Below are 55,778 nucleotides of genomic sequence, written 5' to 3'. Positions count from 1 at the left end.
GACGGGCCGCCCTGTCTCGTACGCGATGGTCTGCTGTGCTTTCTCGACCGCCAAGTTCGACGGGTCGTTCGCGGCGGCGGACGCCTGCGCGGCCGCGGCTACCTTCTTGCCAGCGTCCACTTTCACGTTCTCCGGCAGCGGCTGCGACCGGGAGACGAGCAGCGACTTGCCGTCGATCGTCGTGTAGTCGACCGAATCGCCGTCGAAGTACGCCTTGACTGCGTCGGCCTGCTCTTTCGTGAGCTCGTCACCGATTCTCTTCCCAGCGACGGCCTTCTCGGCGGCGGTCCTCCGACCGGTGTCCTCGTCGATCGGCGTCGCTACCGGCGTAGCCGTCGGCTCAGAGGCGCCAACTCGGAACGAGTCGTCCATCGAGCCGAGGACAGCCCACGTTCCGAAGGCGAGCGCGGCGACTGTGACGATCGCGGCTGAGGTGATGACGAGAGTGCGGCGGTTCACGGCTGCACCACTAGGAGGTAGTTGTTCGCGTCGGGCTGCGCCGCGATGTCCGCCTGCACGGCGGCGACGGCTTCGTCGACGGTGCCCCATCCGCCAGCTCCGTTCATCGCCACCATGCCGGGGGTGATGGCGCCGTTGACGGCGTAGGTTGGGACGTTGTACGCGTTGCCGATCCCCTCCGCTGCCTTGAGCTGTGTGGAGATGATGACCGTCTTCTTGCCTGTGGCGAACTGGATCCTCCCTGCTGTGTCGTCAGCGTTCTTCGTGCCTGCTGCGCCTTCCTGCCACGTTGAACCGGAGGTGCGGGGCATCGCCACCGCTTGGGCATCCGCGTCGGCCTTGACCGCGTCGGGGAGCGGCTGGAAGCGGTTGGTCTTGACCCAGCGGCCGTCCGGGAGCTTGTAGGCGAAGTCGCCGTTGTCTGACATCTCGCGCCGAAGGTCGAGCGCGGTCTCCTCGTCCAGAACGCCACCGACCGGCACCACCTTCAGCGTCGGGGTGGACGTAGCGGGCGGCGTCTTCTCCGCAGCAGCGGCAGAGCCGCTGCTCAGGCGGAACGAGCCGTTCATCGAGTCGACGAAGACGAATGCGCCGACGCCGAGCGCGGCGACAGCAACGACCCCGATCGAGGTCACGATGATGGTGGTGCGGCGGCGGGGCATGCGGGGTTCCTTCACTGGCTGACGATGATCTCGGCGTCGGGGCCGGCCTTGGCTCGGCTGGCGGCGACCGCGGCCGCTGCGTCAGGGAACTGCTCCTGCCCACCGATCGCTGATGACACCCACGTCCACCCCATCGCTTCGGCATCTGGGAGGAGGTACGTGTACGCGTGCGAGACGATGTAGACGCGGTGGCCGGTGTCGGCCCTCAGGGTTCGCTGAAGGGCTGCGACGCCCATGAGCGTGGAGTCGTTCGCGGCCGCATCCGCCTGGTTGGTGAGCCCGACCCTCTTGCCTGCGTCTTCGCGGACGTTCTCCGGCAGCGGCTGGTCGCGGGCGATGAGCACCTGGGTGCCGTCGGCCATCTTGTAGGGGAGGAGGTTGCCCTGCCAGTAGTGGCTGATGGTCTTCGCCTGCTCCGCGGTGAGAACAGCGCCGACGGTGAGGCCCTTCGCGGCCTTCTCCGCGGCGAGCTTCGCGGCTTCTTCCTCGTCGACCGGAGTGGGTGCGGCGGTCGGAGTCTTCGACGGAGCGGTCGCGGCGAAGGTGAACGAGTGGTCCATCGACGTCATCACCGCCCAGCCGCCGGCACCGAGAGCTGTGACGCTAAGGACGGCGCCGATGGCGATGAACGCGGCGGTGCGGCGGCGGAGCATGCGGGGTTCCTTCATCAGTGGGCCACCAGGACTTCCCAGTCGGCGGCATCCGGCTGAGATGCGACGTACGCCTGCGCGGCGGCGACGCATTCAGCCTCGCTGTGCAGCTGCCCCTGAACGACCGACTGGCGTGACAGCGCGGGCGCCCAGAAGAACCCGGGCTGGTCGGTGCCGTCGACGGTGCCGGACCACAGCTGGACACAGAGGATCCCCCGCCTCCCCGCCTGATAGCTCAGGTCACCGAGGATCTTGCCGGGAACGTCGGCGGTCTTGAAGTCCTGCCCGGCAGCGATGCGTGCAGCTGTGGCCTTTGCTTCGAGGTCGCTCTTCACTGCCGCGGGAAGCGGCTGCGTCCGATCGAGAACGACGAACGTCCCGTCCGGCATCTGGTAGGCGCGGAGGTTTCCGTCGACGTTGCGGCGGATCTCGGACGCGGTCTTCTGGTCGACGGTGTCGCCGGGCTTCGGCGCTGGCTTCTCCGCGGCAGCCGTGACCTGTGTCGCCGCCGGCTTGTCGTCTTCGACACGGAGCGTGCCGTTCATCGAGTTGATGACGGTGAGGGTTCCGACGATCGCGAGGGCGAGGGCGATGACGCCGAGGAGGGTGAAGATGATGGCCCAGTTGCGGCGGCGTGTGGTCAAGCTGAGATCCCCCATGACGTAGAAGTGCCGTTCCACGCTATCCAGCGCTTCCGGGCCGCACAGGCTCCTGCGTACCCCCAAACAAGGTGGGAGCTCCTCGCGCGCAAGCGTCCCGTCCACGCCGCGCGACGTCACGCCGGCGATGCGCCCGTGTCGCTCACGGCCCGAACCCGCGGCGCAAGCGAGGGCCCCTCGTCTTCGGCCACGAGGGGCCCTCAGGAACTTTCAGTTCCCCTCCGAGGAGGGAACCTCCGAAGTGCCGTTTCCCGACGCCGGAACAGCCCGCCAGAGAAGCGCCTGGCGCGGCGGCCGAGACGATTACCCCGGGCCGCGCTCTCCTCCCAGCAGGGAGCCACGGGTGTCAGCGCTGCCGACAAGACCTACACCTAGGGGAAGACCGCCGCCGACGGACGGTGGCACTGAACAAGTAGACCAGGAGGTCTACTCCCGTCTGACTCTGATGTCGATACCGTACTCAGCCAGCGTGGCCAGCGCCGTCAACACCCTTGGGTTCTGCGCTGCTTCGCGGCCGATCACGACCGCGAGTTCGTCCCGCTGCTGTTCTGGCATGATCCTGTCGTACTGCCGCCTGACGGCCGGTGCACCCGTCGGGTCGACCTTCGCGTCACGCGCCTTACGTCTCTCCGCGATGAGTCTAGCCTCAGCGACTTTGATCTCGCGCTTGCGCGCCAATCGTTCCTGTCGTTTGCCGAGGCGTTCCTCGTTCTTCAGCCCCGCCGATGCAAGGAAGTCCAGACCCTTTGAGAAGGTGAGGAAGGGGGCGACTACGGCGGTGACGATCCCGACGATGATCAGAAACTCGCTGCCGTACTGGACACGCTGAACAAAGGTCGGGCTCTCCGACTCGAGCCCCTTGTTGGCGGAGGCCGCCAGCACCTGCACCGACTCAGTGAGGTCGGCGAACTCGGTGAGTAAGAGGTCATCGGGCAGCTTGGCGGAGAAGGTCGCCACCGAGGCTGCCGTCTCAGTCCCGTGAACGCGCACGTCGGTCATTGCTGAATCGTATGGTGTGGCGGAGGCCCACGCTAGCGGACGGACGGTGGCACGTGGAACAAGCAGATCCGTCCGCCGGCGGCCGGGGGACTCGCAGTTCCGAGTGACCGCACAGCACGGTGCGGCTACGCGCCCGCCCCGATGGCGCGCTCGGCCAGTTCGAGGCACCAGTCGTGGACTGCCAGAGTTGGCGTGTCATAGTCCGGATGGATCCGCTGCCTGCAGGCCACATCCCGCTCACCGGGCCCCACGGACCACAGGCTGTACTTGAACAGAGTCGGTGCAGTGGGGTCGTCGGACAGAGCCCAGGCGATATCGACTGGGGTGCTGTCCCAACTCATCACGGACCCGTCACGCAGGAGCACCTGGTCGTAGACAAGGTGCACTCCAGGCGGCGTCCTCTTGGTGAAGATGCCGCTGTTCGCGGGCTTCACTCGCACGACCTCGATCCGCGGCCAGAGGTACTCGGCCAGCTGAGCAAGCTCCGCCTGCACATAGGCGGCCTGGGCGGGGATCCTGAGCTTGAGGGCCCGGTCGTTATCCTGCGCTTGGCGCGCAGCCTCCCCCCGCGCGCGGATGCGCTTGTTCATCTCGTCGTCGAATCCCACGCGCGAAGCATAGCGAGCGCGACAGCGACACCTCCAGGTGCGATCCGCCGCATCCACCCTTCCTGACCAGGAAAGGACCACCCGGATGCCCGATCTCTCCGTCCTCGATCGTGTCGCTGAGGCGCGTATCGACCGCGACCTGCACCGCCTCGCTGAGCTGGCGGCGGACCCGACCTGACGGTGCGCTGGGCGGTGGAAGGCGCACTCTACCTCGTCGGTATCGAGACGCCCGCGGACCGTCGTCGAGGCGTCCACGTCGTGAAGCACCCACGGTTCATTTCCCGAGCCCGCAAGCCCGCGCGGGACTGACCTGGTGCCGGGCCTCAGTGTGGCGAGGTGAGCAGCCCGAGTCCCATGATCCACGCGAACATGTTCACGAGCACGAACCCGATCGACAGGCCAGCGATCCCCGCGACCACGAGCGCAAGCTCGATGATCTGTCGCCACAGCGGACCGGCCGCCTCCGCTAGGCGGAGCGAGAACCGGCGCAGCATCATCCCGGAGCATGCGAACGGCGCCGCCATCGCGAACATCAGCCACCCGACACCGGCGAGCTGACCCACCTGCGGCGCGTTCAACGCGATCGCGAACAGGAGCGGCCCGAGCACCATCCGCCAGTTCGCCGGTGGAAGAGGGACCACCTCGCGGAGCGTCACGGTGCCGGCTGCTAGCGCGGCGCTGCCTATCGCTCGGCCCCATCACCGATCACCCTGGTCTTAGGGCACCGCTCTCCCGGCTGTGCAGCGAGAGGCCGGGCATGGGCCCGCTGCGCCGCCGCTGGCGTTCCCTAGCTCGCCGCGGCGGCGTAGCTCACGTTGGGCAGCGCTAGGGCATGCGTTCGAGGCGCAGTCGAACGGCCGCCCCCTTGTGGGGAAGGCGGAACGCCATTAGTGCCCATAACCTGTGGTGGTGAGACTCCCTCGTCTGGTCGCCACCGCTACGCTTCTGCTCGCCGTCCTGACCGGATGTTCGACCGCCCCGTCTCAAGTCGGACCGTCAGTATCCACCGATGGTGCGACAACAGAGGCGGGTGAATCGGCCAGCCCGGCTAGCGACCCGTCGGTTGTCGTCACGATCAAATATGACGTCACTGGGACGGGAGCGTCGCCAAGCATCACCTACACGACGTACTCGAGCGGTCAGGGCGAGGTACTGAGCGATTTGGCACTCCCGTGGACGAAAACGATTGCCACGCAGCAAGGAGGAGTCGGCGACCCCGGGCTCTTCACGGTCGTTGCCGTCAGTAGTGCAGACAGCCCCAGCATCAGCTGCACTATCACTGTCAACAACGAGGTCAAGGACTCCCGGACAGCCACCGGCGCGGGGGCGTCCGTGACCTGCAAGTGGCAATCCCCGGCTGCGAAGTAGCCGCGCTGAGCGGTGCCTGGTACCCCGGGCGGTCGTGACCTCGTTCGAGACAACAGCCCTGTCCAACGGAACCTTCTCGAACCCGGCCTGCAAGCGGTCCGGTCGCTATCCGTTCATGGAGCGGATGTGCTCCTCGAGCGTCGCCAGGGTCAAGCCCTTCTCCGCGTAGCGAGGAGCTCGTCGCGGCGGCCGGCTAGAAGTGAACAACACTCTGAGTGCCCGTCCATACTCAATGCGCCCGGTACAGCGCCTCGGAATCGCGGAACTGCGGATCCATCTGATGGTTGTAGAGGATCGTTACACGTGGCTGGGACACATCGTGCGACGACGTGAAATCTGGGTCGCACGACGGCCAGCCCTGTCCGATCACCTCAACCTGGACACAGTTCCAGCTGACACCGGGCGGATAGTAGGCGATGAACATGGATGCTGCCATCGAGCATTCGTTCGGACCCATGTCTGCTTCTGCGCAGATCCCGTATTCGGTTGCACCCGGTACCGGGTAGTCCTTTGAAGTGTCGCTCACGAAGGCGTTTGGCCATCTGCTTAGAAGCTCGGCGGAGTCGAAGCACACATCCTGGCCTGAACGCGGACACCACCTTCCACTCAGCTCGGCCGGCAGTCCCGGGAGAGTGGGGGCGGGCGCGCTGAGAGTAATCGTGTACCCGAACGGATTGAGCGCGGAGTCGGCTGCGGCCCCAAAGCCGTTGAGCGCGGTCCGTACCCCTGAGATAAGCCACGACACCCCAGTCGCAATCGCAGCGCCTGCGAGACCCAGACCGGCTCGCTCGATCGCTCCTGACATGCAGCCGAGGATGGTGCCGGTGGCGTCGTTCAGGTAGTTGAACGCCTGGGCGCTCGTCTGGACGTCAGCCGTTGCCATGCTGCTGAACCCGGAGATGCAGGAGCCCCAGTCGAACAGCTTCGCGATCGCCTCTCGTGACATTCCGCCGTGCCCAAACTTGTCGAGGATCATGGCCAGCGTGTCCACCGCGAACTGCCCGGCGGAGACTAGGTATCCCGCCGCCGATGGCTTCACGCCGACGAGCATGGTCCCTGTTCCGGTTACTGAGTAGTCGATGGTGTCGCCGGGGCCGACGAGATTGACGGTGTCGCCGGGCGTGGACACGCGGTCCTTGATGGCGTTTGCGACCATCCCGGCGAGGTCCGTGGGTCCACCAGACGTTGCGCTGAAGCCCGGCATACTCTCGCTGAGGACGGTATATCCACGCCCGTTCGTCACACGGAGTTGCGGGGCGCCGTTGGCGTCCAGCCCGAGACACCAGAAGACGAGGCTGCCGCCGTCTGACTTGATCGCGTAGCCCTGCTTCCGCACGTCGTCCTCGTGCGCGCACGTTGGCTGTTTCCCGGCTCCTTTGTAGAGGGTGTCAAGGAGCCCGCGAGCTCCATTGAGCACGTCGCCCCACCAGGTGGTGAACCAGTTGGAGAAGTGGGTTGTGGTCACCTCTGCGTATCGACCGGACACTCGGACGTCTTCCGCCGGGGTGAACGTGGAGCCATCTTCGGTGGAGACCACGACCGGGGCCGGCTCACCCTTCGCGAAGTCGTGCTTGAACCGCAGCGTCGCGCTGCCGACGAGTTTCGCTCCGCCGGACATGGCTATCCGCCATCCGTTCCCGCGGGCCGGGTCCGACACCGGGCTTACGCTCATCCGCCCGGAGCCTTCGATCGCGCTTCCGGGTACGTTCACAAGGAGGGCGTCGCCGGACGTCGTGAGGTGGGCGTCCTGGCCGGCGTGCACGGACATGCTGTTCTTGGCGGTCGCCGACGCGGGCGTGCAGGCGGTCAGGGCGACGGTGGAAACTGTGAGCGCCACCACCGCAGCGGTCAGGGCGCGGGTCCAACGTCGCATGGAGTCCTCCAGCCGTTCGGTTCGGCGGTGAGGCCCATCTTGGCGGATCGATCGCTCGGAGGCGAGTGTTACTGAGGATCTGTCACCATAACGGGGGTGGCTGAAGGAGCGCTGGGCGGCCTGATCAGCGCCGTCGGCCCGATCCACCTCCGCTGCGGCCGGTGCCGCGCCCGCCGTAGTGCGGCCGGTAGCTCGGCCGGCTCATGCGGTACCGCCATTCGTCGTCGCGGGCGTCGGCCTCCCTCAGATCTTTGAGGTGCCGATCGTATGGGTAGTCGGGATGTGCCGCCTCCCACTCCGCGCGACGGCGCTCGTAATCCGCGGTAGCTGCCCGCCGCTGCACCCTGTCGTCGTAGCGGATCTTGCGCTTGAACTGCCGAACATTCTCGTCCCGCGCCTTCTCCGACTCGCTGCCCCGCTCGAGCGCCCAGGCGAGCATGCGGAAGGCGCAGAGAATGGTTGCGATCCAGGCCGCCGGCGTCACCAGCGAGTCCGCGAACGGGGCGTAGCCGTCATTCCGGAAGTACTCAGCGGCCCCGAAACCAGCGAACCCGGCAGCGATCGTCAGGATCACACCCCAGATGATCGCCCCGGCGAGCTTGCCCGGCGCAACGTACTTCCGCGCTTCGGCGTACGCCTGCCGCTCGTCATCGCTCTCCAAGAGCGTGACGTCGAGCTGCTCCGCCACGGGTCCTCCTACCTTCTGCGGGTTCGTTGCCGCCAGGGTAGCGCTGACCACCGACTCGCCGCGGCCCGCCATCGTGGCGTAGACGACCTTGTCCACCGGGCCGCGGACCGGCTCATTGTTCCTCAGTCGCTCGCCGCCACGCGCACCCGCCCACGTCCTGTTACCCTCTGCGGCCGGCGCTCCGTCACCGTTCCGCCCGTTCCGCTTCCGGACCGTTCTCGCGGCGTCTTTCGCCCTGACCGGTCACCGGGCATTCTGTTCGTCGTGGAACCGGCTCGCAGCGAGGAGTCCGTACCAGGTGCGTCGCAGCGTTCAACCCGGTCCTGCTGCGGCGCACCGCTCGGTCGCTACTTTTCTAACGGCGGCGCTACTATTCTGACGATCCGCCGACGCCCCGCTCCGGACCGTCGCCGGGGTCCATCGCCTGCTCGCGCTCCCGGTCGCGGACCTCGTCCGCCTCGGCTGCGAGCTCGTCGTCCGGGAACGCGGCGGGAGAGGTGAGGTTCGCCGTCGGAAACTCGACCTCGACGTCCTGTTCGGGCTCCGCGTCGCGGAAAACATCAAGCAGAGACGGCTCCTGGTGTCCGTCGTCCCGATCGGTCAGGACCGCCAGGGTACCCGCCGCCGCCGACCACCCGAGAAGACCTCCAGCGCGCCCCGCCTGCGCCTCGCTGGCGCCCCGGGACGCGGTCCGCGGGCGCCGGCATGGTCAGCAGTCCTCGGCCGTCAGATCGGCGTACCGCGAACCCCGGCGTCGGCCGTGGCCGTTACAGTCGCATCTGAGGAGGGCACGATGAACGAGTACAACCCGGCAGCAGACGTTCAAGCTGCTGTCGACGCCCTCACCGCCGGTCAGATCACCGAGGACGCATTCGTCTCCCGCCTGGTCGCGCTCCCCAGAGTGCCGCAGCTGCCTGTCACAATGCCCGACCCGCCGGATATCTCCGACGGCCGGGTCACCGCCGACGGGCCTGTCAGAGCACTCGTCCGTGCCACCCTGAACGAGGCAATCACGGCGGAGTTGTACGCGCGCACGGTCAAAGCCATGTTGGCGGAGGGGCACGAAGCGTAGGGCGACGCCGCGGCGACGGGACGCCAGCGGGGCCGAGCCGGTCACGGAACGGTCGACGCCGCGCGGGCGGGCCGCCGGCGGAACGGCGAGGAGCGCAGCGACGAGCCGGTCGATGACGGCGCCCCACTCCGACCATGAGTGTCGCCCTCACACACGCCATTGGAGAGGAGCATCATTCGCCGGTCTATTCGGCACCTTGCAAGCAGCGGAGCTCGCGCGCGAACCGCTCCCTCGCGAGCAGCACTTCGTCGTCGTCTTCGTGGTCCACGGCCTCCGCCCGCTTCCACGTGGAGCTGACGAGATCTGCGGCTTCGTCGTCATCCGTGCGGCGGGCGTTGTGCCACGCGGCGAGACGATTCGCGGCCTCGCGCATGGTGTCGTACGAGACGACCGCGTCTACAGGAAGGTCCCGCGGGTTGCCGAGCGCCTCGGCCGCGTCCACCGGCTCTCGGCCGCGTAGCCGCCCGGCAAGCCCTGTGATCTGTCGCGTGACCGCCGCAGCACTGCCGTCGACATGCGCTCGCGCTTGAACGGAACGCACCGCGCGGATGCCGGCCACGATCGACGACTTCGGCGCACCCGCTTCCAGCTGAGCGAGGAGCCCGTCGATTGCCCGATTCGATGCGTCACGGAGCGCGGCGTCCTCTGCTCGCCCTGCGTCAGGTGGCCCTGCGGTCATAGTGTGCCTTCCGGTGGGAGTTTCGCCGCGGTGCTGGCGAAAGAACGCGACCAAGGCGGCCGGATCCCCACTCAGCTCGTCGATCTTGCTCATGTCTGCGCGGCGTGCGGCGTAATGGTGGCGGAGGTTACTCAGTGCGCTGTAGTAATCCCAGGCGAGCTGAGCTCCCGCCTCGAGCGTGGGGCAGTAGCCGATCAGCCGGCGCCCCTCGCTGGTCGGCGCCCAGGTCACCACCCGGTAGAACTCGTCGGGGCGGGAGAGGTCGCCCATCTGCAGCAGGCGGATCAGCGCGTACGGTTGCTGGCCCGGTGCCGTCTGCATTACCCACTCGATCGCGTGGGCGTTGCCGACAGGCGACCACTCCACCGACATCGCGCACCTCCTCCTCAACGGTACGGCCGCGAGCCGACACCGCGCAGCACTCAGAGCAGCACGAACTCATCAGGGTCGTCGTCGAGGTGATGGGCGAGCAAGATGGCGGCGACCATGCCGGCAGCTTCCCGTCGAGTGAAGGCCTGGCCCGGGGCAGCCGACTCCCACCCGGCCGCCGCCGACGTGGGGATGAGCCGGCCATGATCGTTGTCGTGGACGGCGCGGCGTTGCACCCGTCGAAGCTGCTCCGCAGGGTCGGTCCCCGCGTCGATGACGAAATGCCGGCCGTCACCTGTGACGGAGACAAGCCTTGGCATTCGGTCGTCAAGCTCGGCCAGGAACGCGACGTAAGGCGCACTCGGTCGGCCGACTGCCGCCAGTAGGGCGGGGATCGTGAAGAACTGCGTCGGCTGCCAGCGACCTGCGCCCAGGCGGACCGTCAGATCGACGCGGAGGTCGGGATCTGGTGCTGCGAGGGTCAGCGCAAGCTGCTCCAACTCGCTGCGACCGTCCATGCGTTCCTCCTCCTCCAGCGGGGAAACCGCCCGCACGGGTTGTGCGGGCGGTTGGGTGGTGCGGGTGGCAGGTCTCGCGGGCGAGCACTCCGTCCCCTGAGTCACTCGCCCCTTCCAGGTCATCTATGCGCGGGGCGCGGCGGTGAGGTGTGACAGAGTCCGGCCCCTGTTTCAGCGAGTGCCGCCAGTAACCTCGATGACAGCGATTCCGTCGCGGGCCTCACGCATCGAGCGTGCGATCTCCTTGACGAGCATCTGGCGCTCCATGTACCGCCGGAAGGCTGGGCCGAGCGTCGGGTGCCCGAGGCAGCGCATGACCTCGTGCTCGTCGAGCTCAGTCTTGAACACCTTGCGCTGGATCAGCCAGCGGAGATCAGCTCGCTCGCCGCGCCGCCACAGGTCACCCTGCTGCTTGATGCGGGCGAGCATGATCTGGTCCTGCCACGCCTCGATGGAGAGCGGGACGGGAGCGGGGACAGCGGCAGCGATCTGCTGGGTGGGGGAGTCGGCAGGCAGTGGGTAGTACATGGTGGTCGGTCCTTTCGGTTGTGGTTCCAGCTATGCCGGAGCTGGTGTGAGTGCGGCATCCCGGGCGCGTCGCGGTCAGGCGGCGTAGCTGAGGTCGGCCAGGTCGAGGCCGCCGAGCGCGGACCGCATCTTGGCGATCAGCGTCTCGATGACGCCGGGCACCTCGCGGGTGGTGTACCCGAACTGGTTGCACACCTTCACGCGGGAGTTGCCTTCGACCAGGACGGAGAGGACCAGGCCGCGCTCGTTGTCGGTGAGCGCGGAGAGGGCCTGGGCGGCGAGCTGGCGGGAGTGCTCCGGGGCGAGGGCTTCGTCCTCGGTGTTGGCGGTGGCAGGCATCCACTCGGCGACAGCGGCGTCCTCGACAGAGGAGACGTGGATACCGCGGACGTCGTCGGCGGTCAGGGTGCGGCGGTGCTGACGCTCCCCGCCCGCGTTGTAGCTGTTAGCGAGGGTCGCGACGGCCGCCGGGGTGGCCTCCTGCCCGGCGGCTTCGAGCTCGCGGCGGGCCTTCTCGATGTAGGTGACGTCACGGCGGTCGACGAAGCCGTTCTCGTTCGACTCGTGCTGGCATTCGCGGAGGGCGATGGTGTGCAGGTGGCCGAGGAGGTCACGGATGCTGTTCAGCTTGGCGGGGTTACCGGCGAGGCTGTTCAGCTCCGAGAAGATGGCTACGTGGGCGGTACCATTCAGGTCGTCGAACTCGACAGTCCCGGCGAAGGAGGCGTGGAACTTTCGTGTCCACACCGCGACGATGTCGATCAGGATCTCGCTGAGCTGGCGGATGATCTCGCGCTGCTCGTTGGCGGTGGTCGCCTGCGCGAGGCGGTCCTTCAGCTCGTTGGCGGTGGCGGTGTTGGCCTGGTCCTTGGTGGTGTCCCTCATGCCCTAGACAGATGCGGCGAAGGAAGGCGTCTGTCCCCCCGACGCGGTCAACTCACGCGGCGGCGGCGAACAGACGTGCCCGGGTCGCCATCCGGCGGCGGACGCGCTTGCGAGCGGTCGGGCCCGCCTGCGCTGCGACTTCCCCGTCTTGGCCGAAGACCTCGAGGACCATTCGCAGCGTTTCCGAGTCCAGGGCCGCGAGGCCGGCACGCGCGGCTTCCCGACGCTCCTCGGCGTCCTCGCGCTCGATCAGCAGGTCCAGCGGGTCCGCGACGCGGTGGTCGGCATCGGTAGCCGCCTGCCGGTAGAGAACGGTCTCGAACAGGTCGGGGGTGCTGCTTCCGTTGCCAACGGTCAAGCTCCCCGTCCGCCGAGGCTGCAGTGGCTGCAGGTCGCGGGCGGTAAGCGCACGACGGCCGCGAGCTTGAGGCTGCGCTGCCCAGGCGGTCTGCGCGGCTGTGAGGAGCTCGTCATCGGTGGGGGTTCGGCCCAGCCGCTGGGTCAGCGCCGGGAGGACACGGACGGCGACGAACGCCTGCATGCGCTGGATTGAGCTGACACCGGACGCGTTGCTCTCTCGGCCTTCGATCGCTCGGGCGACCCGGGAGGCGCCGCGAACGGCTTCATTGCGGAGCACGCCCTGACCAGTGGTCTTCACCCGGCCCTCACGGAGCTTGACGAGGTGGTCGGAGACAGAGGCGGCGGCCTCCGCGATCGCCTCCTCCGAAGTGAGGATGGGCGAGCCGGCGCGGCTGATGAAGTCCCGCCACGGCCCGGTGATGCAGGCCATCACGGCGCGGCCGATCCGGTTCAGGATCTGCTCCCCGGTCAGGATGAGCGTGCGGCCGTCCAGTTCGATGGCGACGGTGCGGTCGCCGAGGCCGGACAGTGCTTCCAACAGCTGGTCGACGTGGGCGTCCTCCATGATGGCGACGGCCCTCTGGTACTTGGCGTTCATCGACGCCTCCTCTCCGGGAAGCCGTCTGTCCCGGCTCCCGGAAAGGGATGTGGTCGGCGTTGCGGTGAACCTCCCGCAGCAGAACGCCCGCCCCGCCATAGCGGCAGGACGGGCGTCGGCAGGCGCGCAGGCGACCGGGTCAGTACTCGGGCACCTCCGGTACTCCATCGGCGTCCAGCGGCGCCGCCGTGGTGGTCCGGGTCGGCTTCACCTGCCCGTCCAATGCGGCCTTCACCTGGGCGGGGGAGGCGCCGGTGCGTCGGGCGATCGCCGCCCGCGACAGCTCCGGCTCCGCGGCCGCCAGGGAGCGGATGACCTCAGCCAGGTCCACCTTCGCCGCCGGCGAGCTCGCGCCCGTGTCCGCGAGGACCCCGCGATCAGCGAGCCGCGCCATCGCCTGCAGCCGGGTAGCGTCACCCTCGGCCGGGCGGACCAGGACCTTCAACGCCGACTCGGTAGCTCCCAGGATGAGGACCGGGATCATGCAGGTGACCGCGATCGTCGCCACCGTCGCCGGCAGCGAATCAGTGTGCAGGCTGAGGCCGCGGGCGACATTGATCAGGGTGGACACACCCAGCGACGCCGCCATCAGCCACTTCGCCAGCCGTCCCGATTCGCCGCGGCCGCGCTGCACCGCGAGGCTCAGAGCGTTGGCGAGCAGGGCACCGTCCAGCCCGACGACGAGTGCCCACCGCAGGGCCGGGGCGAGGTTCAGCCGGCCAGGTTCGGTCACCCAGATCGCCGCCTCCGCAGAGACAGCGAACAGGCCAGTGAAGGTGATGACCAGGACCACCGCGGCGACGATGACGAAGCTGCGCGAGGTGGTGTCCCAGCGGGCGATCGGCCGGGCGGCACGGGCCTGCTCGACAGTCTTGCTCGTGAACGTAGGCATCAGGTGGGTCCCTTCCAGAGACGGCGGGAGCCCAGACCGTCCGGGCTCGCGCGGAGGATGTGGTCGGCCCCGCCGCCTGCCTCCCGCGCCAGCCGCAGATCTCCCGGCCAATCGGCCGGTGCCCGGAGGCGGTCCGTAGGAGACCCAAGAGGTGAGAACCCTCAGTCCCCGAGGTGCTGTGAAAGGGGGTGGGTTCTTAACTGAAGGTGGATCTGTCGGAGTACCCGCTACGAGTACGCGACGCCGCCACCCCGGCCTCGCTCCGCTCGGCCGGCCCGCCCGCGTCCTGTTCCCGGCCCGCTGCCGTCAAGCATCCGTTACGGCGGCCTACGGCCGCGCCCCGCGCGAAGCGCGGCCCGCCACCGGCCCGCACGCGATGCGTGCAGCGCCACGCCGACAACCGGGCTCCGCTTCGCTCCGCCCGGCGCGCAGCGGATCGGAACCGCAACGCCTGCGCCCCGTGACGCCCCGGTAGGGGCTACCCGTTACCGGTACGCCCCCTGCACGCTGACGAACCGCAACCGCGCCATCGGCGCGCCCGTCGAAACGTTCCCTTGACGTGTCCGGGCCGCATGCGCGCGCGAGCGAAGCGAGCGCGGTCTCGTGTCCCCTTGACCCGTGCGCTACGCGCCCGGTTCGTGGTCGCTGTTGTTGCACACGCTCCGGCGTTTCACGTGGCTCGGCTGCCCTTCCCCATCTGTTCGCCGCATTTCAGCTTCTTGCAGCTGCGCTCCGCTTCGCGGTGCTCGCTGCTGAAGCTGAAAGCTCCCTGTCATGAAAGGACTCCCACGCCATGCCCGTCTCGTTCACCACCGCCCTCGATCCTCGCCCGGAACGGGAGGAACCGAAGTCCGCTGTTCGTCGGCTTCTGGCTGCCAACCGTGATCGTTCTCCGGTCACCCAACTGCTTGCTGTTCTGTGCGGCACGCTTCCGACGACGCCTTCGGCGACTGTTCGCCAGCTGCTCCTGTCTGTCACCGAGAAAGACGATCCTGTCCGTCGTATCGCTGAGGACAACCGTCAGTGGGCGTCCACTCTCACGAAGGCGATGAACCACCTGTCGGATACTCCGTCCACGTGCGAGAAGACCGCTGTCGCCAATCGACGTGTCCACCTGGCAACATCGCTTCTCTCTCTCCTCCTCTCCCCGGGGCCGGCGCGGCCGTCGTTCGTGGAAGCGACGGAAGCGGATGTGCGCGCGGGCCGGGCGGCGCAGGTTGGGGATCCGATCGCGCGGAAGCTGGTGCTGTCGCCGCGGGCGGAAGTTCCGACCCGGGTGCTGACGGCGATGATCGGTGTGCAGATCCTGACGCAGCCGCAGACGACGTTCGACACGGCGTTGGCGTCGACGTCGTTCCTGGCGACCCGGATGAACCTGGGGGAGCGGGCGACGTGGCGGCTGGTGAAGCAGGCCGCCGAGTTCGGCTTCCTCCGCCCCGCGGGGAAGTCCATCCACCGGGTGAACCGGTACCGTCTCGGCTCCCGCGGCGACGCCCGCGAGCTCGAGATCGGCGACACCTACGCTGACACCATCACCGCCCTCGCGATCGGGGACACCTCAGACCCGCTGGCCGAGCTCATCCTCTCGGTGACCGACCCGACCTGGGCGTACGCCGCCGGGTGGGATGGAATCCGCGGCTGGTGGGCGTCCGTGCTCGCCCTGGCGGCCGCGCCGGCGGACCCGGCCCTGGGCCTGTCCGCGAAGACCCGCACCCAGCTTCGGAAGAAGGTCGCCGCCGAGTTCACCCGCGCAGGCCAGCCCGGCATCGGCCAGGCGCCGCTGCTGCCGCAGCTGGAAGCGCTCAGCGAAACCACCCTCGCCAAGTACGTTTACGCCGACGCGGTTGAAGCCGCGAACCAGGCCCGCGCGGTCCAGGCGGCGAAGAACGCGGAGTTCGCCAAGAACAACGCCGCCCGCAAGGCGATGGATGAGAAGCTCGACGAGACCTTCTTTACCAGCCTCCGGACCAAGTTCGGTGCGCTCCCCGCCAAGTCCTGGGACAAGGAGCGGACGAACGCCTGGTGGAAGGCGTTCCAACCGTGGTGGCGGGCGGAGGTGCAGCCGCAGCTGACCAACCCGGTCGTCACCGCCCGCATCAAGCACCAGCTGGCCTGGCGGCTCAACAAGCGCGAACACCCTCTCGCCGAGTGGATCATCGACACCCTGCCGTGGGAGACCGTGCCTGCCGCGCCCCTGATCGCGCCGGCTGCCGTCTAGAAGAGTCCTGGCGCGCCGCGCGACACCGAACCGGTATCAGGATTCGCCCGCAGCGACGGCGATCCGACGGTGGGCTTTGCCCGCTCTGACTGCAGGCGCGGGCTACTCGACGATAATCTCGAATGGGGGAAGTGGGGGGTCGCGCCGCACCTGAAAGGCTGCGACGTAATCGTTATCGTTTACTTCCACAAGGAACTGATAGTCCAAGCCGGTTCCAGGATCCCCGCGCCTTTCGAAATATTCCACGGTGTGCGTCCTACTCAGCTCCTCGAGCTCATCGGTCTCGACGATGACGGTGGTAGTGCCGATTTCGTCGTCCCCGGTGCTAAGTAGAGCGTTGATGAAGTCCGAGATCAAGTGCTTCGACTCGATCAAGGCCAGAATGGTACCAACGCCCGGAAAGAAGTGAGCGACGATTGCGATCGCAACGATAACCGCGTCCTCAACCTCCTGCTTGTAGTAGTCGGGGTCACCGAAGTCATGCTCGAAGAAGGTTGTGGTGATTGACGTACCGGCGATGAACTTGTCCTCACGAGCGCTCCACACGGCAGCGCGAGGGCCAACGAACGTCTCATGCGAATCGACGTCCCCATAGATTCCAGACTGGCCGTTGCGGAGAGGGTGCCGTTCGCTGCGGACGACATTGTCACCCTGTTTGGTGATGTGGAGTGCGCTGGTCACCACGTAAGTCTCGTCCGAGCCAGCCCAATCTGCATGAGTCTCGTCGATGCAGTGCATCCCCTCATACGTGATCGTATAGGTGGCAAACTTCGGAGCCCGCTGGCCTCCCTCGCCTGGGTCCGGGTGGGTTTGGTCGGGAGGCCGGGCGAGTCCCGCGGCTGCGGCTGCTGGTTCCGCGGCTTGGTTTGCCGCGGCCCGAATCGGAGATCGCATTAACTGTGTCGACGAACCGGCGAGAACGGGCGGTCGCAGGTTGACTTTGTACCCGACGGGTATGGTTTTCTGAACTGCTAACGGTCCGAACATTCGCTCTCGAACGGATGGCTTCGTGCGGTCAAAGGTGGCTAGCATCCTCGCCGCTGCATCCTTATCAAGCTTGAGTTCGTCGAACTTCTTGTTCATCGCATCTTGGAAGTCAGACTTGGCAATCTGCGGGTCCAAGTATCCACGCAGTGCGATAGCGGCCACTGCGACCGCCTCCGGGTTTCGAACCTTGCGGGTCAGTCTGCGGATTGGCATGGCGGAGCTCCTTTGCGGTCCATACACAAACGGTAGGGCGAATACGGACGGGAGAGAATGCTCAGTCTCCTTGTGCTGACCACTGCGATCGGTCTGCGAAGCGTGACAGCGAGCAGCTAAGACCGCCGCTTCTAAGCGCCCATTCAGCAGCATCGACTGCCGCACGCCAGCCGTGGTACAAGCTGCGGCAGGAGACATCGCAGCCGGGGCGGGCGCCGCGTTGGACCGGTTATCGCATGTTGGTGCGAAGCGTCAATCGTTCGCTCAGCGCGACACAGCCGTCGGTCGAACGTGAGGACGACCGGTTCGCCGCCCGGCTCGCGCCGGTGCCAGCACAGTCGCTAGTCTGAGCGCTCCCGTGGCTTCGCATCCTCTGGATAGCGGGCGGATCTCATCAGTGGGCTCCGCCCGCTTCGTCGTTTCCACCTCCGGGGCGGCGGCCGCTGACGAACAGGTAGACGGTCGCCCCGCTGGCGACTCCGTCCCAGGCAGCCATCTCGACCGGCTGCCCGGTGCCGGCGCCGATCAGGAACCGGGCAACGCTGACGGTGACACCGAAGGCAAGGGCGATCCCGGTGACCATGCCGCGGCGGTGCCGGGCGTCGAACAGCGCACCGAAGTTGAGGACGTCGTAGTCGTCCGTTGCCGAGACCGCTTGCACCTCCGCCAGCGGCAACGCCAGCTCGTGCCGCAGCTCGGGCTCGCTGTCGAGGATGCCTTCGATCCGCTCAGCCCGCTGATGCAGCTCTTTCGCCGGCACCTTCAGCGGTCCCTTCGGTGGCGCGGATGCCGCCCGGGCGAACCCGGTGACTTCGGCGGACAGCAGCGGGTGCGTGTCGAGACGCCCTTGGAGCAGCCCCCACGCCCCGGCGCCCATCCCCTTCTGCACCGTGGTGAACTCCTGCTCGAACACGGCAGCGCGGGCGAGGGCTCCGAGGGAGGTGTCGAGGCTGAACCCGGGCAGTCTCATCTTCATCAGCTCCTGCATGGCGGGGGAGGCCGTCGCTGCGAGAGCTTCAGCGACCACCGACCCGACGCCAGGGTTAGCGAACCCGCGCACCGCGTCGGCCGCGGCCTGCGCGATGGCGCCTTGCGGGATCAGCTGCTGCGCCTGCAGGATGAGCGAGGACACGCCGGGGTGGCTGATGCCGCGCACGGCGTCCACCGCCGCCTTCGCGACCGCGCCTTGCGGTACCGCGAACGCCGCCTGCGCGACCAGTGAGCGGGCCGACTCCGAGGCGATCCCTTTGATCCAGCCCTGGTCGTAGAGCGAGGAGATGTTGGCGGTCGCGTTCATCGCGCTGATCAGGGAGGACTGCGCCTGAGCGACAGCACCCATCTTTCCCAGATCCATACTGTCGGCCAGCTGAGCGTTGAGCCGCCCGACCAAGCTCCCGCCGCCGATTGCCGCCAAGTACGCGCTTCCCAGCGTCGGCCGCCCCGCCGGGTCCGCAGCCTTCTCCGTCTGCGGGCCCTCGTCGGGTTCCGGATTCTCCTCGCTCATGCGCACCTCCACCCACCAGTCTGGAGGCTGCCACCGCCATTTCCGCGTTCCACCGTGGTGCTTGCCCCTGCAACTAGGGCTGAGGTTGACGCTGCCCGGATCGGTAGCGTCGTGGCACACGGAGGAGGGGCATCGGTGACAGCGGAGGCGGAGTCTGCAGCGTCCAAGGTGATGCGGCTGCGTTACGCCGGCCGTTGCGCTAACTGCGGCAAGGACATCTCTGCAGGGACGGTCGCTGTGTACGACCGGTCATCGAAGTCGGTGCGGTGTGTCTCGTGCGACACCCCGCCGCAAGACGAGCAAATCATCCGAGGCCAGGCTGGCGGATCCGCCGCGCGCCAACACCAGAAACTTCATAACGCTCGCGAAGAAAGGATCCGGGCCGCACATCCAAAGCTCGGCGGACTCCTTCTCGCGCTCAGCGACGACCCGCAAAGCACGCGCGCGTGGGCGCGCGGCGGGGACGGCGAGATGAAGCTGGGCGCCTGGCTCGACGCGGCCGCTGCTGACACGGTGCGACCGTTGCATGACCGTCGGATCCCGAGATCCTCCGCGAATATCGACCACCTTGTGGTCACCTCCCAGGGAGTGTTCGTCATAGACGCGAAGCGTTACCAGGGCCAGGTCCAACAGCGGATCGAGGGCGGCCTGTTCACTAAGCGAGTCGAGAAGTTGGTTGTCGCCGGCCGGGACAGGACCAAGCTCGTCCCCGGTGTAGAGAAGCAGGTCGCCCGCGTCCGTTCGGCGCTCGACGCCGCCGGTCTCGAGACCGTCCCTGCATACGGCATGCTCTGCTTTGTCGATGGCACTTGGGGTTTCTTTCAACGCCCGTTCACCGTCGACACGGTGACCGTCCTATGGCCAAAGAAGGTAGCCGAAATCGTCGCCCGGCCGGGCACGATCGACTCGCAGACCGTCAATCGGACCCTCAGGGTCTTGGCCGTCGCGTTCCCTCCCTACAGCTGACGCGCCCATCCAGATGTCGCCTTGGAGCGGCGTCAAATAGGAGCCCCTGAGTTGGGGCCGCCCGACCTCTGGCTTCGCCCCTGACTTCCGGGTTACCGTTTGTCATGAGTAGCGAGAGCCGCAAGGAAGCTGTCTCTCGTGAGTCGGTCTGCCCGGTGTGCGAGCAGACCGTTCGGGTGAGCCGGCGTCAGGGCGTTGTCTACTCGCATATGCTCGCTGACCGGATCACCGTTTGCGGAGGATCAGGACGGTTCGGGGGAGTGCCGGAGGGCGGCGACGTCATCATGCCGTCGCTCAAGCGCATACCCATCAGCGAGCCCGTCCAACCCCTGGACCTTACGCGTGTGGAGTCGTCTAGCGTGAAGGCGTTCAACGCCGGCGCACCGGGCTCTGGCCGGCGGGCCTGACGTTTCGCTGCTGCAGAGCCACCGTCACCGCGGCCCTGCCGGGCTCCGCTCCTTCGTCGCTCCGCCCGGCACGTGACCGTGACGCTCCCGGCCCGAAACCGTTCTGCCGCCGTCTCGAACGTGGCCGGCGCGCCGCCGTGTCGCCGTCGGTGCGCCGACGTTCCGGTCCTATGCACCGTCCCTTCTGCGAGGAGCCGCGTTGTGGCGGCGATCCGGGCGAGATGAAGCTCAGAGTCGTCGCCTCCAAATCTGGGGCCAGAGCCTCACCGATAACAGGCGCTACCGTGGGCTGCGGCACCCGGCTCACGCCGGGTCGCCCACCGAGCTTGGAGGAAGTCTGCATGGACTGGTCCGTGCCCCCAGCACGTGGGCGCTTACGGAACCGACAGGTGCCAACGCCCACCGAGCCGGCTGTCGTCGACCATTTTGGAGAGCGGATCCGTCGCGGAAAATACGGATTCCGCCTCACCCGAGACACGTACGCCATCGTCAACAAGAAGCCCTCCGTCTACTTCTCGCGCGAAGAGATGAGTCCTGCGCAGTGGGAAGCGCTCTCCTCGATCTACGAGCATGAAGACCACCGCATTCTTTCGGATGAGTTCTGCGCCAGGAATCGCGCCCAAGCGCTTGAGAACTTCGACCTCAACATGGCGTCCTTCGCCCAGATAGCTCAAGCAGACTTCGAGGCTGCCCTTTCCACGATGCTTGAGCGCAATCGGAGTCTGAAGCCCGTGAGCGACCTGCGGAAGTGGGACGGCGCGCAGGGCCTCTACGTGATGGTGCTCGACGAGTACCAGCAGTGCTACATCGGACAGTCCACCGACATCCGAAGGCGCCTGAAAGCCCACTGGGCGGGCACCAAGCAGTTTGATCGACTTCTCTGGGGCGGTGTCCACGAATCGGTAATCTCGATCGACGCATTCCGTGCATTAGACACGACACGCATCTTCGCAGCGAGGACCGTCAACGCTGACCAGCTTGAGACACGGATCGTGAGCAAGTACCCGGCCGATCTTCTCCTGAATCGCATCAATGGGGGTCTGATGACCGGGTTCCGCGCGATGTTCATCGCGGGAGAGGTGAAGCGGCGCCAGCTCACGGTCTCCGGGTGACGATCGTTGCCGGCTGATGAAGCCGGCTCCCTCGTTCCTCGGTCGCCGACGGCGGATCGTTCCCGCTGCGTTCTCGAACCGAATAGGTTGCACTACTCCCACACGTGGGTTTCACGGCGCCCCGCACGCGTCCCGTCGACGTGAACCATCAGTGAACGGCCACGGGGCGCGGCTGTCGTTCCTGTCGGAGCGCATAACGGTAGGTTTGGCACGTGGCCAAGTCGCTATCGCTGAATGAGATCCGGTCCCGCGCGGCGAAGCTGAGCCGAGACTGGGCTGATGAGCCGGGTGATGAGAGGCAGCAGGCACAGTCGTTTGTGCGCGATCTGCTCGCCGTTTACGGCATCACGGAAACCCGTGCGGCGTACTACGAGCGGCGGGTGAAGCGGGCTTCAACGGGCTCGCGCGGCTATATCGACGCACTCATCCCAGGCCTCGCTCTGATCGAAATGAAGTCTGCAGGGAAGGACCTGGCCGCCGCCGAGCAGCAGGCGCTGGACTATATCCACGACCTGCCCGATCCTGAGATTCCACGATGGGTGCTGACCAGTGACTTCCGCCGGTTCAGGCTGATTGACCTGCATGACGCCCGTGAGACGGCCGCGGTCGAGTTCTCCTTGGCTGATCTGCGCGATCATGCCGAGAAGCTGGCCTTCTTCGCTGGATATGGGGAGCGCTCGTTCGGCTCGAAGGAGCAAGAGGCCGCGTCCATCAAGGCGGCCAAGCTCATGGCTGGCCTGTATGACGGGCTGGAGGGGTCGGGATACTCGGACCATGAGGCCAGTGTGTTTCTCGTCCGTACGCTGTTCGCGCTTTACGCCGACGACGCCGGTCTCTGGGAGAAGGACCTGTTCCTCGAGTTTCTTGAGACGCGTACAGCCGAAGACGGTTCAGACCTCGGCCCTGAGCTATCGCTGCTCTACCAAGTGCTGGGACGGGAACCCTCCCGACGTCAGTCCAACCTAGATGAGCTCATCGCCCGCTTCCCATACGTGAACGGTGGAGTCTTCGAAGAGCCGCTGTCGATCCCGTCCTTTGACCAGGCCATGCGCACACGCCTCATCGAAGCGGCGCTGTTCAACTGGTCAGCGATCAGCCCAGCGATCTTCGGCAGCCTCTTCCAGGCCGTCAAGGACAAAGTCGCGCGCAGAGAGCTCGGCGAGCACTACACAACCGAGACGAACATCCTCAAAGTCATCGGCCCCATGTTCCTCGACGAACTACGGCAGCGATTCGTGGACGGGTACCACGACGCACGCGCTCTCTCGAAGCTCCGTGCTGACATGGGTTTGATGCGCTTTCTCGATCCCGCATGTGGGTGCGGCAACTTCCTGGTGGTCGCCTATCGGGAGATGCGGGCCCTCGATCTTGAGGTTCTCCTGCGGCTGCAGCAGCTGTCCGGCGAGACCGCACGGACGATGTTCTTTACGGAAGAACACCTGTCGGTGCGGTTGTCGAGCTTCCACGGCATCGAGTTGGAGGAATGGCCGGCACAGATCGCTGCAACCGCTTTGCATCTGGTGGAGCACCAGGCCAATCGGGCGATGGAGTCGGCTCTCGGGGCCGCGCCGGACACTCTTCCGCTGGACAAGATCCAAACGATTCACGTCGGCAACGCACTGCGCATGGACTGGACGACTGTGACGGACATCACGGATCACCTCTACGTCATGGGCAACCCGCCGTTCATCGGGATGAGCAGGATGACCGCCGATCAGCAGGCGGACAACCGTCTAACGTTCGCGGCCGTTGACTCGTCGGGGCTTCGCGCCGGCCGCCTCGACTATGTCGCCTGCTGGTACGCGAAGGCAATGGCGAGCCTCCGCGGTGTCACCGGCGCGAGGGTGGCGTTTGTGTCCACCAACTCGATCACGCAGGGCGAGCAGGCGCGCACAATGGTGCCGCTCCTCGAACGTAACGGCTTCACCGTCGACTTCGGGCACCGGACCTTCCGATGGACGTCGGAAGCTCCCGGCGCGGCCTCGGTCCACTGTGTCGTCGTCGGCTTCTCGGCCAGCGCCCGCCCGGGACGAAAGCCACGCCTCTTCACCTACAACCACATCGGAGGCCAACCGATCGAGCGACCGGTGCAACGACTGAACTTCTATCTCGCAGACGGTGCGAGCATCGTTCCCGCCAAGCTCAACAGGCCTGCCACAATCGGGATGCCGAACGCGCACAAGGGCAGCCAGCCCACCGACGGCGGCCACCTGATCGTCACCGAGGAGCAGCTGCCCCAAGTGCTGGCCGACGAGAAAGCGCGGCGGTACCTGCGACAGTTTGTGCAGGGTCAAGACATGCTGCAGGGGCGCCCTTTACGCTCGTGCTTGTGGATGAAGTACGCCGAGCCCGCTGACATCCGCGCTTCGCCCATCCTGCGGGAACGTCTCGCTGGTGTGCGTTCAGCCCGTGAAGAATCTCCAACCTCCTCCGTGCGTGACTACGCCAACAAGCCAGGACTATTCACGCAGGACCGCCAGCCGGACAAGGCGTACTTCGCACTGCCGGAAGTGTCATCCGAGAACCGCACTTGGATACCGGGACGCTTTTACACGCCCGACGTAATCGCGGGAAACAAGCTCATCATCTTTCCCGGAGCCTTCAAGTGGCAGGCCGGGCTGCTCCAATCGTCCATGTTCATGGCGTGGGTTACAACCTTCGCCGGCCGGCTGAAGTCTGACATCTCGATCTCGCCGGGGCTGGCGTACTTCCCGGTCCCTTGGCCGACCCCTGATGAAGCCACCATGACCAAGCTCTCGCACGCCACAGATGCCGTCTTCGACGCTCGCGCTGTCTACCGAGACGCCAGCCTGGCAGACCTCTACGATCCCAACGCCATGCCGGCGAATCTGCTTGAGGCGCACCAGCACCTTGACGAGGTGGTAGACCGGGCCTTCGGGGCGCGACGACGCTTCACCGATACCGCCGAACGTCTCAGTTTCCTGATAGACGCGTACACGCGGCGCGAAGCCGGCGAGCAGCTGGTCCCGGTGAGTCGACGTCGCGGCTGAGCGGTCGCCCGCTGACGCGCGCGGCACTCATCTCCCGGCGGCCACGCGGGGCCGACGCCGAGGCGGTCATCGGCGCATGAGGGCACGCGAACGGTCGGCTCGACGTGCCTCGGAACGACGCCAGGCGGAAACCGACACGCTGGCTGGCCGTCCGACATCCCCGGCCGAGCGGGGCGCCTAGTAGTCGGCGAGGTCTGGTAGCCGCAACTGTTTGCGGATCTCGCTCGCCAGCTCGTAGATCAGGTCGGCAGCGCCCTCGCGCAGGTGGTCGGGCGGGGTCTGGTTGTGCTGCGCGTATCCGATGGCCTCCCTCAGCTTTTCGCTGAGCTTGAACACGATCGGAACGCACGGCGGCGAGATGATCTCGAAGGCCACCTGAACCCTCTCAAGGTCTTGGACAGACCTGCTCAACACGTCGTTGAGTTGAGCCAGCTTCCGACCGTCGCCGTCAGCGATCCCCTGAGAACGCCACAGAGGGTCAGCGGCGCGCTCAACCGCCGCATATTGGGCATACATTTCGGAGTCCCACTGCCGAAGATCCTCCACCTGCTGACGGCGCCGATCGCTGGCCCTGACCGTGAAGTACGTGATGTAGCCACCAACAACAGCACCGAGGAGAGCCCCGAGGGGAGGCACGATGACGCTCACCCACCAAGGTGTTCCGGAGTTGATCAGCTCGATCGGGATAGGTGACGGCGTGGGCGTCGGCATGACGACACCGTAACCGAATGCGGACGCGTAAGGCCGTCGCACAGGGCCGTCACGGTGACGATTCGGCAGGGCTGCGCTCCGCCGCCACGGCCCGGTGACGGGAGGCCAACGGCGCGAGGCAGGCGCCTCACGCCCGGCAACGAGACGCGGGGCGCGCCGGTGCCGATGCGTCACGGAGCGGGCGCGAGACGTGGCCGGACCGGCGACAGGCCGGGAACGTCACGGTGGTCCGATTCGCCGACGATCCGGGTGCGTGGCGGTGGCGGGCCGCAGGCGAGGGGCGGAGCGAGCGCCAGCGAGTGGAGCCTTATCTGGCCGGGGCACGGGAGCGGCCGAAACGGCGACAGCCGCCGACCGAGGGGAACTTGAAAAAAGGGGGCGTGGGAGGGGTAGCCGTCCGCCGACCACATCGGTGGGGACCGGAGAGACCGGCACACCCACGACTGGAGACCACCGTCATGACCACCAAGGCCACGCTCTACCTAGCCCCGTTCGGGACGCTGGCCGTCCCTGACCCGGACCCGTTCTTCGGGCAGCGCCGGCACCTGCTGGCGACCCTGCCCGCCGCGTTCTCGCCGAGCCTGGTCCGCAGGCTGAACTGGGCCACCGGCCAGCACGAGCAGCTCGAGACCGTTCTCCTGATCGAGACGCTCGAAGCCGGGATCCAGTTCGTCCAGATCACAGGGCTGCAGGTGGACCGGTTCCTCACCCCGTGGGGTCACCGCACCTGGAAGCAGCTGGTCCTCGACGACATCCAAGAGAACCCGGCCGACGTCGTCGTATGGCTGGACAGCGTCCCGGTCGCCGAGCGGGAGAGTCTCCGGGAGCAGGTGCCCGCGGGCGTGCAGATGCACCTGATCGCCACCCACCCGGTGGTCGGTTTCCTCGACGGCACCTACCGAGAGCTGCTTGACGCCATCGGCGACGGCATGCCGGCCGACCTCATGGAGAGCATCGGCCTCCGGCCGTCCCCACAGCCAGCGACCGGGGAGTTCGCATGACCCGAGACATCCGTCCAGCTTCCACCGTGTACGTCAGCTCCGGACTCGACCACCTCGCCCAGGTCGAACCGGTGCATCGCCTGATCTCCGCGTACGGGTCCGAACTGGTCAGCCTCGCAGGCGAGGGCGATGGGTTCGACCGGGTCCTATTCGTGCCCGGCACCGACGCGGCCGCGATCGTCCGCGACCTGGGGCGCGGACCCCGCGAGTTCGCCTGGATCACCACCGGCCTGCCGGAAGACGTTGCCGGGTTCGCCGCCTGGTGCGAACACACGTTCACGCCGATCATCACCGTCTCGGCCGGCGGGCAGCTCGACGCCGTCCAGCTGGACGAGCTCGCCGAGCACCTCTCCGACGCCGCCCGGTCCCACGCCGCGCTCGCCTCCCTCAGCCTCGGCGAACGTCTCCTGCTGAAACTCCGCGGGCACATCGACCGGTGAGGGCGGACGCGGGCGCGCAGAACGTGTACGACTTCGACCCTGTCCTCCTCGGCCGGCTCACTGACCACTTCGACGCCATTGCCGGGAACCGCGGCGTCAGCTGACCGGTTACGTGTCGGTGGCGGGGTCGGGGAGCGGGTCGGGTCGGATTATCGTGACATCGTCTGGATGCGGCGCCGGCTCGCGCACTTCGATCCCGACGCTCCGGCATGCCTCGATGCCCGGTACGGTCGCCGGGTCCTCGCCCTCCGGGTGCTCCCCGTACGGGCCGAACAGCGCCCATGCGTTGGCGGCACCGCCGGCGGAGAACCGGGCGGTGTAGTGGATCCCGTCGAAGCCTTCGCCGTCGAACAGCGCCGCCCACTCCTGGCTGATGTCGTACGGGACCGCATCGGTCAACTCGGAGGTGATTCCGTAGCCGGCCGCCTCCGGGGTGCTCACGTTCCCGGCGGTCCGCTCCCTGCTGACGGTGAGAAGGGACAGCTCCGCACGTGAGGCGGTTTCCGCGTCGATCCAGCGGAGCCGGGCGAGCGTCTTCCCGAACCGCTCCCGCAGCGCAGCCTCCGGGGTGTCCGCGACGTAGCAGGTGCCTTGGTCCGCGTCGGTCAGGTTGAACCGGCCGCCGCTGTCCCCGGGGGTGTTGTCGTACCACCACGGCCCGTACCCGGCGGCGTGCGCCCGGTAGATCACCGCCTCCGGTGTCAGCGCGTCGGTCGGGAACCCCTTCAGATCGAGGTCTGGGTCTGGTGGTCCCTGAACCAGGTCGGACCGTCTCGATGGCGGCCCGCTCACCGTGCAGCGACTCCGGCCGCCTGCTGGGTCGCCTCACGCAGCACCAGGGCCACGTCGTCCTCTGACCCGTATCGGAGGACATCGGCCGCGGTCCGGTCCTGCCAGTCCGGGTCGGGGGTGTTCAGCCACGCTGCCGCCGTCCACTCCGGGTAGCCCGCGGTGAGCACCGGCCAGATTTCCGGCAGGTGCGGCAGGAGACGACCGCGGCCGTCGAACTGGTACCGCGGGTACAGGATCGTTCCGGCGGTGTCCGCCGATCGCAACCCGATCAGCCGGTTCTCTTTCCGGAGAGTGGCCAGCCGTTGCCGGGAGACACCCTTCCATTTCGCCAGCGATGGCGTGTCGAAGAACGGGCCGAGCTCCTTGTCCCACGGGCTCTTACTCGGCAGAGCGGCCAACGCCATCTCCGCCAGCTTCTCCGGATCCGCCGACGGCTCCTCGAACGCTTCCGTCCACCCGCCCTCGATCAGTCGGGAGATGACCGCCTGCACGAACTGGCGCTTCACAGCCGTCATCTCCACATCCAGCGTGATGTCCTTCTCGCCGTACAGGATGCGTAGACCGTTCGGCTCCTTGACGTGCCGCTCCCATCCCTTGGGAGTCACATATTTCAGCGTCGGGAACTCGGCCGGGCTGTTTGCGGGGATGACCTGCTTGAGCATAGCGGCGTGCGCCATCTTCCTCACCCGGTCCAGCGCCGCCTTCTCGGGCTCGTCTTGGCCGGCGTTCTCCGGCAGCGCCGTCAGGTACTTCAGCCCGGCGATCAGCGCGGCCGCCTCCCGGGCCGAGAACCGAGGGGAGTCGTCGATCGCCGCCTGATGCGTGAGAACGATCTGGTCGTTCTCCTCGAAGTCGTCCCACGCGATGTCGAACAGGTCGCCCGGCTGGTACGCGTTGGTCTCGCCCGGGATGCCGGAGACCGCGATCAGCCGCACCGCGTCGCGCAGCTGCTCCTGGTCGACGCCGAAGTGCTCGGCCGCCTCCGCGACGCTCACGCGGTCGCGGTCCATCAGATACGGGACGAGGGCGAGCAGGAAGGCGAGCTTGTCCTGCGCCTGCATGGGCCTCCGGCGCTCAGCCATCGCGGCCCTCGTCATGCTCAGTGGAGCCCGCCCTCCGCGGGCCGAACGATGATGTGCTCGCCACAATCCTCCCGTCAACAGCCGTCAACTCTTCAAGGATACGCCTGACCGCGATTGTGCGTCAATGGACGTCAACCCTGAGGTGGGGGCGCGCGAAACGACCACCTAGCCGAATCCGCCGCCTCTGCGGGAGGTGAGAGCGTGGAGAGTCCGCGCCTCGCACCTTCGGAGGTAGCACCAAACCATGACACAGCCGCACATCGACCGCGAAGACGACGTCACCGCCGTCACCGTCTATTCACCCACCGGTTCCAGCACACCCACCGTGTGGGAGGGAGGCGTCTTCACCGGCCCACTCGCCGCCGACGCGCAGACCATCGCCGACGAACAGCTCCCCGTCGTCCTGCTCACCGGCTTCGAAGTCACCGCCGGTTCGGCGGAACCGCTCAGCGCCCTCGCCGCGATCGTTCTCGCCGCCCGCCACGACTGGGCTCTGCATGACGCCCCGAACCACGTCTGGCGGGCGCTGCTGTCTGCATACGCCGACAACTCCATTCGCACCGCCGCCGACGACTACGTCCGCCAGGGCGGCGCCATCGACGAGGCGGCCGCCGCGTGACCCGGCGCACAGACCCGGACTTCGCCCTCATCGCCTCCAAGGGCGGACGCGGCCCGAAACGGTGGACCCGGATCCGGAACTACTTCGCCGGGGTCAGCGCCGCCGTCTTCCGCGCCGACGCGAACCAGCTCGCCCGCGAGGCGATCACACAGCGCGACGCCGGAGCCGATCAGCGCAAGCAGCAGCAGCGGCAGCGCAGCGAGCAGCTCAAACGCGAACTCGGCGGCGGTACGGCACGCAGCCAGGGGATGCGGAAAGCGATGAAGCCGGCGCCGCTGGTGGGACCAGCGATCGGCGAAGACGGGCGGCTGAAGTACCCGCTCGGGATGACGCCGCAGGACTATTGGGCCGAACGCGCCGAGCTCGCGGCCGCCGACCAGCAGGCGCTCCCGTTCCAGGTGACGAACGCTGACGGCATCCGCCGGGCGATGGCCCGGATGGAAGCACGAGAGACCGTCTACCTGCCCCTCGAGGCCGAGTACGGGAAGGCCAGCGGCGCCGAAGAGGATCTGCTGTCGTCGATCTTCCTCTCCGGCCACGCGCCCGGCGACCCGGAGCTCGACCCGGCCGTGCAAGCCGCGTACGACCAGGCCGTCGACCGTCGGATCGCCGTGGAGCAGAAGCTCGCCTTCGAGGCAATGTCCGACGGGTACAGCGACTGGCGGGCACGGCGCCGCCAGTTCTACGCGAGCCGGGTCATCGCCAACAAGCGGCTCAACGGCATCCGCTGACCCAGCCGGCTCGCGCCAGCGGCAGACACAGCGAAGCGGCCCGGAGGATCCCCATCCCACGGGCCGCTTCACCTTTTCGGGAAGCCTCGTCTCAGAACGTCATCTCCTCGATCTCCGCGCTGGTGAGATCGGAGGAGTTGCGGGGCATCGGCGGGTACCCGCCCGCGGCCACCCGGGCCCGGGCCTGCTCCGCGCGGACCTCGCGGTAGCCGTCCTGGTGCAGCAGTCGAAGCTGTGCGTGCTCGGCATGCCAGACCTGCCAGTCGCGCTCCTGACGGACCGACGCGAGCCGGTACCCGTCGTCGGTCTTCTTCAAGTGCAGCTGATCGATCCCGCCGTAGAGAGTCGCCCACGTCTCCCGCAGAGTGGCCATCTGGACCGGGGAGTGGTCCACGGCCACGTCCTCCCCGTCACGGTGCAGCTTCTTGCCGGACACCGGACACCGGTACCCCTCCGGCATGGCCGCCAGGGCACCCTTACGGAACCGATCGAGCTGCCCCTGCACGGCCCGGCGGAGCACCAGATGCGGGCTCCGGTCGACGAAGAACGGTCGCTTCAGCGTCTTCGCAATCGACAGGCCCCGCTGCGCGCCGGTCGCAGTGATGTACGCAAGCTCGAACGGGAACGGGCCGTTCCCGTGGCGGACGACGAAGAACCGGGTAGGGACCGGATTGTCGGTCGCCGGGTTCGCGACCGCCCAAATCTCCTGGGCGAGAGCGAGGTCCCACCGGTCCAGCGCGTGACCGTCGCGGAGGCTCGGCCGGAACAGCTCGGACTGCGCGTAGTCGATCGCGCGGTCGTGAGTGGTGAACCCGCGGCCGCCGAGGGTGACCACCGCCTTCTTCTGCATCTCGCTCATACCAACTACAGATGCGGCGGGAAAGCGTCTCGTCCCCACCCGAGACGGGGTTGTCGCGGCATAGCTGAAGCGAACCCGTCCAGGGGTCGGCCGATTGCCGCCTCTGGAGCAGCAAGACAACCGCTCACCCGCTACCGAATGGAGCCACTGTGCCAGCACACGTCAAGGAACCGACCATCTACTCGATCGTGAGGGTCGGCCACACCCGCGAAGAAGACGCCCCCTACGCACACAGCATCGCCGTGCTCGAAGACGGCTGGGTCACCGACAACGGATCGGGCTGGAAGGCCCTCATCGACGCCCGCCTCAAGGACGTCCCCGCCGAAGACCGTACCCGCGCCCTCGTCATCGACACCATCAAGGAGATCGCCGCCCGCCGCCTCGAACTCGTCGAAGTGATCGACATCGACGAGACCGCGAAGGCGGTCCGCTGATGTGCAGGCCGTCCTATCACGGAGGCAGGCGATGCCCGAACTGCGGCAACAAGCCCGCCAACCCGGCCCTCCGCCGTCCACGCGACCGCAGCCGCGACGCCAACAAGGCCGCAGCGCTCGCCCCGCACAACGCCACCCTCAAGGCCGTCGTCGAGGGCGTGCTCTCCGGGGAGACGATCAACCAGACGAAGGGAACGCCCGCGCCCACTCCCGCGAAGGTCGTCGCCGGCCGGGACAAGTTCCTCGACCTCATCACCGACAAGGGCGGCGCCACCCCACGGCTCACCCTCGTCGACGTGACCAATCCCCAGCCCGAGGACGCCCGCTACACAGCCGCGCTCGATCACACCACTGTGATCTCCGACTTCATCCGCAACGACGAAGGAGAGATCACCAAGGCCAAGCTGGGCGACGGCACCATCCTCGACCTCGCCAACGAGGACATCGAGTGTGCAGACGGGCTCGTCACCGTCCCGCTCGACCATGAGAACGGAGTCGCGCTCACCTACAGGCTCGACCCGCCGGTGAGCGCCCCGGTCGATGAGCTCGACGTGACCGGACTGCCCCAGCCCCGGGTGCAGGCGATCCATGACGAACGCGACAGGTTCGCCGCCACCGTCCGATCCAGTATCGACGGCGCCAGCCGGCCCTTCGCCAACACCGACGAGCTCCGCGACACCATCAGCCGGCACACCACCCAGGTCCGCGACGCCGCCAAGAAGCTCGACCAGGTGCAAGCCAAGGAGCGCGGGCTGACCGACCTGGAATGGCTGGACCGCCGTGACACCACCGACAAGGTCGTCCTCCGCCTCCTCGAGCGGCAGCAGAGCACCTGGATCGACCGATGCGACACCGCCATCGCCAAGCTCGAACAGCGCAGCCGCCGCACCGACGCCGGACCCGCCCGGACCCAGATCACCGGACAGCTGCTGGACCTCAAGGAGCTGCGCCGCGGCCTCGTCAGCGACAACAACCTGCTGCAGAAGCGGCGCCGGCAGATGGAGGCCGCGCTTCTGCGCTGACCCATCAGCGGTCACAGACTGGCCCGTCTTCCTGGAGGAGCGACCCCGGGGAGGCGGGCCTTTCCACGAACTTGCCTAGCCCTCGACCGTGTCCAGGTGTCCAGGTGCTGTGTCCATGCTGTCCAGCGCCAGACCCACGCGAGAATAGTTCCCCTGACCAGCGGTTTTCTAGGCGATGACGGCGCCCACGGGGTGCTGTGTCCAGGCTGTCCAGGAAAAATGTAGAGAGGGCACTCTCACAGCACCCAGTAGGGGACAGGAGAGGAACCCCTTCCAAAGAGTGTGTGTGAAGTCTCTCTACATATTTTGCCTGGACACCCTGGACACCCCAGTGTTTTCAAGGGATCCCGGGTGGACACCAACCTGGACACAGGCCGTTTTGAGAGTGGACACCTGGACACATATTTGCTGATTTTTCTCCCGGCCGAGATTTCCGCCGCATCTGTTCCTGCTGAATCGGTGACCGCCGATTCGGGCTACCGGTCCCGGACCGGCGAAGGACAACCGATATGACGCAGACCTCTGTCTCCCCACTCGTTTTCGACCGCAGCGCCTGGGAGGCGCACCACACGGCACTCTGGGGCAACAATGCTCCGTCCGACCTGCTGACCGTGATCTCCTCGACCCGCCCCGGTCCGAATGAGCGCTTCAAGCCGCGTGCGAAGATCCCCGCCAACGACGTCGCGAAGCTCTGGGCCGTGATGGAGCGCGAAGCCTCCCTCGACGCGAACGTCTACTTCTCGGTCCCCGCCTACGACCAGGCTGTCCTCGAGGAGGCCGGCCGTGGCAAGAAGGCCCAGGTGCGCCTGCTCCCCGCCCTCTTCGTCGACCTGGACGTGCGCCAGGGCGAGCACGCCGCCGGTGACGCCAACCCGTCCTGGGATGAGGCGGACGCCTGGCTGGCTGACGCGCCCACTCCGACGATCCTGATCCGCACCGGTGGCGGCTACCACGCCTACTGGGCGTTCAACACGCCGGTCGACCCGCGCGAACCCGAAGTCCTGGACCTGCTCGCCCGCCACAAGGCGTGGTGGACGGCGCGTGCTCAGCAGGACGGGCTGAGCATCGACAAGGGCGTCCTGGCCGACATCGCCCGCGTTCTCCGCCCCGCCGGCACCCTGCGCAAGAAGTCCGACAGCCGAAACATCGTCACGATCGAGCAGAACAGCGGCGTCCGCTACGACATCGAGGATCTCGCCGCCTTTTACCCCGAGGTGGAGCAGTCCGTCCGGCGCGAGAAGGTCGCGAAGCGCGAGCGCACCGCCAACGGCCCGGCCGTCGACCCGGCGGACGACAACCGTCCTGGCACCCGGTTCGCCCTCTGGCACCCGGCCGACCAGTTCCTGGAGGACGTCCTCGAAGCGGAGATCCGCGGCACCGGGTTCGCCCTCCCGACCGCTGACGGCGGTGTCCACGACTCCGAGTCCGGCCGGATCTACGAGGACGCCGACGCGCCGACGAAGGTGACCTTCTTCTCCACCTACATCCAGGAGCTGTTCGGCTTCGAGGACAACGACCACTCGCTGACCAGCTTCGACCTGCTCGCCCTGCTCGTCCGCGGCTACCCGGCAGCGGCCAGGCTCGTCACCCGCTGGGAGTCCAACGGCACCTGGCCGGCGGAGTTCACCGACGTGATCCGCCTGAACATGGACCCGCGGTTCGTGGAGGAGTTCGCTCTCGAGCTCCCCGCACAGGCACCGGAAGCCCCGGAGCGCGCCGTCGTGGTCATCCCACCGATCACCCCGGAGACGTCGGCTGTCACACCCAACGCAGGTGACGACGAGGACGACGATGACGAGGAGGAGGGCGACTACACGAAGCTGATGGGCTTCGCCGAGGAAGCCGTCGCGCTGGCCGCCAACAAGGACGTCACCAGCGTCCGCTACCAGCTCGAGAACCTGGTCAAGGGCAGCATGATCCCGCTGTCCCACGGAGTCGCGGTCCACATCTACACCGGCAAGAACCAGGACCGCTTCGGCCTCTACAAGAGCCGCAAGGACGAGGACGGCAAGTGGACCTACGACCAGATCACCGACTGGATCGCCTGGCGCCCCAGTGTCATCCGCCAGCAGGTGATCGACGCCAGCGGACGCGCGATCGAGATCACGAACGAGCACAGCGTCCAGATCATCCGAAAGGACGGGAGGACCCGTACCGTCGACGGCTTCACCGACGAGAAGAGCATGAGCGCCAAGGCCGTTCATAACAGGCTCGACTTCGGTGTCGCGCTGCCCACCAGCTCCACCGACAAGGACCACGTGTCGAACATGCTGGCCACGCTCTGCTTCGACGAGAAGGACGCCCTGGAGACCTACACCAACCTGGGCTGGTACCACGACACCGACCGCAAGCAGCACGTGTACCTCGCCCCCGCAGGCAGCGTCACCGCCGCCGGTGCGACGCACGACTACGACGTCGCCGCCCCGGCCGGTTCCGACGACGGCGCGCTCAACGACGCGGCCGTGACCATCGGTTACGACTACGTGCCCGACCGGAACGACATCCGTGGAGTCGCCGAGGCGATCCCAGCGTTCACCCGGATCTTCCCGCGCCGCCGGGACGTCTCCACCGCACTGCTGGGGCTCGCATTCATCTCCCCGCTCATGCTGCCTGCGCGCACCTCGTGCTTCCTGGTTGCCCAGCCGGAGATCGGCAAGTCGCAGGCGGCGACGGCAGTCCAGGCGTTCTTCTCGCCAGTTCTCGACGCGAAGAACTTCACGGGCGGAAGCCTCCTCAGCGACACCACAGTGGCCGTCTCCGTGAAGGCGTCGTGGCTGCGCCACTGCCTCGGCATCTGGGACGACTTCAAGGACACCGGAGACGCTCAAGCTAACCAGCGCGTCAGGCAGAACGCGGTGACCGGTATCAATGTGGCGTACGGCCAGTCCGGCGGAGCCGGTGGTACCCGCTCCGGTGGCCTCCGGACCGCGCGCCGAGCAGAGACCACCTCCCTGCTCACCGGTGAGGGCATGCCCAAGGGTCACGGGTTCCTCTCCCGCACCATCCCACTCGAGCTGCAGGCCGGCGACGTGGCGCTCACCCCAGTGGGCACGTCCCCGTTCGACGTCTTCATCCGCGACCACTCCGAGGACGCCCGTGCCCTTTTCGGTGCGTACCTACAGTGGATCGCGGCGAAGCTGGACCAGGACGGTATCACTGCGTTCAAGGCCAACAACGACAAGCTCAAGAAGGACTGGCAGCAGCGCAGCATCGGCCGGGCCACCGAGCTCGGAGCGATTCTCGCCACCGGCTGGGCACGCTTCCGCCAGTTCGCCATCGAGATGGGATTCGAGGACCTCTTGCCCTCCGCGGCAGTCGTGGACGAGCAGCTCCTGGAGCTCGTTCAGGCCAGCGCGAACAACGTCATCAGCGCAACCCCAGCGAAGGAGGTTATCGCCGCGGTCCGCGACGCCCTCCAGTCGGCAGAGGGGTACCTCATCCGCGCCGACGAGGCCGCGCCCACCTTTGCGGAGGCAGCGCAGATGGGGTGGAAGCAGACCATCCGCGACGGTGTCATCCAGTACGTCCCTGGTAACTCTCAGATGGGCGTTCTTTCCGTGGATGGTCAGTGGGTGTGCATCATCAACGACGCCCAGAAGCGCGTCGCGAAGAAGATCGCGCTCGACGGAGTGCCGGCGGACCAGATGACCCGCGATGCTCAGACGGTCGTGAAGGAGGACACCGTGGCCGGTAACCGGTCACCGAAGAACCTCTTCCCCACCCGCCCGCGCGGCTGGGTCATCCCGGCGCACATGCTCGACATCGGCGATGCTCCGGCCGCGGTGAGGGAGGTTCCTCCTGCGATCAGCGACGCTGAACCAGAGCCGATCCACGTGGCCGAGCCGGTGCCCACCAACGCTCACGTCACGGGGGTCCAGACCGACATTTCAGCACTTCTCGGACGCCTCGCAACTGCGAACTAGTCCAGCATGGCGAGAAGTCGCCGCATATAGGAGTTGGTAGCCAGGCAGGAGTCCAATCGGTTGTCCTTCTGCATGGCACCAACCACGAGGTGCGCAGCGGTCACTGCCCCTCTTGAGCAGCCCCCGGGAACCAGCCCGGGGGCTGTTCCATTCCACCCTCTCCGCCGCATATTCACCGTCTACAAGCCGCTGATCGGTTTCGTCAGCCCGATCCGCGTCTCGTATCTCCCTCACCGGCGCCCCCGACGCCACCGAACCGCTGGCCCGCTGATCACTCGGGCCGGCGGTTTCGCGTTCCCGCCTGATCCGGCTCCGCCGCATACATGGACGTTGCGGCGTATTCCGACACTGTCGCACCGCCGGCGGGCGGCACCTTCTGGTCCCTTCCAACCGCCCGCCGGCCTCCCAATGGTCCGCCGCATACATCAGGTGCGACGTCCCGGTCAGCTTGGTGGTTTCCCGTGACGTCGAGCGGTGGTTCGCTCTCCCCTCCAGGCTGGCGGCGCAGGATCGGATGCGCCGCCAGCCACCACCACCCAGATTTGCTGTTCCCGATCGAGCAGCGCGGCCCGGAGACGGGAACACTCCCCGGCCGCTGAAAGCCCCGCCCTGGCTCCCGACAGGGCGGGGCTTTCCCCTTCCCGTGGAGCGCGCGAGACCCACTGCGGGAGCCCAACGAAGGCGCCGACCACATCTTCTTCGTTAGGGGTGCAACACCAAGCCACCCCGGGAGGAGAAACCACCATGATCAACCAGCTCGAGATCACCGCGGAGATGAGCGATCTGCGCGACGACACCGTCCGCCAGGCCGTCCTCGCCATTGAGAAGGGCGAGCGCAGCGCGCACCGCATCCGCATCGACGGCGACCCGTCCGACGCCACGTTCGACGCCTCGATCCTCACCCTGCCGGGTGATCGCGTGGTCGTCCTCGCCACCGTCTTCGACGCGGACAACCGCTTCGTCGGCCTGCGCCATGAGGGCTACGACACCGTCAGCGAGACGGCGACGCTCACCCTCACCGCGTTCACCCAGGCGCTAGAGATCGCGGCACGCCGCGAGCTCGCCGCCCGGGCGACAGCCGGTTACCAGACCACCGCAGCGTGACCCGGGGCAGGAGGAGAACACCATGATCACCGCTTCCACCCTCGCTCCGGCCACGCTGACCGGCGCCTTCCGCCATGTCACCTTCGTCGCGGAGACCATCGACTGGATCTGCCGGACGCGCAGGCTCATCGACCCGGTCACCCGCCAATACGCCGCCCCGCAGGTCGGCATGGTCGACGCGATCCGGCTGCCGGTCATCGTGCCGGCCCGGGACGTCGCATTCGAGGACCTGGTCGTCCTGTTCGGTGACCGCCGGGTCTTCGCCGGCGTCCGGTCCTACCAGTGGGACGGATCGGGACAGTTCGGCCGAAGTGTCCTCACCGAGGCGATCGAAGCGACCGTCCGCGGGCTCCGCAACGCGGCGCAGACCGCCGACCCGAACGCCGTCATCCGCTACCTCGACTACACGCCAACCAAGCACCACTGAGACCAGGAAGGAACCACCCATGACTCGCAAGGCTCATCTCATCGCCACCGGCCCGCACGCGACCTCCACGGTTTGGGCTGTGGCTGTCAGCGCCGCGGTGACCGTAGCATCCATCGCCGCTCTCATCCTGACCGCCGCCCTCCACGTGTGGAACGCGTGGCCAGGCAGCCTCGGAATCGCCGCTCTCGTCTTGTCCGCCTCCGTGCTCGTACTTGCGTTCACCATCGTCGGCGACGAGATCCAGGAGGCCCACCGTCAGGAGGCCGCCCTCCAAACCGCGTTCACCCGCCCGAGCTGGCGCAAGCGCCGGGTCGCCCAATCCGACGTCGACACGCTCCGCCGGCTGCTCGCCGACGCCGAGCGACGAGCCGAGGCGGACCGCACCGCCTCCAAGCGGGCCACGAAGTAGTGACCCGCGGCGGGCTCTCGGACGCCTCGCCCCTCTCCGTCCCGGGAGCCCGCCACCTCAACCACACCAGCCGCCGAGGAGACCTCCTTCTCCCACTCCTCGGCCCCGCGGTCACAGCGTCGTGACCGCGGCGGGAGTCGCCGGTTCTTTTCCTTTCCGCCGGTGAGTCCCGCCCAGATCCGTCCAACCCCTGCCGATCTGCCACCTCTGTAGCGGCAGGAACCACCAACAACCGAGAGGAACTGCCCTATGAAGACCATCGCGATCGCCACACTCGCCTTCGTGGCGACCGTCGCCGTCGGCGTTGGTCTCGCCGCCGTATTCCTCGCCGCCTACCTCGCCCTCGCCGCCATCTTCATCGTCCCGATCGCCGCCGGCGTCGCCGCCGGGGTCGGCATCGCCCGCTACCTGAACAGCCAGTAACCGACCACCAACCGGCACCACCCATCAAAGAGAACCAGGAGAACGAACCCATGACCACCACCACCAACCAGCCGGCTCCGCAGGCCAAGCAGGGCGACTCCATGCTCTGGCTGCTCTTCAAGGGCGTCGGATTCCTCTTCATCTCCCCGATCGTCGCCATCTACTACGGCGGCTTCCGAGGCATTCTCAACGACAACCCTGAGGCCGTCGCGGCCCGCGAGCAGCTCCGCGCGCAGGGCGAGTACGTTCACAAGCAGGTCGCGGCCACCTGGGCGGCGGTCTTCCAGGTCATCGCTCCGGCACTGCTGGTGTGGTTTCTCGCGCCCATCCTCCCGCTGCCGCTGAACCTCTTCCTGGCCGTCCCGGTCGCTCTGATGACCTGGTTCGCGCCGTTCATCATCGTCCGACGCATCGCCGCAGCCAACGGGCTCACGCTTAGCCGTGCCGACTTCGCTGCGATTGACAAGCAGTGGTGGACCACCGGGAACAAGCGGTGGGTGCGCCTGGCCGCGAAGGTCGCCCATTGGGTCACCATCGCCGCCGCCGTCGTCAGCGTCGAGTTCGCCCCGACCATGCTGAGTGTGATCGCGCTCATCCCGTCGCTGTTCCGCGCCGCCGTCTACGTGAAAGTCGGCATCGAAGAACGCGACCGCATGCGCGCCGAGATCGACCAGGCCCGCGCCGACTTCTCCCAGTTCCGCCCGCTCGTCGCCGCGGTGCTGGAGCTGGCTAAGGACCCGTCGCTGTCCGAGCGGAAGCTGCAGGAGTGGGGTGTCCAGGTCGGCTGGGACGTCGAAAATCACGCCCTCGTCGTGCAGAACATCCCGACGGACTTCTATGCTCACGGTCTGATCACCGCTGAGAAGGTCAACACCACGCTGGCGCGCATCGCCGCTGAGGGCTTCCTCGACGTGCCGGAGCTCGAGTTCGTCGCCGCCCAGGGCCAGACGCTCATCCTCGGCCTCGCCACCGACGAGACCAAGCAGCTGCGCCAGCACATGGCGGCCTCCGGCGGTCTGGTCATCGGCCTGGACACCGACGCGCAGAACCCGTGGGCGAACATCGCCCCGGCCGCCGCCCCGGCGTTCAACCCGGCCGGGTACGCCCCTCAGGCGCCGCAGCAGGCTCCGACAGGCCCGACGTTCAACCCGGCGACGTACGTGCCGCAGGCACCGGCTCAGCCGGCCCAGGCGCCGCAGCAGGCGGCTCCGGCGGCTGCTCCGTCGTTCGCGGAGTACGCGGCGCAGGTGCAGGCCCAGCAGGGCCAGCCCCAGCAGCCGGCAGCCGCCCCGTTCCAGCAGTTCCGGGCCTGAGAGGAGAGGAGGTGTTCGAGGTTCCTCTCCCTAACAACGGTGCATCGCAGGCGGCATTCGTGTCGCCTGCGATGCCCCGCAAGGTCACGCTCGACCTGACCGGCGGCAACCCCGCCGCGGAGCCGATCACCGACGAGGCGTGGCCGGTGCTCGTCCGCTACGTGAAGGACCACTGCGGCCCGAACGCTCACATCGAGATGATCTCACCGGACCGTCGGTTCCTCATCGTCGCGATTGACCAGACTCCCGAGGTCCTCCCCGGTGTAACCGCGGTGTTCAGCAAGCCGGGTCTCCGCCCGCAGGAGATCGCGGCTCTCGAGGCGAAAGTCCCTGAGCTGTACGACGGACGCGCGCTGGTCGCGTTCGACCCGCACCGCGGCGGCCTCGCCGCCTGGCTGCTCCCCGTGACGAAGACGATCCGTGACCGCGCCGCAGCGCTCGTCAGTCCGACCTTCGGACCGTGGAACGTCTCCTGCGCCGTCGACTGGGCCGTGGACGAGGAAACCGGCCTCGGCCGCATCGACAGCGTCGTCCTCGGCGGGCTGCCGCCGCTGGGGGAGACCGCGCTCAACAAGCTGCGGGACATCATCCCGTCGTGGGCCAACAACGGAAGCCCGGACACCTCATCCTGGGCGGTCGAGGCGGACACCTACAACAACCGGGTCACCCTGTCATACCGGCGCGCGCGTCAGCTGCCGAAGGTGGTGGACGGAACGACCCTGCTGCCCGCGAAGATCGACCCAACCAAGTGGGAGCGCTGGCAGGTTGGCGTCAAGGCCGACGGCGCCCCCTTCGAGGTGGACCTCACCTCGGGACCGCACAGCATGGCTGTCGGCGGCACGGGCTCCGGTAAGACCGTGTACATCGCGCAGGCCATTCTGAGCGCGATTGCTCGCGGCTTCCGGGTCGTCTTCATCGACGAAGTGAAGAAGGGCAACGGCATCAGGGACATCGAACCGTACTGCGACGCGTTCGCCGTCACCGGCCTCGGACCGAAAGGCCTGGAACAGGCAGCGAGCATCCTCAAGTCGGTCTATGTCGAGGTCGAAGAGCGGGTGAATCTGAACAACGAGCATCACGCCGCTGATTGGAGCAAGCTCCCGCCGCAGCTCGGCGTCCGCCCCATCCTCGTGGTCATCGACGAGTACTCCTCGCTGATCTCGCCCGAGGCGAAGCCAGTGGGCCTCGAGCGTGACGACCCCATCCTGCTGGAATGGCAAGAGGAGGCGAACGCGAAGGCTCAGATCAAGAAGTATGTGGCCAAGATCGCTCGCGAGGCCCGCTCGTCGGGTGTCCACCTCCTGATCGGTTCACAGACCGCCTACGCGCACATGCTCGACGGTGAGACACGCGCCAACCTCGGCACGGCGCTCTATCTCATCCCGCCGAAGAAGGTGCCGCCGAACACACTGCTCGGCATGGTGTTCGATGCGAACAACCTCCCGCTGGCCGTGGATGAGATCTCGGACCTCAATGACGGTGTGAGCCGCGGTCTCGCCGTCGGAGCCACAGAGGGTGGCGAGGTTGCCGGCTTCCGGGTCGGATACATCCCCAACCAGGCGGCGTACCTCGAGTCGATCGGGGCACCGCGTGGTCAGCAGCTCAGGTCGCCCCGGGAGGACTCCGCGGTCACCACGCCTCGCCACCCAGCGCGACGGGACGCCACCGACCCGACCAAGGTGAAGCGCGGCGAGGTCTCGTTCTCGCTGGCCGACCTGGAACCCTTCGCGGATCCCACCCCGCCGGCTGACGACGAGATCCCGGAGCCGCCGGACTACTGAACCAGATCGGGCCGCCTGAACCGTCCAGGGTGGCCCGATCTGCCGCCTCTGTGGAGTTGGGGCACCAACCGGTGTTCTCTCCCTCAGCAGAGAGGCTCAGCAGCCACCATGTCCAATACCCCTTCCGAGGTTCACGTCTCGTTCGCGGCTCGTGCGCAGGCCGCCGCGCAGCAGGCGAAGTCCTTCGCCGCTCCGGTCGCCCAGTCGGTCGCCGCGCGGGCGAAGTCGGCCGTCGCCGCGCAGTCCGTTGCCGGCGTCCGCCACGCCCACGACGCGCATGAGCCAGCCACCCTCACCAAGGCTGATGTCCGTGCTCTCACCGCCACCGCGCGCATCGCGAAGGTGACCGCGGTTCTAGCCGCCGTCACGGTGCTCGGCATGATCGGCCTGGCGATCGCGGTCCTGTCCAGCGTGCAGAACGTCGGCTACTAGGGGAGGGGCGCGTTGAAGAAGAAGCTCATCCCAATCGCCGCCGCCGTTCTCGCGGCCGTCGCGGCGCTGTCCCTGACCAGCTGCTCCACCCAGCAGGCCGACCCCGCGTTCGTGAAGACGCTGACCGCCACCTACGGGAAGAACACCACCGTCGAGGTGGCCAAGCCCGGCCAGAGGCTCACCGGGAACCTCATCCCCGTCTTCTGCTGGGACCTGACCGGTGCGAAGGGCCGCCAGCACTGGGCACACTGCGAACTCGGCGCCGCCGACCAGACCGTCTCGCCGCTCCGCTCGATCAGCGGCTCCGGCTGGGAGAACGTCACCGGCTACCCGGCCGCGGACGGCGACCGCTCGACCGCTCGCTACCTGCCGGCGACGAACGCGAAGGCCCTCCCGGCGTACGCCCCGGGCCCGGAGTTCTGTGCCGCGCACTCGACCGTGTTCTCCGCCCTGGACTTCGGCGACACGGAGGTGCCGCTGACGACCGCGAGCGGCGCGCTGGCGCTGGACGCGGTCGCGTACGGGCCCGGCTTCGCCTGCAACTCCGCCTCGATCGGAACCACCGCCGCGCAGGATGCCGCGTTCCAGCAGCTGTCCACTCGGAAGCTCTCTCTCGCGAAGCTGAACAGCCTCCCCGCCGCGCTGAACGCCCACCCCGGCGCCCCGACCCCCTGGACGAACCCCGTCACCGGAAAGACGGAGAAGATCGGCACCGCCCTCATCAGCGTCACCACCCGCGGCAACGGCAAGACGGTGGTCACCGTCCCGCAGCTGGCCGTCCGCGGTCCGCTGTCGGCCCCGTACGGGAAGTCGGCCATCCTGTCCGCGGACGCGGCCGCAAAGTTCTCCGGCGGCAAGCTGACGTTCAGCGTCAACCTGGTCGGGAACCCGGCAGCCGCGAAGGGCGCCATCGTGCCGATCGTCTGCACGAACCCGGACAGCGCCGGCACCTGGCAGGTGTGCCAGGAGGGCGCCCCGGTTCAGATCGGCCGGTCGCAGTCGTACCAGGACGCGTCCCCGCAGACCCTGTCCGTGACCCGCGAGTGGGCGGCGATGCCCGGCGTGGTCACCCTGCCCGGTGGTCTCACCCGACTCTGCCTCCCGGACCAGGACGGCAACGCGGTCACGTACGGGCTCACCGCGGCGAAGACCGGCGGCATCTCCGTCTGGTCCTGCGGCGACCCGGCGAACAACACCGACCTAACCAAGGCGGTCAGCTCTGGGCTCACCTCCGGCAAGGTCACCGTCGGCCAGCTCCGCACCGCCCTCGCCACCTTCTGCGACGCCACCCCGGATACCACCGCGACCTTCGCGACCGGGTGCGCGTACCGGTCGACGACCGGCAAGACCACGATGCCGGTCGACCTCAAGGTCAACGCGGTCGACCCGTACACCAGCGACACCAGCTGGTAACCAACCCCGCGGCCCGGCGCTTGCTGCTGACGCCGGGCGGCGGACCCTCCCAGCAGCGAAACCACCGCCTCGAGAGGAAACCACCCATGTTCAACGACAACTCGAACATCATCGTCATCCCACCGACCGACCCGAACGCCTTCGTCGTCCCGGACGCCATCCACACCGACGACGCCGACATTGACGCCGCCTACCTGCAGCGCCCGCGGCGGAGCCCACGCAGCCGAGCCATCATCACCGCCGTCTCCGTCTTCGGCGGCCTCGCCGTCGCCGCCGGGCTCGCCTACGGGGCGCTCTGGATGTGGGTCACAGGGCTGCCGCTGCTTGCCGCTGCGTTCGGCCAGTGGGTGACCCACGTCAGCACCTCCCCGTGGGCGTGGCTGGTGCTCTACTGGATCGCCGTGGGCGTCGTCTACGCCATCTGCCGGTTCGGGCGCCGCATGCATAAGGCCCCCGCGCTGCTGATCGCGGTGCTGTTCCCGATCCTGGTCGCCTTCATCGCCGTCGTCGCCATCATCCGCGCGGTCGGGCAGGCGTTTGACCGATGACGATCCGCACGGCCACCCTCCCGGCCGCCGTCACCACGGAGGACCTGCTCCCGGGCGTCTACCCGTACGGCGCCGCCCTGTACAACATCCTCCCGATCGGGGTAGGCCTAGCCGACACCGTGATCGCGGACGCCGACCACACCCTAATCACTGGTCCCGCCGACCGAACCGGGCTCGCAGCCGTGAACCACGCCGCTCAGGCGGTCGCCCGCGGCCACGAGCTCGCCGTCGTCACCCTCGCCAGCCAAGCCTCACTTCTCGATGTCCTGCACCCTTTCGCCGCCGCGCACGCTACGGACCTGGACGCCGCGGTCGCGGTGCTTCGTCACGCCACCGCCGAGCTGACGCGCCGCACCGGCCTGCTGCAGGAGCACGCGGTGTTCTCCTTCGCCGGACTGCCGAACAGCGTGCGCATGAGCTGGGAACCTGTCTCCCCGGTCACGATCGTGATCGAGGACCCCGCCGCGCTGCTGGCCGAGCCGGAACTCGCGGACCTGTTCGACGCGGTCGTCGCCCGCGGCCGCCACCTCGGCATCTACCTGCTGGCCACGGCCACCGCGCCGCGGCCGGCGGTCACCCAGCACCTCGCCCGGTTCACCTCACGGATCACCCTGATGGAAACCGTCGACGAGGGGCTGCTCGAGCTGACCACCCAGTTCGACGGGATCCCGAAGAACGCGGCAGAGCTCGAAGGTCCCGGCCTCGCCATTACCGACATCGACGGAATCCCCACCCTGTATCGGCAGGCGCTCCCGGCCGCCCCAGCCACACTCCCGGAACTGTTGCGGCAGATCGGTGTCCCGGACGCGCGCGGCTGGGTCGGCCGCTAGCAGCTGGACAGACCACTTCAGGCATAGCCGAGGGGACACGCGTTTTCGCCGCATATCCAACGTCGACGCACCACCCCCACCGAGCACCACCCACCGCCTGAGGAGGCACCATGAACACCACCACTCTGTCCGGCATCCCCGACTACGTCCCGGGCACGACTCTTCTCCCTGAGACGTACTCGCCCGAGGACTGGGCGACCATCCCGCTCGGGATCCGCGCCGACGGCACGCCGCTGCTCGCCAACCTCCACGCCTCACCGCACCGGATCTACCTCGGCGGCCCAGACTCGGCAGCCAAGCCCGCCGCCATCTCGGAGATCGTCCACCGTGCGGCCCGCGGACACCAGATCATCCTCGCCGACCCGTTCGACACGCTTCGCCTGTCGGAGTCTGTCACCAGCCGGTTCGCACGCAGCCTCACCCACGCTGACCCAGACGCGATGTACTCGATGGCCGCCGACCTGCGCGAAGAGTTCAGCCGTCGTCTCCGCGTCCTGAGCGACCACAAGACACGCTTCCTGTCTGACCTGCCGGTACACGTGCAGAAGCGTGAGAACGTCTCTCCTCTGACTGTCGTAGTCCCGGAGATCAGCGCGCTCGTCTCGAATGCGAAGCGGGGCACCGAGCAGACCTACTCGGTGCGGGCGCTCGTGGGCGCCGTCGCTGAGCTCGCCTACGACGGCCGCCACCTCGGCATCTACGTCATCGTCACCGGGAAGAGCTACACCAGCTGGGGCATCAGCATGATCGCCCGAGACCGCATGGACGTCACGGTCACCCGGCGCCCCTATGACGCCACCGTCGCAACCGCGGGTCTTCACCGGCCGTTCGGCAAGCAGGTCCACGCGGCTGTAAACCTCCTCAACGCCGCCGACAAGCACCCGGGCCGCGCCATCACGATCACCCCTACCGGCGACGTCGTCCTGTACCGGGTCGACTGGTTCGAGCGGGACGAGATCGACACACACCTCGAGCAGCTCGGCGTGCCGAAGCCGCGGGGCTGACAGTGGCCCGGCGCGTGCGCGTGATCACTACGCAGGGACGGCCGGCTCGGGTGAAGCCGGGCCGGCTGGACCGGCACGCCCGCCGTGCATTCCTGCTCGGCAACTGCCTGTCGCTCGCGTTCGTTCTCTCGGTGGAGACCGGTTGGCCGATCGTGGCTCTGCGCGGTCGAGAGCTCACACCGTCTGGAACGCGGTTCCTTGCGCATGCCTTCGTGCAGCACCCGGACGGATGGCTGGTCGACATCGAAGGCGCCCACCGTCCGAATCTGACGCGGGAGTGGCAGTTCGAGACGGAGCTGGTTGAGATGACCACCCAAGAGGCGCAGGAAGAACTCTGCTCCGGATGGCTCGACTTCCCGCCGCAGCACCACGAGCTGGCGGTCAGTCTCATCGACCCCGTCCTCAGCCTCGCACGCAAGCACCTCGCTGCCGCCTGACTCGGGTGACGCTCCGCGAGCGCCTCGCGCCATCCCTGCCGCTCGCGTACGCGTACGCGTACGCCGGACAGGTCGAATGATCCCTCAGGGGCCGACACTCTCGGAGGTCAGATTCCGACGGTTGATCTCACCCAGGATGAATAGGCCGCGGAGTCCGCTGAGAGTGCCGCCACTGATCCGGTTCAGCCGGTAGTCGGCGGGCACCGCCTCCACCAGCTTCTGCTCGAGCATGTCGGGTCGGCCGGTACGGACAGCGAAGACGCGGGTGGTGTCCAGGGCGCGGAACGAGTCGATCGACATGACCGACTCGTGCTTGTGCGCCCAGAGCAGCCGGTCGAACTGCTTGACCCCGGACCAGTGCCGTTTGATGCGCGCACGGATGTCGGTTGCCTGGCCGATGTACACCTGCCGGTAGCCGTCGAGGACCATCACGTACACGCCGCTGACACCGTCCAACGGGCGCAGATCGGTGACCTCCTGCAGCTTCGGCTCCGCCGCAAGCATCCCCGCGATGACCGCCTCGAAGGCGCTCGGCTCGATGTTCTCGAACCACGCCATGTTCAGGTCGAAGTTCTCCAGTACCGCGTCGTGCCATTCGGCCACCCACGCGTCGGTGTAGATGCGATGGTCGTCGTCTTCGTAGATCTCCGACATCTCCTCCCACATCTCATCAGAGACGAACTCGCGGGGGATCGGCTTCGTGTTCCGCTTCGACGGGACCGCGTACACATCCCTGGTCAGCCGGAACCCGTACTTCCCAGCACGCACCCGCTCCCCGAGGTGTTCGACGGTCGCGCCGATGACGGTTCTCTGGCTTGGGCTCCGAGGTGGCATGAGCGCACCCTACCGGCCCGAAGAGCCGAACAGCCGTCAACTGGTGCGAGAGATCCCACGTGGGATCACATGATCCCTCCGGGGATCAGCCGACCCGCTCGAACACCCAGATGCCCTGCGAGCTCGGGTTGGGGTAGCAGGTCATGATCTCGAGCTGACCGGCCGGCAGCTGCGGCACCGCTTCCGGGCCCTGTGTGTATGCGTTGACTGTGGTGACCAGACCGAGCGACTTCCACTGGCCGGTGTAGAGCCCGGTCAGGGTGATCACAGAGCCGACGTCCTTGGCCAGCGCGGTGCCCCCACAGTATGAATGGAGGGCGAGCAAGGGAGTGGTCAGCCCAGTCCGAGGTGTGATGTCTACCGCGCCGCGGCAGGCGTCGATCTCTGGGGACCAGCCTGTGGTCCATACGTCCAACGTGTGGCTGGCCCGGTACGCCGCCTCAGCTGCCGCCTTAGCCGCAGCGATGCGCTCCTGCTCAGCCTGCCACGCCGCGGTCGCAGCCGTGAGGTCCGCCTCGAGCTTGCTCAGCTGCGCCGGGATCCCGGCCAGGTGTTCCGCGGCCGGGAACGACAGCCGCCCCAGCTCCGCTGTAGCGCCCACGTAGTCGGGTCCCCACTGCCCGGCCTTCGGCTTCGCCTCGGCCTTCCCGCGGACGATCCGCTGCTCCGCGCCGGCGGTCTGCACCAGGAAGGTGTCCTTGCGGATCGCGTCGTCGAGTGCCGTACGGCTGGTGTCCCCGTCGAGGACCTTGCCTTCGGAGGCGTCGAGGGCAGCGCGTGCACCGTCGAGGGCGTCAGACGCGAGCTGCGCCAGGTGCAGCGCACCGCCGGCCCGGGAGATCACCTGGTCGACGGCGAGGTCGTACGCGGGCTTCTGCGCCGACACCACCGCCCGCTCCGCGGCGACATGGGAGGCGGCAGCGGTGCCGACACCGATGACAGTGCAGGCAGCAGCCAAGAGAGCGGTGACACGAAGTGTGATGCCGAGATGCATGAGGGTCCTTTCCACGGGGTCACCTCCCGCAGATGCGGCGGAGCAACCCGTCTCGTCCCCAGCTATGCGCCGACGCCGCGCCTCAGCCGGGCCTCGCTCCGCTCGGCCCGTAACGCTCCGTCCCGCCTGTCGCTTCTTGAGCTAGTTGGGCTTTTCTCCGTCTAGTTGGGCATGGGCGTGCCAGCGATGGCCTGCACGGCCATTCCTCAGACCCGTGGCAGCTCACAGATGACCCCTGGGCGCGCTGGTGTCGACGGCCGGCCGTGATCGTTCAGCGGCGCGCACGCGTAGTGCGCCGAGCACGAAGAGTCCGAAGAAGAGCAGCGCGGTGTCTCCGCCGATCATCAGTCCCCAGCGCCAGCCGGCGGTGACGTTGCCGAGGGCGAGTGCGATGTCGGTGACGGCGTGGATGAGGATGAGGGGCCAGAGGGCGAGCCCGCGCAGTCGGAGCCCGGCGAGTCCCACTCCGTAGCATGCTGCGCCGACGACCTGAGCGGCCGTGACCGCGACGTTCGCTCCGAATGCGATGTTGGACAGATGAGCGAGGCCGAACAGGGCCGAGGAGAGCAGTGCCGCACGGAGTGGGCTCCAGGTGCGGAGGGCGTCGAGGACAAGTCCGCGGAACCACAGCTCCTCGTACACCCCCGTGGCGAGATACCCGATGACCAGGACGACCACGGCCTGAGCACTCTCGTCCTTCAGTCCGCCGGCGAACGGGGCCAGCACGACCAGGAGCGGCAGGACGAGGAGCGCCGGAGGGAAGGACCCGTTACGCAGGAGCCGCGGCTTGCGGACGAGGACGACGACGACAGCGAAGACCGCCAGGAGCAGGACAGCGATGAACCGCTGGGTCATCATGTCGAGCTGTGGCGAGACGAGCGCGAGCAGGCCTGCAGTGGCGATGGTGACGGCGACGGTGAGAATCCAGAGGGAGATCGCGGTGGCCGCGGGTCGGCCGGCGAAGACATCGAAAGGGGTGAGCATGCGCCGACAGTATTCGCGCGGGGAAGCGCGTCGAATCGTGCCGGAGTCGGATTGCCCGCTGATCAAGGTTCCGCCCTCGGTAGGAGACCGAGGGTGAGGCGTCAGACCGCGCCGGTCCGGAAGGCGTAGATCACCAGCTGAGCCCGGTCGCGACTTCCTGTCTTGGAGAGCAGGCTCCCGATGTGCGTCTTCACGGTCGCCATGCTGACGTGGAGCCGCTCGGTGACCTCGTCGTTGGAGAGGCCCTCAGCGATGAGCTGCAGCACCTCCTGTTCCCGCGCGGTGAGCCCCACCGCGGCGGGTGCCGCCGAGGTCGGGGAGGTGGCAGGCTGCTGCGTTGCGAGGGCGTCGAGCAGCCGCCGCTGCACCGAGGGGTCGAGTTGGGCGTCGCCGGCCGCGACGGAGCGGAGTGCGCGTTCGATGTCCTCCGCCGAGGAGTCCTTGGTGAGATAGCCGCGGGCACCCGCCCGGAGTGCCCGGAAGACCCAGGCATCGTCGTCGTAGGTGGTCATCACGACGACGCGGATGTGCGGCAGCTCGGCGAGGATCTGCGCGGTTGCCTCGACGCCGTCGAGGTGGGGCATGTTGAGGTCCATCAGGACCAGATCGGGCTGGGTGCTTCGCGCTTGGCGGACGGCGTCGTTGCCGTCGATGGCGGTGCCGACGACGGTGATGCCCTCGATGAGCCCGAGCAGCAGGGCGACGCCGTCGCGCACGATCTTCTGGTCGTCAGCGACCAGCACGCGGAGCTCATTCATGCGGACACCTCCGGTCGCGACAGGGGCAGGGGCAGGGAGCAGCTGGTCTCGAAGCCGTCCTCGGTGGGACCGCACGTGAACGTGCCTCCCAGGGCCTGAGCGCGCTCAGCCATCCCAGAGAGGCCGAAGCCGGCGCCGAGCACCGCCGACGGGGCGCCCCCGGCGTTTCGAACACGGACGACCATCTCGTCCGGTGACCACCTCAGTTCGACGGCCACGGATCGACTGTCAGGGGCGTGTTTGCGGACATTGCTCAGTGACTCCTGAACGGTGCGGAACACCGCGAGACCGAGGTCGCCGTCCACGGCCACGGGCTCGCCCGCCAGGTCGAACCGAGCGGGGATCCCCGTGTCCCTGGAGAAGGCGGTGACCAGGGTCGGAAGGTCAGCGAGGTTCGCGAGCACCTCGCCGCGCAGCGCCGCGATGGCCCGCTTCCCCTCGGCCACCCCGTCGCGGGCCGACTTCTGCGCCAGCGTGAGCTGCTCCAGGACGCGCGGCTCCGTGTGGGTCCGCTCGGCCAGCAGGCGGGCGGCTTCCAGTTGCAGGCTCAGGCCCGACAGTGTGTGCGCAAGCACGTCGTGCAGTTCTCGCGCGAGCCGCGCTCGCTCACCGAGCGCCGCCGCGTCGTCGCGGGCCTTGCGGGTCTCCGCTTCCTGCCGCAGCAGCTGCTCAGCGCGGACCGTGGCGTCGCGCTTGAGAGCGGCGAATGAGGAGGCCGCGAAGAAGAAGGTAAGGCCAAGCAAGACGTTGAGCAGCGCGTTCCAGGGGTGGTCGCTCGTGACCGCCTCAGCCGCTGCAACAAGGACGAGCACCGGGATCGACGCGAGCAGGGCCGGTCGCGGCGGCATGCTCAGCGCGATGGCTGACACGGCGATGAATCCGGCGACGAATCCAGGGCCCCACGGCTGCCAGAGGTCGAGGACGGCACCGGCCAGGCCGTACAGCGCGAACCCGGCGACCCGCCAGCGCATCAGAGAGGTGGGGACCAGCAGGGCAGCGGTCCAGATCCCTGCGGACAGAAGGACGACGAGCACAAACAGCTCGCGCGGCACGGACTGCGGCGGTTCCGAGAGCAGGCACACGGCGGCGACGACGACGGCCACCACCGCGCTCAGCCGCGTGAAGGAGAAGGTCAGGGCTCGCCTCATGCTCCAACACTAGAAGAGTCGGAAAACGCCGGATCGGCCTGAGGTAGGAGAACGTCGGGACGCGGGATCCAACCCTGGGCCGAGGACCCTCGGGCCCCGCATTGACACCATCGACTCATGACGACCCGCGAACGCTTCGAAGGTGCTCACGCACGCATCATCCACGGTCAGGGAAGGACACTATGACCCTCGACCAGTACCTCCTGAACATCGGGCTTCTCGCCTTCATTTTGATCTCCAACCTCGGCGCGCGAAAAATGTCGTCGCTCCGGCTTCTGCTCCCCGTGTTGATCGCCGCTGTGTGCGGTGGCCTGTTCCTCACCGACGTCCCCACTGCTGGCAACGATGTGCAGCTCGAGGCCATCGGAATCAGTGCGGGGATCGCCTTAGGAGTCGCCGCAGGGTTCTTCATGCGAGTGGAAGTGCGTGACGGCGTGACGATGCTGCGCGCGGGGTGGCCGTATGCGCTGCTGTGGCTGATCGTCATCGGCGGACGAATGCTCTTCGCCTACGGTGCGGACCATTGGTTCCCCGCACAGATCGCCGATTTCTCGATGTCTGCGCGAATCACAGGTGCGCCAGCATGGGCGGCTGCCTTCATTCTGATGGCCTTGGTGATGGTCGTGGCGAGGGTCGCGACCACCGCCCTGCGCGCGTGGCCGCTCAGGCCGTGGCGCGCTGTCTCCCGATGAGCGCTTACCTGCGCCGGGATGCCGCGCGAAGCCCGCAACTGGGGAGGGCCCGGGAACTGTTCACCTCGACGCATCTCGTGCGCGGAGCGACCGCTGGTCAAGACAGCGGGCTGACATGGTTCCGCACGAACGCTCCTCACGAAGAGCTGAATGCGGTGCTCGCGGTGGCCGGCGACCGCATCGACGATGCCGTTCGGGCGATGGGCGATGCTCCGGCGCTGTGGCATTCCTGGCCGGGGGACCCGCGCTTCGATGTGGAACCCGGACTCCGGAAGCGCGGCTTCCGCTTCGTCGAGGAGGAACCCGTGATGGTGCTCTCACTTGACGACGGTCACGCGTCGCCGCCTGTCCGGTCTGTGCCGGGGCTGCAAATCCAGCGGGTCACAGACAGGGAGTCCCTCACGGAGTGGGTTCGCGTCTGGACGGGCCGCACTGACCCCGATCTCGTCGCCCCGCTCGCTGACAAGGGCCTCGGACGCTCCGCCGTCGTCCAACACCTTCTTGCTCGGTTGCACGGGAAACCGGTCGGCTGCGCGGCGGCGGTGCTAGCGGACTCCGTCGTCGGAATCGAGCATGTGATCACCTCAGAGAGACACCGCGGGCACGGTGTCGGAACGGCGCTCACCATCGCCGCCGTTGAGGAAGGACGCACGCGCTGCGCGTCCGCGGCGGTGTTGACCGCGTCCCCGGATGGGCTCGGCATCTATCGGCGACTCGGATTCGAGGAGCATGCGGCTGTGCGCCGATTCGCTCGGTGGCCTGCAGGGTCTGACTGTAACCCTGAGTCAGCGGCCCCGCCCAACTAGCCTGAGACGTGACACCGCCACCGGACCGCCACCGTGGCGCTCCGGCTCGCCCGCATCGGCACCGCGGCGCCGACGGCCCGTCAGCGGTACGCAGCTCCTGCGGCCCGGACCGGAACGCCGCCGGGGCTGTGACGCGCCGATGTGCGGCGCGCGGGAAGGGCGTGGCCGGGACGGACACGAGACGTGCGATCCGGGGACGAGGCGGTGACGCGGCGAAGGCGTGGCGTGCGCGTGCCGGGCGACCGGAGGGAGCCCGGCTGTAGCCTCGATCGCATGACGAACGACGCGCTTGGCAGCCTCGACAGGCTCATCGACGCCGGCATCACCGACACGTTCAATCGCCTCGGCGCCGAGCATGGTCTGCCGCCGCTGGCATGGAGACTGGTCGAGATCGTCGACCCCCTTATCGAGGGCACGCACCCGGAGGGCCGGGCCGCCCTCGGGGCGCCCGAACTGTGTGCGCAGTGGGCCGCATTCCTCAACCTGCGCGAATACGACTCGTCCGGGCAGGCGGAAGGCTACGTCACCTGGTCAGGGACCACCCCGGCCGGGGTGAGCATCGACGTCCATGCGATCACCGACGTCGAACGTTACCGTGCAGCGAACCCCGACGACATCGTCTAGTCAGCGGTAGAGGCTCATCTGGACGAGTAGAGCTTCGCCGCCAGCTCGTTCAGGTTCGTCCGCAGGTCGGCCGCCATCTGGCGGGTGGTGTCGTGCATCTCGACCGTGTCGAGCGCGAGTCTGAGCACCGTAGCTTCGTGGGGCGAGGGAGTGGTCACACCGTCGGCCCACTGCTGAACCAGCTCCGGAGGCAACACACCGACCGACGCCGCGGCCGCGGGCATCCCGACCGCAGCGATCAGACGAGCGGCGACGGCTGTGATTTCGCTATGAGACACACGGCTAGCTTACGTGTGGGGTAGGTCGGTGAGGCCACCAACAGGACAGCTGATCAGCCGAGGGCAGGAACGACGACCCAGCGGCTCGTTATGTTGTCAGCGCGTGGTCAACGGCGAAGGCTACGAGCGCGCGTATCCCGAAGACGGACCAGATGATTCCGATGGTGATGTCGCCGCGCACGGTTCGACCCCTCCGGTCGTAGGCCGCTATTCTCCGGCGGTCTTCCTGGCGACATCGGCAGGGCTCAGCGCTCTGCGTGCTCCCACTCCGCGATCAGCTGTTTGCGCCAACCCTTGGGAGGCGGCCAGGACACGCCCCATCGTTCGAGAGTCGCCTTAGTCCACCGGCCTTTCTCCGTGCGGGCTGCCTCGATCTCTTCTGGGCTCGGTGCCATGCGGAAAGTCTCGCGCGTCGCAGCGTCTACGCGCGCCAACTGGCCGCGGCGTGCCGGGCGCGAAGGAGGACGGCCGCTACGTCACCGGCGTTCAACTGGTCGATCGCTCTTGTTGGAGGATGCCCCACCGAAGCGGTGAGGAAGTTCGCCCAGCTAAGGGGGTCGTTAACACCGTCACGCAACACGAGCAGGACACCTTGCAGCCCGGGGATGGGCTCGTTCTGATCCGTGAGTTGCCAAGCCGGAAATACTGGGGTCTCCGTGGCCTGGACGCGAAGCAGACGCAGGTCGTCCGCCCACAACTCGACGTCCGCCTGCGGAATGCCGAGTCGCTTGGAGATCGTCTCGGTCGTGTAGCACGGGCCGAGCACTGTCTCCCAGTGACTGTCGCTCATGCGGTTCCGCCCTCCGTCCCTGATGTGTCCCGCTTCTCCGACCAAGCGCGGTCAAAGATGCGCTGCCACGGAAACTGGAAAACGGGTTCGAGTGGCGCCCGCTGGGCCCGGGTGAGAAGTAGCTCGTACTTGACGAACAGCTCGTCGATGATGTCGAGAGCGACGTTAAGGTCTCGGAACTTAGGGATTGCGGACTTCGGGACCGCTTGCGCATGAGCGACGTGGTGGTTCACGTAGAGGCGGAAGGGGTCCGCTGCCTCGACAAGGCGCTGCTGGTCAGCGAGCACAACGTCCGGGTCTATGTGATCTAAGCGCTGCGGGTCCGCCCGTTCTGTGAAGGTCTTGTCGAACCTCTCGACCCAGTCCTCGTAGACGTCGCTGACGTACCACTCGCGGGTCAACTGCTCAGGTTCTTCCGCGATTCGACGGAGGAGGTTGAACAGCGACGCGGCATCCGAGGAGCGGTCGGCCATCTTGCGGACGCCGAGGGCCATTGTCATGCCGTAGAGCTCGGAGACCCACTGTACGAAATAGGGCTGATCCTGGATCGCTGCGCTGTCTTCGGCGAGATCGTTGACCGTCCGCCAGGTCACGCGGTAACGGCCGAGGACCATGACTTCGTTGGTGATCCGCTCGAACATCGTCAGCCACTCGGCCGGTGGTCCAGGCCGCCACGGCGTCCGTCGGTCTGGCGACCACGGCTGGTCGGGCCCAGAGGCAATATCCGGCACCATCCCGTCCTCCTCGCACGAGGCCTAGTCCTGTGAGAACGGTAGCGCGTGTCGCGGACTCTTGGCGCAACGTCGAATGCTTCCCACCTGCATCGAATCCCGAGCTCTCTTCGCTCGGAGTCTGTGAGCACCTACGGTTTGGCCATCCACTTACGTGGCGGCGGCCGCTCCAGCCATCTCAAGGATGTGATCCGAGAGTGCCTTTCTCGTTGTCGGCGTGTCGTCGTCCCGCACGCGCTGTGCGAGGTCAGCGAACTTCGCCACCAGCTCATCATCCGCAGTCTCGGACCATGCCGCGGCCTCGCGCAGTCCTACCAGTCCCGACGCGGCCAGGGTCCCGGGGAGGGACTCCCGGACGGCCCGCAGCTGAAGTCGTTGGCTGTGCCGTGCCGCTGCCGGCCGCCGCTGTGCGGTTCTCACGGCTTCAGCGAAGTTCGAGTGAGCGATCGTGACGTCGACTCCTGGTGGCAACTCCTCAACATCCGTCTCACCCGTGACGATGATTGGGATGGCGACGGTACGCACCCAATCCTCGATCCTCTGAAGCTCCTGCATTACGACCGCCCAAGTCCCCAACTTCGGCTGCTGAATCGACACCTTTGGCCAGATATCTGCTGGGAGGATCACGCCATTCGGCACCGTCATGAGCGTGTCGCCGCGCCTGAGCGGCCGGTCGGGGCCCGACGCTAACCGAACCGGGCCGGGCACCAACAGCACGACAGCGCCCAAGAGCGTGGCTGCGACGGCAGGCGCTCTGTGCTTCGCGTGGTTGGTGTAGGTGGCAAGAGCTGCGAGAGGGTGACCCTTCGGGTCGGGAGTACCCGCTGGCTGGAGTGCGCGCACGCGCTCGATCACGCTTGAGGTGATGAACTTGCGTCGGTTGTGGCGGCCGTTGTTCAGCCAACCGTCAAACCCCTCACGCGCCGTAGTCGCCGGCATCTCGATCGCGCTCGCCTCCTGCTCGGTCAGGCGGCGCTTCGCCTCATGCTCGACCTGCGCGAAGAGCGTGTGCTCGAGGACGGCACGAAGTTGCGTCAATGCGTCCGCGACTGAACGAGCGACACCCTCCGGAAGTGGCCGTACTGCAACGACCCTCGTCGCGACCGAGTCGCCAACTCG

The 55,778-nt window shown here is 67.5% G+C and carries 58 protein-coding genes (2 of these 58 running past the window's edge); 28 read left to right on the top strand and 30 right to left on the bottom strand.

Annotated features, from left to right (window positions below):
- The 7 genes from QRN40_RS18070 to QRN40_RS18040 all read right to left on the bottom strand — a co-directional run.
- On the bottom strand, window positions 1–372 hold the 5' portion of the coding sequence (locus QRN40_RS18070; protein WP_285117328.1) for a hypothetical protein. 165 nt of this gene lie to the left of the window's left edge; 372 of the gene's 537 nt are visible here — the first part of the coding sequence; the start codon lies at window positions 370–372; its stop codon lies off the left edge, out of view.
- An 83-nt stretch (window positions 373–455) separates the two neighbouring features.
- Window positions 456–1,121: a hypothetical protein gene (locus QRN40_RS18065; RefSeq protein WP_285117327.1), complete on the bottom strand. Its 666-nt coding sequence runs from the start codon at window positions 1,119–1,121 to the stop codon at window positions 456–458.
- 11 nt (window positions 1,122–1,132) lie between these two features.
- Window positions 1,133–1,774 (bottom strand): hypothetical protein, encoded by a 642-nt coding sequence (locus QRN40_RS18060; RefSeq protein ID WP_285117326.1) that lies wholly within the window; start codon window positions 1,772–1,774, stop codon window positions 1,133–1,135.
- 14 nt (window positions 1,775–1,788) lie between these two features.
- Window positions 1,789–2,415, bottom strand: coding sequence for a hypothetical protein (locus tag QRN40_RS18055; RefSeq protein ID WP_285117325.1), 627 nt, complete (start codon window positions 2,413–2,415; stop codon window positions 1,789–1,791).
- Between the two features lie 441 nt (window positions 2,416–2,856).
- Window positions 2,857–3,429 carry a hypothetical protein gene (locus tag QRN40_RS18050; protein WP_285117324.1) on the bottom strand — a complete coding sequence of 191 codons (573 nt, stop codon included), beginning with the start codon at window positions 3,427–3,429 and terminating at the stop codon, window positions 2,857–2,859.
- A gap of 125 nt (window positions 3,430–3,554) precedes the next feature.
- Window positions 3,555–4,037, bottom strand: coding sequence for a hypothetical protein (locus QRN40_RS18045; RefSeq protein ID WP_285117323.1), 483 nt, complete (start codon window positions 4,035–4,037; stop codon window positions 3,555–3,557).
- A 323-nt stretch (window positions 4,038–4,360) separates the two neighbouring features.
- Window positions 4,361–4,693, bottom strand: a complete 333-nt coding sequence (locus QRN40_RS18040; RefSeq protein ID WP_285117322.1) for a hypothetical protein — start codon at window positions 4,691–4,693, stop codon at window positions 4,361–4,363.
- A 247-nt stretch (window positions 4,694–4,940) separates the two neighbouring features.
- Here QRN40_RS18040 and QRN40_RS18560 point away from each other — a divergent pair, with 247 nt between their 5' ends.
- Window positions 4,941–5,405 (top strand): MmpS family transport accessory protein, encoded by a 465-nt coding sequence (locus QRN40_RS18560; protein WP_350224765.1) that lies wholly within the window; start codon window positions 4,941–4,943, stop codon window positions 5,403–5,405.
- A 229-nt stretch (window positions 5,406–5,634) separates the two neighbouring features.
- On the opposite strand, the gene QRN40_RS18035 is transcribed toward QRN40_RS18560, so the two are convergent.
- Together QRN40_RS18035 and QRN40_RS18030 are read right to left on the bottom strand one after the other, a co-directional pair.
- Complete coding sequence (locus QRN40_RS18035) at window positions 5,635–7,278, bottom strand: hypothetical protein (protein ID WP_285117321.1); 1,644 nt, start codon at window positions 7,276–7,278, stop codon at window positions 5,635–5,637.
- A gap of 124 nt (window positions 7,279–7,402) precedes the next feature.
- On the bottom strand, window positions 7,403–7,966 hold the full coding sequence (locus QRN40_RS18030) for a hypothetical protein (protein WP_285117320.1): 564 nt from the start codon (window positions 7,964–7,966) through the stop codon (window positions 7,403–7,405).
- A 793-nt stretch (window positions 7,967–8,759) separates the two neighbouring features.
- Between QRN40_RS18030 and QRN40_RS18025 the strand changes: the two genes are divergently transcribed.
- Entirely contained in the window at window positions 8,760–9,038 is a 279-nt protein-coding gene (locus QRN40_RS18025; RefSeq protein WP_285117319.1) for a hypothetical protein, read from the top strand.
- 184 nt (window positions 9,039–9,222) lie between these two features.
- Here the strand turns inward: QRN40_RS18025 and QRN40_RS18020 are convergent, their stop codons facing one another.
- The 6 genes from QRN40_RS18020 to QRN40_RS17995 all read right to left on the bottom strand — a co-directional run bounded on the left by QRN40_RS18020 (window position 9,223) and on the right by QRN40_RS17995 (window position 13,867).
- Window positions 9,223–10,089 carry a hypothetical protein gene (locus QRN40_RS18020; RefSeq protein WP_285117318.1) on the bottom strand — a complete coding sequence of 289 codons (867 nt, stop codon included), beginning with the start codon at window positions 10,087–10,089 and terminating at the stop codon, window positions 9,223–9,225.
- Between the two features lie 50 nt (window positions 10,090–10,139).
- Window positions 10,140–10,604, bottom strand: coding sequence for a hypothetical protein (locus tag QRN40_RS18015; protein WP_285117317.1), 465 nt, complete (start codon window positions 10,602–10,604; stop codon window positions 10,140–10,142).
- A gap of 171 nt (window positions 10,605–10,775) precedes the next feature.
- Window positions 10,776–11,132: a hypothetical protein gene (locus QRN40_RS18010; protein WP_285117316.1), complete on the bottom strand. Its 357-nt coding sequence runs from the start codon at window positions 11,130–11,132 to the stop codon at window positions 10,776–10,778.
- Window positions 11,133–11,207: 75 nt separating this feature from the next.
- Window positions 11,208–12,017: a hypothetical protein gene (locus tag QRN40_RS18005; RefSeq protein WP_285117315.1), complete on the bottom strand. Its 810-nt coding sequence runs from the start codon at window positions 12,015–12,017 to the stop codon at window positions 11,208–11,210.
- 52 nt (window positions 12,018–12,069) lie between these two features.
- Window positions 12,070–12,975 carry a hypothetical protein gene (locus QRN40_RS18000; protein WP_285117314.1) on the bottom strand — a complete coding sequence of 302 codons (906 nt, stop codon included), beginning with the start codon at window positions 12,973–12,975 and terminating at the stop codon, window positions 12,070–12,072.
- Between the two features lie 139 nt (window positions 12,976–13,114).
- On the bottom strand, window positions 13,115–13,867 hold the full coding sequence (locus QRN40_RS17995; RefSeq protein ID WP_285117313.1) for a hypothetical protein: 753 nt from the start codon (window positions 13,865–13,867) through the stop codon (window positions 13,115–13,117).
- Window positions 13,868–15,038: 1,171 nt separating this feature from the next.
- Between QRN40_RS17995 and QRN40_RS17990 the strand changes: the two genes are divergently transcribed.
- A complete protein-coding gene (locus QRN40_RS17990) occupies window positions 15,039–16,085 on the top strand; it encodes a hypothetical protein (RefSeq protein ID WP_285117312.1) in 1,047 nt (348 codons plus the stop codon).
- Between the two features lie 102 nt (window positions 16,086–16,187).
- On the opposite strand, the gene QRN40_RS17985 is transcribed toward QRN40_RS17990, so the two are convergent.
- Entirely contained in the window at window positions 16,188–17,285 is a 1,098-nt protein-coding gene (locus tag QRN40_RS17985; RefSeq protein WP_285117311.1) for a hypothetical protein, read from the bottom strand.
- Window positions 17,286–17,679: 394 nt separating this feature from the next.
- Complete coding sequence (locus tag QRN40_RS17980) at window positions 17,680–18,789, bottom strand: hypothetical protein (protein WP_285117310.1); 1,110 nt, start codon at window positions 18,787–18,789, stop codon at window positions 17,680–17,682.
- 135 nt (window positions 18,790–18,924) lie between these two features.
- Here QRN40_RS17980 and QRN40_RS17975 point away from each other — a divergent pair, with 135 nt between their 5' ends.
- From QRN40_RS17975 to QRN40_RS17965, 3 genes are all read left to right on the top strand, one after another.
- Window positions 18,925–19,755 carry a nuclease-related domain-containing protein gene (locus QRN40_RS17975; protein WP_285117309.1) on the top strand — a complete coding sequence of 277 codons (831 nt, stop codon included), beginning with the start codon at window positions 18,925–18,927 and terminating at the stop codon, window positions 19,753–19,755.
- Window positions 19,756–20,551: 796 nt separating this feature from the next.
- Complete coding sequence (locus QRN40_RS17970) at window positions 20,552–21,274, top strand: GIY-YIG nuclease family protein (RefSeq protein WP_285117308.1); 723 nt, start codon at window positions 20,552–20,554, stop codon at window positions 21,272–21,274.
- A 212-nt stretch (window positions 21,275–21,486) separates the two neighbouring features.
- Complete coding sequence (locus QRN40_RS17965) at window positions 21,487–24,285, top strand: DNA methyltransferase (RefSeq protein ID WP_285117307.1); 2,799 nt, start codon at window positions 21,487–21,489, stop codon at window positions 24,283–24,285.
- A gap of 177 nt (window positions 24,286–24,462) precedes the next feature.
- Here the strand turns inward: QRN40_RS17965 and QRN40_RS17960 are convergent, their stop codons facing one another.
- Window positions 24,463–24,996 (bottom strand): hypothetical protein, encoded by a 534-nt coding sequence (locus QRN40_RS17960; RefSeq protein ID WP_285117306.1) that lies wholly within the window; start codon window positions 24,994–24,996, stop codon window positions 24,463–24,465.
- 458 nt (window positions 24,997–25,454) lie between these two features.
- On the opposite strand from QRN40_RS17960, the gene QRN40_RS17955 reads away from it, so the two are divergent.
- Together QRN40_RS17955 and QRN40_RS17950 are read left to right on the top strand one after the other, a co-directional pair.
- Window positions 25,455–25,997 (top strand): hypothetical protein, encoded by a 543-nt coding sequence (locus tag QRN40_RS17955; RefSeq protein WP_285117305.1) that lies wholly within the window; start codon window positions 25,455–25,457, stop codon window positions 25,995–25,997.
- Window positions 25,994–26,437 carry a hypothetical protein gene (locus QRN40_RS17950; RefSeq protein ID WP_285117304.1) on the top strand — a complete coding sequence of 148 codons (444 nt, stop codon included), beginning with the start codon at window positions 25,994–25,996 and terminating at the stop codon, window positions 26,435–26,437. The genes QRN40_RS17955 and QRN40_RS17950 overlap by 4 nt, the downstream gene beginning before the upstream one ends.
- A 108-nt stretch (window positions 26,438–26,545) precedes the next feature.
- On the opposite strand, the gene QRN40_RS17945 is transcribed toward QRN40_RS17950, so the two are convergent.
- A complete protein-coding gene (locus QRN40_RS17945; RefSeq protein WP_285117303.1) occupies window positions 26,546–27,229 on the bottom strand; it encodes an RES domain-containing protein in 684 nt (227 codons plus the stop codon).
- On the bottom strand, window positions 27,226–28,311 hold the full coding sequence (locus QRN40_RS17940) for a hypothetical protein (protein WP_285117302.1): 1,086 nt from the start codon (window positions 28,309–28,311) through the stop codon (window positions 27,226–27,228). Before QRN40_RS17940 ends, QRN40_RS17945 begins: the two co-directional genes overlap by 4 nt.
- A gap of 244 nt (window positions 28,312–28,555) precedes the next feature.
- Between QRN40_RS17940 and QRN40_RS17935 the strand changes: the two genes are divergently transcribed.
- Window positions 28,556–28,930 (top strand): hypothetical protein, encoded by a 375-nt coding sequence (locus QRN40_RS17935; RefSeq protein WP_285117301.1) that lies wholly within the window; start codon window positions 28,556–28,558, stop codon window positions 28,928–28,930.
- A complete protein-coding gene (locus QRN40_RS17930) occupies window positions 28,927–29,661 on the top strand; it encodes a hypothetical protein (protein WP_285117300.1) in 735 nt (244 codons plus the stop codon). Before QRN40_RS17935 ends, QRN40_RS17930 begins: the two co-directional genes overlap by 4 nt.
- A 91-nt stretch (window positions 29,662–29,752) precedes the next feature.
- On the opposite strand, the gene QRN40_RS17925 is transcribed toward QRN40_RS17930, so the two are convergent.
- The gene (locus QRN40_RS17925; RefSeq protein WP_285117299.1) at window positions 29,753–30,520 is read right to left on the bottom strand and encodes a hypothetical protein; all 768 of its coding nucleotides are present in this window, start codon (window positions 30,518–30,520) and stop codon (window positions 29,753–29,755) included.
- A gap of 149 nt (window positions 30,521–30,669) precedes the next feature.
- Between QRN40_RS17925 and QRN40_RS17920 the strand changes: the two genes are divergently transcribed.
- The 15 genes from QRN40_RS17920 (at window position 30,670) to QRN40_RS17850 (ending at window position 46,020) form a co-directional block, all read left to right on the top strand.
- Window positions 30,670–30,954 (top strand): hypothetical protein, encoded by a 285-nt coding sequence (locus tag QRN40_RS17920; RefSeq protein ID WP_285117298.1) that lies wholly within the window; start codon window positions 30,670–30,672, stop codon window positions 30,952–30,954.
- Window positions 30,954–31,976 carry a hypothetical protein gene (locus QRN40_RS17915; protein ID WP_285117297.1) on the top strand — a complete coding sequence of 341 codons (1,023 nt, stop codon included), beginning with the start codon at window positions 30,954–30,956 and terminating at the stop codon, window positions 31,974–31,976. Before QRN40_RS17920 ends, QRN40_RS17915 begins: the two co-directional genes overlap by 1 nt.
- Window positions 31,977–32,485: 509 nt before the next feature.
- Window positions 32,486–35,899, top strand: a complete 3,414-nt coding sequence (locus QRN40_RS17910; RefSeq protein ID WP_285117296.1) for a hypothetical protein — start codon at window positions 32,486–32,488, stop codon at window positions 35,897–35,899.
- 744 nt (window positions 35,900–36,643) lie between these two features.
- A complete protein-coding gene (locus QRN40_RS17905; protein ID WP_285117295.1) occupies window positions 36,644–37,003 on the top strand; it encodes a hypothetical protein in 360 nt (119 codons plus the stop codon).
- A gap of 22 nt (window positions 37,004–37,025) precedes the next feature.
- Window positions 37,026–37,430, top strand: coding sequence for a hypothetical protein (locus tag QRN40_RS17900; protein ID WP_285117294.1), 405 nt, complete (start codon window positions 37,026–37,028; stop codon window positions 37,428–37,430).
- Between the two features lie 19 nt (window positions 37,431–37,449).
- Window positions 37,450–37,839 carry a hypothetical protein gene (locus QRN40_RS17895; protein ID WP_285117293.1) on the top strand — a complete coding sequence of 130 codons (390 nt, stop codon included), beginning with the start codon at window positions 37,450–37,452 and terminating at the stop codon, window positions 37,837–37,839.
- 249 nt (window positions 37,840–38,088) lie between these two features.
- Complete coding sequence (locus QRN40_RS17890; RefSeq protein ID WP_285117292.1) at window positions 38,089–38,262, top strand: hypothetical protein; 174 nt, start codon at window positions 38,089–38,091, stop codon at window positions 38,260–38,262.
- A 50-nt stretch (window positions 38,263–38,312) separates the two neighbouring features.
- Window positions 38,313–39,575 carry a putative antibiotic biosynthesis monooxygenase gene (locus tag QRN40_RS17885; RefSeq protein WP_285117291.1) on the top strand — a complete coding sequence of 421 codons (1,263 nt, stop codon included), beginning with the start codon at window positions 38,313–38,315 and terminating at the stop codon, window positions 39,573–39,575.
- 71 nt (window positions 39,576–39,646) lie between these two features.
- The gene (locus QRN40_RS17880) at window positions 39,647–41,356 is read left to right on the top strand and encodes an FtsK/SpoIIIE domain-containing protein (protein ID WP_285117290.1); all 1,710 of its coding nucleotides are present in this window, start codon (window positions 39,647–39,649) and stop codon (window positions 41,354–41,356) included.
- Window positions 41,357–41,464: 108 nt separating this feature from the next.
- Complete coding sequence (locus tag QRN40_RS17875) at window positions 41,465–41,788, top strand: hypothetical protein (RefSeq protein ID WP_285117289.1); 324 nt, start codon at window positions 41,465–41,467, stop codon at window positions 41,786–41,788.
- A 12-nt stretch (window positions 41,789–41,800) separates the two neighbouring features.
- A complete protein-coding gene (locus tag QRN40_RS17870) occupies window positions 41,801–43,201 on the top strand; it encodes a hypothetical protein (protein ID WP_285117288.1) in 1,401 nt (466 codons plus the stop codon).
- Between the two features lie 86 nt (window positions 43,202–43,287).
- Window positions 43,288–43,749 (top strand): hypothetical protein, encoded by a 462-nt coding sequence (locus QRN40_RS17865; RefSeq protein ID WP_285117287.1) that lies wholly within the window; start codon window positions 43,288–43,290, stop codon window positions 43,747–43,749.
- Window positions 43,746–44,579: a hypothetical protein gene (locus QRN40_RS17860; protein ID WP_285117286.1), complete on the top strand. Its 834-nt coding sequence runs from the start codon at window positions 43,746–43,748 to the stop codon at window positions 44,577–44,579. Before QRN40_RS17865 ends, QRN40_RS17860 begins: the two co-directional genes overlap by 4 nt.
- 110 nt (window positions 44,580–44,689) lie before the next feature.
- Window positions 44,690–45,583, top strand: a complete 894-nt coding sequence (locus QRN40_RS17855) for a hypothetical protein (RefSeq protein ID WP_285117285.1) — start codon at window positions 44,690–44,692, stop codon at window positions 45,581–45,583.
- A gap of 14 nt (window positions 45,584–45,597) precedes the next feature.
- A complete protein-coding gene (locus QRN40_RS17850) occupies window positions 45,598–46,020 on the top strand; it encodes a hypothetical protein (RefSeq protein ID WP_285117284.1) in 423 nt (140 codons plus the stop codon).
- Window positions 46,021–46,104: 84 nt separating this feature from the next.
- On the opposite strand, the gene QRN40_RS17845 is transcribed toward QRN40_RS17850, so the two are convergent.
- The 5 genes from QRN40_RS17845 to QRN40_RS17825 form a co-directional block, all read right to left on the bottom strand.
- Window positions 46,105–46,854 (bottom strand): GIY-YIG nuclease family protein, encoded by a 750-nt coding sequence (locus QRN40_RS17845; RefSeq protein WP_285117283.1) that lies wholly within the window; start codon window positions 46,852–46,854, stop codon window positions 46,105–46,107.
- Between the two features lie 85 nt (window positions 46,855–46,939).
- On the bottom strand, window positions 46,940–47,848 hold the full coding sequence (locus QRN40_RS17840) for a hypothetical protein (RefSeq protein ID WP_285117282.1): 909 nt from the start codon (window positions 47,846–47,848) through the stop codon (window positions 46,940–46,942).
- Window positions 47,849–48,070: 222 nt separating this feature from the next.
- A complete protein-coding gene (locus tag QRN40_RS17835) occupies window positions 48,071–48,832 on the bottom strand; it encodes a CPBP family intramembrane glutamic endopeptidase (RefSeq protein WP_285117281.1) in 762 nt (253 codons plus the stop codon).
- A gap of 101 nt (window positions 48,833–48,933) precedes the next feature.
- Complete coding sequence (locus QRN40_RS17830) at window positions 48,934–49,590, bottom strand: response regulator transcription factor (RefSeq protein WP_285117280.1); 657 nt, start codon at window positions 49,588–49,590, stop codon at window positions 48,934–48,936.
- Complete coding sequence (locus tag QRN40_RS17825) at window positions 49,587–50,738, bottom strand: sensor histidine kinase (protein WP_285117279.1); 1,152 nt, start codon at window positions 50,736–50,738, stop codon at window positions 49,587–49,589. The genes QRN40_RS17830 and QRN40_RS17825 overlap by 4 nt, the downstream gene beginning before the upstream one ends.
- A gap of 182 nt (window positions 50,739–50,920) precedes the next feature.
- On the opposite strand from QRN40_RS17825, the gene QRN40_RS17820 reads away from it, so the two are divergent.
- The 3 genes from QRN40_RS17820 to QRN40_RS17810 all read left to right on the top strand — a co-directional run bounded on the left by QRN40_RS17820 (window position 50,921) and on the right by QRN40_RS17810 (window position 52,860).
- Complete coding sequence (locus QRN40_RS17820; RefSeq protein WP_285117278.1) at window positions 50,921–51,430, top strand: hypothetical protein; 510 nt, start codon at window positions 50,921–50,923, stop codon at window positions 51,428–51,430.
- Window positions 51,427–52,236, top strand: coding sequence for a GNAT family N-acetyltransferase (locus QRN40_RS17815; protein WP_285117277.1), 810 nt, complete (start codon window positions 51,427–51,429; stop codon window positions 52,234–52,236). Before QRN40_RS17820 ends, QRN40_RS17815 begins: the two co-directional genes overlap by 4 nt.
- 273 nt (window positions 52,237–52,509) lie before the next feature.
- Window positions 52,510–52,860: a hypothetical protein gene (locus tag QRN40_RS17810; protein WP_285117276.1), complete on the top strand. Its 351-nt coding sequence runs from the start codon at window positions 52,510–52,512 to the stop codon at window positions 52,858–52,860.
- Window positions 52,861–52,874: 14 nt separating this feature from the next.
- On the opposite strand, the gene QRN40_RS17805 is transcribed toward QRN40_RS17810, so the two are convergent.
- The 4 genes from QRN40_RS17805 to QRN40_RS17790 all read right to left on the bottom strand — a co-directional run.
- Window positions 52,875–53,138: a hypothetical protein gene (locus tag QRN40_RS17805; protein WP_285117275.1), complete on the bottom strand. Its 264-nt coding sequence runs from the start codon at window positions 53,136–53,138 to the stop codon at window positions 52,875–52,877.
- Window positions 53,139–53,559: 421 nt separating this feature from the next.
- Window positions 53,560–53,928, bottom strand: coding sequence for a hypothetical protein (locus QRN40_RS17800; RefSeq protein WP_285117274.1), 369 nt, complete (start codon window positions 53,926–53,928; stop codon window positions 53,560–53,562).
- On the bottom strand, window positions 53,925–54,569 hold the full coding sequence (locus QRN40_RS17795) for a hypothetical protein (RefSeq protein WP_285117273.1): 645 nt from the start codon (window positions 54,567–54,569) through the stop codon (window positions 53,925–53,927). Before QRN40_RS17795 ends, QRN40_RS17800 begins: the two co-directional genes overlap by 4 nt.
- A 240-nt stretch (window positions 54,570–54,809) precedes the next feature.
- A protein-coding gene (locus tag QRN40_RS17790) for a hypothetical protein (RefSeq protein ID WP_285117272.1) crosses the window boundary here: on the bottom strand, window positions 54,810–55,778 show its 3' portion. Its footprint extends 162 nt past the window's final position; only the last 969 of its 1,131 coding nucleotides appear in the window; its start codon lies off the right edge, out of view — the gene reads right to left on this strand; the stop codon is at window positions 54,810–54,812.

The organism is Leifsonia sp. fls2-241-R2A-40a (genome assembly GCF_030209575.1).
Lineage (GTDB): Bacteria > Actinomycetota > Actinomycetes > Actinomycetales > Microbacteriaceae > Leifsonia.
The sequence above is the reverse complement of the archived record's forward strand: the minus strand, read 5'-3'. Positions and strand labels throughout refer to the sequence as shown.

What these genes read in the sequence shown, in the direction of transcription:
- QRN40_RS18065 (WP_285117327.1), bottom strand. Translation starts at nt 1,121, where the DNA reads ATGCCCCGCCGCCGCACCACCATCATCGTGACCTCGATCGGGGTCGTT.
- QRN40_RS18060 (WP_285117326.1), bottom strand. Translation starts at nt 1,774, where the DNA reads ATGCTCCGCCGCCGCACCGCCGCGTTCATCGCCATCGGCGCCGTCCTT.
- QRN40_RS18050 (WP_285117324.1), bottom strand. Translation starts at nt 3,429, where the DNA reads ATGACCGACGTGCGCGTTCACGGGACTGAGACGGCAGCCTCGGTGGCG.
- QRN40_RS18035 (WP_285117321.1), bottom strand. Translation starts at nt 7,278, where the DNA reads ATGCGACGTTGGACCCGCGCCCTGACCGCTGCGGTGGTGGCGCTCACA.
- QRN40_RS18025 (WP_285117319.1), top strand. Translation starts at nt 8,760, where the DNA reads ATGAACGAGTACAACCCGGCAGCAGACGTTCAAGCTGCTGTCGACGCC.
- QRN40_RS18020 (WP_285117318.1), bottom strand. Translation starts at nt 10,089, where the DNA reads ATGTCGGTGGAGTGGTCGCCTGTCGGCAACGCCCACGCGATCGAGTGG.
- QRN40_RS18015 (WP_285117317.1), bottom strand. Translation starts at nt 10,604, where the DNA reads ATGGACGGTCGCAGCGAGTTGGAGCAGCTTGCGCTGACCCTCGCAGCA.
- QRN40_RS18010 (WP_285117316.1), bottom strand. Translation starts at nt 11,132, where the DNA reads ATGTACTACCCACTGCCTGCCGACTCCCCCACCCAGCAGATCGCTGCC.
- QRN40_RS18005 (WP_285117315.1), bottom strand. Translation starts at nt 12,017, where the DNA reads ATGAGGGACACCACCAAGGACCAGGCCAACACCGCCACCGCCAACGAG.
- QRN40_RS18000 (WP_285117314.1), bottom strand. Translation starts at nt 12,975, where the DNA reads ATGAACGCCAAGTACCAGAGGGCCGTCGCCATCATGGAGGACGCCCAC.
- QRN40_RS17995 (WP_285117313.1), bottom strand. Translation starts at nt 13,867, where the DNA reads ATGCCTACGTTCACGAGCAAGACTGTCGAGCAGGCCCGTGCCGCCCGG.
- QRN40_RS17985 (WP_285117311.1), bottom strand. Translation starts at nt 17,285, where the DNA reads ATGCCAATCCGCAGACTGACCCGCAAGGTTCGAAACCCGGAGGCGGTC.
- QRN40_RS17980 (WP_285117310.1), bottom strand. Translation starts at nt 18,789, where the DNA reads ATGAGCGAGGAGAATCCGGAACCCGACGAGGGCCCGCAGACGGAGAAG.
- QRN40_RS17960 (WP_285117306.1), bottom strand. Translation starts at nt 24,996, where the DNA reads ATGCCGACGCCCACGCCGTCACCTATCCCGATCGAGCTGATCAACTCC.
- QRN40_RS17955 (WP_285117305.1), top strand. Translation starts at nt 25,455, where the DNA reads ATGACCACCAAGGCCACGCTCTACCTAGCCCCGTTCGGGACGCTGGCC.
- QRN40_RS17950 (WP_285117304.1), top strand. Translation starts at nt 25,994, where the DNA reads ATGACCCGAGACATCCGTCCAGCTTCCACCGTGTACGTCAGCTCCGGA.
- QRN40_RS17940 (WP_285117302.1), bottom strand. Translation starts at nt 28,311, where the DNA reads ATGGCTGAGCGCCGGAGGCCCATGCAGGCGCAGGACAAGCTCGCCTTC.
- QRN40_RS17935 (WP_285117301.1), top strand. Translation starts at nt 28,556, where the DNA reads ATGACACAGCCGCACATCGACCGCGAAGACGACGTCACCGCCGTCACC.
- QRN40_RS17925 (WP_285117299.1), bottom strand. Translation starts at nt 30,520, where the DNA reads ATGAGCGAGATGCAGAAGAAGGCGGTGGTCACCCTCGGCGGCCGCGGG.
- QRN40_RS17915 (WP_285117297.1), top strand. Translation starts at nt 30,954, where the DNA reads ATGTGCAGGCCGTCCTATCACGGAGGCAGGCGATGCCCGAACTGCGGC.
- QRN40_RS17910 (WP_285117296.1), top strand. Translation starts at nt 32,486, where the DNA reads ATGACGCAGACCTCTGTCTCCCCACTCGTTTTCGACCGCAGCGCCTGG.
- QRN40_RS17905 (WP_285117295.1), top strand. Translation starts at nt 36,644, where the DNA reads ATGATCAACCAGCTCGAGATCACCGCGGAGATGAGCGATCTGCGCGAC.
- QRN40_RS17900 (WP_285117294.1), top strand. Translation starts at nt 37,026, where the DNA reads ATGATCACCGCTTCCACCCTCGCTCCGGCCACGCTGACCGGCGCCTTC.
- QRN40_RS17895 (WP_285117293.1), top strand. Translation starts at nt 37,450, where the DNA reads ATGACTCGCAAGGCTCATCTCATCGCCACCGGCCCGCACGCGACCTCC.
- QRN40_RS17890 (WP_285117292.1), top strand. Translation starts at nt 38,089, where the DNA reads ATGAAGACCATCGCGATCGCCACACTCGCCTTCGTGGCGACCGTCGCC.
- QRN40_RS17885 (WP_285117291.1), top strand. Translation starts at nt 38,313, where the DNA reads ATGACCACCACCACCAACCAGCCGGCTCCGCAGGCCAAGCAGGGCGAC.
- QRN40_RS17880 (WP_285117290.1), top strand. Translation starts at nt 39,647, where the DNA reads ATGCCCCGCAAGGTCACGCTCGACCTGACCGGCGGCAACCCCGCCGCG.
- QRN40_RS17875 (WP_285117289.1), top strand. Translation starts at nt 41,465, where the DNA reads ATGTCCAATACCCCTTCCGAGGTTCACGTCTCGTTCGCGGCTCGTGCG.
- QRN40_RS17865 (WP_285117287.1), top strand. Translation starts at nt 43,288, where the DNA reads ATGTTCAACGACAACTCGAACATCATCGTCATCCCACCGACCGACCCG.
- QRN40_RS17860 (WP_285117286.1), top strand. Translation starts at nt 43,746, where the DNA reads ATGACGATCCGCACGGCCACCCTCCCGGCCGCCGTCACCACGGAGGAC.
- QRN40_RS17855 (WP_285117285.1), top strand. Translation starts at nt 44,690, where the DNA reads ATGAACACCACCACTCTGTCCGGCATCCCCGACTACGTCCCGGGCACG.
- QRN40_RS17845 (WP_285117283.1), bottom strand. Translation starts at nt 46,854, where the DNA reads ATGCCACCTCGGAGCCCAAGCCAGAGAACCGTCATCGGCGCGACCGTC.
- QRN40_RS17840 (WP_285117282.1), bottom strand. Translation starts at nt 47,848, where the DNA reads ATGCATCTCGGCATCACACTTCGTGTCACCGCTCTCTTGGCTGCTGCC.
- QRN40_RS17835 (WP_285117281.1), bottom strand. Translation starts at nt 48,832, where the DNA reads ATGCTCACCCCTTTCGATGTCTTCGCCGGCCGACCCGCGGCCACCGCG.
- QRN40_RS17830 (WP_285117280.1), bottom strand. Translation starts at nt 49,590, where the DNA reads ATGAATGAGCTCCGCGTGCTGGTCGCTGACGACCAGAAGATCGTGCGC.
- QRN40_RS17825 (WP_285117279.1), bottom strand. Translation starts at nt 50,738, where the DNA reads ATGAGGCGAGCCCTGACCTTCTCCTTCACGCGGCTGAGCGCGGTGGTG.
- QRN40_RS17820 (WP_285117278.1), top strand. Translation starts at nt 50,921, where the DNA reads ATGACCCTCGACCAGTACCTCCTGAACATCGGGCTTCTCGCCTTCATT.
- QRN40_RS17815 (WP_285117277.1), top strand. Translation starts at nt 51,427, where the DNA reads ATGAGCGCTTACCTGCGCCGGGATGCCGCGCGAAGCCCGCAACTGGGG.
- QRN40_RS17810 (WP_285117276.1), top strand. Translation starts at nt 52,510, where the DNA reads ATGACGAACGACGCGCTTGGCAGCCTCGACAGGCTCATCGACGCCGGC.
- QRN40_RS17800 (WP_285117274.1), bottom strand. Translation starts at nt 53,928, where the DNA reads ATGAGCGACAGTCACTGGGAGACAGTGCTCGGCCCGTGCTACACGACC.
- QRN40_RS17795 (WP_285117273.1), bottom strand. Translation starts at nt 54,569, where the DNA reads ATGTTCGAGCGGATCACCAACGAAGTCATGGTCCTCGGCCGTTACCGC.